Origin of the sequence: Streptomyces sp. NPDC007189, assembly GCF_040703635.1 — a bacterium.
GTDB lineage: Bacteria > Actinomycetota > Actinomycetes > Streptomycetales > Streptomycetaceae > Streptomyces.
Window position 1 is genome coordinate 1 of sequence record NZ_JBEYEY010000030.1, and the last position, 45836, is coordinate 45836.

44 protein-coding genes and 3 pseudogenes are annotated in these 45836 nt (G+C 72.6%); 23 read left to right on the forward strand and 24 right to left on the reverse strand.

Annotation, left to right across the window (positions count from 1 at the left end; all coding sequences use genetic code 11):
* A pseudogene (locus AB0950_RS37515) lies at nt 1-776 on the reverse strand (M4 family peptidase); the annotation flags it as partial.
* 189 nt (nt 777-965) lie between these two features.
* Nucleotides 966-3074, reverse strand: a complete 2109-nt coding sequence (locus AB0950_RS37520) for a prolyl oligopeptidase family serine peptidase (protein WP_366780471.1) — start codon at nt 3072-3074, stop codon at nt 966-968.
* 128 nt (nt 3075-3202) lie between these two features.
* Here AB0950_RS37520 and AB0950_RS37525 point away from each other — a divergent pair, with 128 nt between their 5' ends.
* Nucleotides 3203-3928: a class I SAM-dependent methyltransferase gene (locus AB0950_RS37525; RefSeq protein WP_366780472.1), complete on the forward strand. Its 726-nt coding sequence runs from the start codon at nt 3203-3205 to the stop codon at nt 3926-3928.
* A gap of 111 nt (nt 3929-4039) precedes the next feature.
* Nucleotides 4040-4396, forward strand: coding sequence for a hypothetical protein (locus AB0950_RS37530; RefSeq protein WP_366780473.1), 357 nt, complete (start codon nt 4040-4042; stop codon nt 4394-4396).
* A 54-nt stretch (nt 4397-4450) separates the two neighbouring features.
* On the opposite strand, the gene AB0950_RS37535 is transcribed toward AB0950_RS37530, so the two are convergent.
* On the reverse strand, nt 4451-4738 hold the full coding sequence (locus AB0950_RS37535; protein WP_366780474.1) for a DUF1905 domain-containing protein: 288 nt from the start codon (nt 4736-4738) through the stop codon (nt 4451-4453).
* 102 nt (nt 4739-4840) lie between these two features.
* Here AB0950_RS37535 and AB0950_RS37540 point away from each other — a divergent pair, with 102 nt between their 5' ends.
* Complete coding sequence (locus AB0950_RS37540) at nt 4841-6343, forward strand: metallophosphoesterase (RefSeq protein ID WP_366780475.1); 1503 nt, start codon at nt 4841-4843, stop codon at nt 6341-6343.
* A gap of 89 nt (nt 6344-6432) precedes the next feature.
* Nucleotides 6433-7461 carry an LLM class flavin-dependent oxidoreductase gene (locus AB0950_RS37545; RefSeq protein WP_366780476.1) on the forward strand — a complete coding sequence of 343 codons (1029 nt, stop codon included), beginning with the start codon at nt 6433-6435 and terminating at the stop codon, nt 7459-7461.
* Between the two features lie 188 nt (nt 7462-7649).
* On the opposite strand, the gene AB0950_RS37550 is transcribed toward AB0950_RS37545, so the two are convergent.
* Together AB0950_RS37550 and AB0950_RS37555 are read right to left on the reverse strand one after the other, a co-directional pair.
* Nucleotides 7650-8624 (reverse strand): TauD/TfdA family dioxygenase, encoded by a 975-nt coding sequence (locus AB0950_RS37550; protein ID WP_366780477.1) that lies wholly within the window; start codon nt 8622-8624, stop codon nt 7650-7652.
* Between the two features lie 58 nt (nt 8625-8682).
* Nucleotides 8683-10293 (reverse strand): GH32 C-terminal domain-containing protein, encoded by a 1611-nt coding sequence (locus tag AB0950_RS37555; RefSeq protein WP_366780478.1) that lies wholly within the window; start codon nt 10291-10293, stop codon nt 8683-8685.
* A gap of 148 nt (nt 10294-10441) precedes the next feature.
* On the opposite strand from AB0950_RS37555, the gene AB0950_RS37560 reads away from it, so the two are divergent.
* Genes AB0950_RS37560 through AB0950_RS37575 form a run of 4 tightly spaced genes read left to right on the forward strand, consistent with a single transcriptional unit; the run spans nt 10442 to nt 15088 of the window.
* On the forward strand, nt 10442-11851 hold the full coding sequence (locus AB0950_RS37560; RefSeq protein ID WP_360161916.1) for an extracellular solute-binding protein: 1410 nt from the start codon (nt 10442-10444) through the stop codon (nt 11849-11851).
* The gene (locus tag AB0950_RS37565) at nt 11848-12801 is read left to right on the forward strand and encodes a sugar ABC transporter permease (RefSeq protein ID WP_366780479.1); all 954 of its coding nucleotides are present in this window, start codon (nt 11848-11850) and stop codon (nt 12799-12801) included. The genes AB0950_RS37560 and AB0950_RS37565 overlap by 4 nt, the downstream gene beginning before the upstream one ends.
* Before the next feature lie 47 nt (nt 12802-12848).
* A complete protein-coding gene (locus AB0950_RS37570; RefSeq protein ID WP_360161938.1) occupies nt 12849-13688 on the forward strand; it encodes a carbohydrate ABC transporter permease in 840 nt (279 codons plus the stop codon).
* Nucleotides 13685-15088 (forward strand): glycoside hydrolase family 32 protein, encoded by a 1404-nt coding sequence (locus tag AB0950_RS37575; RefSeq protein ID WP_366780480.1) that lies wholly within the window; start codon nt 13685-13687, stop codon nt 15086-15088. The genes AB0950_RS37570 and AB0950_RS37575 overlap by 4 nt, the downstream gene beginning before the upstream one ends.
* Here the strand turns inward: AB0950_RS37575 and AB0950_RS37580 are convergent.
* Entirely contained in the window at nt 15051-16118 is a 1068-nt protein-coding gene (locus AB0950_RS37580) for a LacI family DNA-binding transcriptional regulator (protein ID WP_366780493.1), read from the reverse strand. The genes AB0950_RS37575 and AB0950_RS37580 overlap by 38 nt on opposite strands.
* A gap of 95 nt (nt 16119-16213) precedes the next feature.
* Between AB0950_RS37580 and AB0950_RS37585 the strand changes: the two genes are divergently transcribed.
* Nucleotides 16214-17044, forward strand: coding sequence for an aldo/keto reductase (locus AB0950_RS37585; protein ID WP_366780481.1), 831 nt, complete (start codon nt 16214-16216; stop codon nt 17042-17044).
* An 8-nt stretch (nt 17045-17052) separates the two neighbouring features.
* Here the strand turns inward: AB0950_RS37585 and AB0950_RS37590 are convergent, their stop codons facing one another.
* A complete protein-coding gene (locus tag AB0950_RS37590; protein WP_360161908.1) occupies nt 17053-17928 on the reverse strand; it encodes a helix-turn-helix transcriptional regulator in 876 nt (291 codons plus the stop codon).
* Nucleotides 17929-18091: 163 nt separating this feature from the next.
* Here AB0950_RS37590 and AB0950_RS37595 point away from each other — a divergent pair, with 163 nt between their 5' ends.
* From AB0950_RS37595 to ligD, 3 genes are read left to right on the forward strand one after another with little or no spacing between them, the layout of a single operon-like run.
* Entirely contained in the window at nt 18092-18955 is an 864-nt protein-coding gene (locus tag AB0950_RS37595) for an oxidoreductase (RefSeq protein WP_360161906.1), read from the forward strand.
* A gap of 57 nt (nt 18956-19012) precedes the next feature.
* Nucleotides 19013-19621: a DNA polymerase ligase N-terminal domain-containing protein gene (locus AB0950_RS37600; protein WP_360576045.1), complete on the forward strand. Its 609-nt coding sequence runs from the start codon at nt 19013-19015 to the stop codon at nt 19619-19621.
* Between the two features lie 6 nt (nt 19622-19627).
* Nucleotides 19628-20638, forward strand: a complete 1011-nt coding sequence (ligD, locus tag AB0950_RS37605; RefSeq protein ID WP_366780482.1) for a non-homologous end-joining DNA ligase — start codon at nt 19628-19630, stop codon at nt 20636-20638.
* 29 nt (nt 20639-20667) lie between these two features.
* On the opposite strand, the pseudogene AB0950_RS37610 reads toward ligD, so the two are convergent.
* From AB0950_RS37610 to AB0950_RS37620, 3 genes and pseudogenes are all read right to left on the reverse strand, one after another.
* Nucleotides 20668-21084 (reverse strand): annotated as a pseudogene (locus AB0950_RS37610) (ATP-binding protein); the annotation flags it as partial.
* A gap of 64 nt (nt 21085-21148) precedes the next feature.
* Entirely contained in the window at nt 21149-21616 is a 468-nt protein-coding gene (locus AB0950_RS37615; RefSeq protein ID WP_360161900.1) for a peroxiredoxin, read from the reverse strand.
* The gene (locus tag AB0950_RS37620) at nt 21613-21993 is read right to left on the reverse strand and encodes a hypothetical protein (protein WP_360576042.1); all 381 of its coding nucleotides are present in this window, start codon (nt 21991-21993) and stop codon (nt 21613-21615) included. Before AB0950_RS37620 ends, AB0950_RS37615 begins: the two co-directional genes overlap by 4 nt.
* 443 nt (nt 21994-22436) lie before the next feature.
* Between AB0950_RS37620 and AB0950_RS37625 the strand changes: the two genes are divergently transcribed.
* Complete coding sequence (locus AB0950_RS37625) at nt 22437-22724, forward strand: putative quinol monooxygenase (RefSeq protein ID WP_366780483.1); 288 nt, start codon at nt 22437-22439, stop codon at nt 22722-22724.
* A 294-nt stretch (nt 22725-23018) separates the two neighbouring features.
* Here AB0950_RS37625 and AB0950_RS37630 read toward each other — a convergent pair whose 3' ends face one another.
* From AB0950_RS37630 to AB0950_RS37655, 6 genes are all read right to left on the reverse strand, one after another.
* Nucleotides 23019-24350 (reverse strand): aromatic acid/H+ symport family MFS transporter, encoded by a 1332-nt coding sequence (locus AB0950_RS37630; protein ID WP_366780484.1) that lies wholly within the window; start codon nt 24348-24350, stop codon nt 23019-23021.
* Nucleotides 24351-24467: 117 nt separating this feature from the next.
* The gene (locus tag AB0950_RS37635; RefSeq protein WP_366780485.1) at nt 24468-25418 is read right to left on the reverse strand and encodes a catechol 2,3-dioxygenase; all 951 of its coding nucleotides are present in this window, start codon (nt 25416-25418) and stop codon (nt 24468-24470) included.
* The gene (locus AB0950_RS37640; protein WP_366780486.1) at nt 25399-26502 is read right to left on the reverse strand and encodes a 4-oxalomesaconate tautomerase; all 1104 of its coding nucleotides are present in this window, start codon (nt 26500-26502) and stop codon (nt 25399-25401) included. Before AB0950_RS37640 ends, AB0950_RS37635 begins: the two co-directional genes overlap by 20 nt.
* Entirely contained in the window at nt 26499-27209 is a 711-nt protein-coding gene (locus AB0950_RS37645; RefSeq protein ID WP_360576034.1) for a 4-carboxy-4-hydroxy-2-oxoadipate aldolase/oxaloacetate decarboxylase, read from the reverse strand. The genes AB0950_RS37640 and AB0950_RS37645 overlap by 4 nt, the downstream gene beginning before the upstream one ends.
* The gene (locus AB0950_RS37650) at nt 27206-27958 is read right to left on the reverse strand and encodes a PIG-L deacetylase family protein (protein WP_366780487.1); all 753 of its coding nucleotides are present in this window, start codon (nt 27956-27958) and stop codon (nt 27206-27208) included. The genes AB0950_RS37645 and AB0950_RS37650 overlap by 4 nt, the downstream gene beginning before the upstream one ends.
* 102 nt (nt 27959-28060) lie before the next feature.
* Nucleotides 28061-28711 (reverse strand): GntR family transcriptional regulator, encoded by a 651-nt coding sequence (locus AB0950_RS37655; RefSeq protein WP_360576031.1) that lies wholly within the window; start codon nt 28709-28711, stop codon nt 28061-28063.
* A gap of 174 nt (nt 28712-28885) precedes the next feature.
* On the opposite strand from AB0950_RS37655, the gene AB0950_RS37660 reads away from it, so the two are divergent.
* Entirely contained in the window at nt 28886-29644 is a 759-nt protein-coding gene (locus AB0950_RS37660; protein WP_360161882.1) for an IclR family transcriptional regulator C-terminal domain-containing protein, read from the forward strand.
* Between the two features lie 233 nt (nt 29645-29877).
* Entirely contained in the window at nt 29878-30942 is a 1065-nt protein-coding gene (locus AB0950_RS37665) for a PP2C family protein-serine/threonine phosphatase (RefSeq protein WP_366780494.1), read from the forward strand.
* Nucleotides 30943-31008: 66 nt separating this feature from the next.
* Here AB0950_RS37665 and AB0950_RS37670 read toward each other — a convergent pair whose 3' ends face one another.
* The gene (locus AB0950_RS37670) at nt 31009-31437 is read right to left on the reverse strand and encodes an ATP-binding protein (protein WP_360161880.1); all 429 of its coding nucleotides are present in this window, start codon (nt 31435-31437) and stop codon (nt 31009-31011) included.
* A 176-nt stretch (nt 31438-31613) separates the two neighbouring features.
* On the opposite strand from AB0950_RS37670, the gene AB0950_RS37675 reads away from it, so the two are divergent.
* The 4 genes from AB0950_RS37675 (at nt 31614) to hemC (ending at nt 36057) form a co-directional block, all read left to right on the forward strand.
* Nucleotides 31614-32381 (forward strand): IclR family transcriptional regulator, encoded by a 768-nt coding sequence (locus tag AB0950_RS37675; protein WP_366780488.1) that lies wholly within the window; start codon nt 31614-31616, stop codon nt 32379-32381.
* A gap of 45 nt (nt 32382-32426) precedes the next feature.
* Nucleotides 32427-33941: a glycerol kinase GlpK gene (gene glpK, locus AB0950_RS37680; protein WP_360161876.1), complete on the forward strand. Its 1515-nt coding sequence runs from the start codon at nt 32427-32429 to the stop codon at nt 33939-33941.
* A gap of 175 nt (nt 33942-34116) precedes the next feature.
* Entirely contained in the window at nt 34117-35097 is a 981-nt protein-coding gene (locus tag AB0950_RS37685) for an ATP-dependent DNA ligase (protein ID WP_360576060.1), read from the forward strand.
* Between the two features lie 18 nt (nt 35098-35115).
* Nucleotides 35116-36057: a hydroxymethylbilane synthase gene (hemC, locus tag AB0950_RS37690; RefSeq protein ID WP_360161872.1), complete on the forward strand. Its 942-nt coding sequence runs from the start codon at nt 35116-35118 to the stop codon at nt 36055-36057.
* A gap of 92 nt (nt 36058-36149) precedes the next feature.
* Here the strand turns inward: hemC and AB0950_RS37695 are convergent, their stop codons facing one another.
* The 4 genes and pseudogenes from AB0950_RS37695 to AB0950_RS37710 all read right to left on the reverse strand — a co-directional run bounded on the left by AB0950_RS37695 (nt 36150) and on the right by AB0950_RS37710 (nt 39373).
* Nucleotides 36150-36680 (reverse strand): hypothetical protein, encoded by a 531-nt coding sequence (locus AB0950_RS37695; RefSeq protein WP_360161870.1) that lies wholly within the window; start codon nt 36678-36680, stop codon nt 36150-36152.
* Between the two features lie 190 nt (nt 36681-36870).
* Entirely contained in the window at nt 36871-37731 is an 861-nt protein-coding gene (locus AB0950_RS37700; protein ID WP_366780490.1) for an ABC transporter permease, read from the reverse strand.
* Nucleotides 37691-38506, reverse strand: a pseudogene (locus tag AB0950_RS37705) (ATP-binding cassette domain-containing protein); the annotation flags it as partial. The pseudogene AB0950_RS37705 and the gene AB0950_RS37700, both read right to left, overlap by 41 nt.
* A 402-nt stretch (nt 38507-38908) precedes the next feature.
* Entirely contained in the window at nt 38909-39373 is a 465-nt protein-coding gene (locus AB0950_RS37710) for a MarR family transcriptional regulator (protein WP_366780491.1), read from the reverse strand.
* A 248-nt stretch (nt 39374-39621) separates the two neighbouring features.
* Between AB0950_RS37710 and AB0950_RS37715 the strand changes: the two genes are divergently transcribed.
* Nucleotides 39622-40413, forward strand: coding sequence for an RNA polymerase sigma factor SigF (locus AB0950_RS37715; protein ID WP_360161864.1), 792 nt, complete (start codon nt 39622-39624; stop codon nt 40411-40413).
* Nucleotides 40414-40434: 21 nt separating this feature from the next.
* Here AB0950_RS37715 and AB0950_RS37720 read toward each other — a convergent pair whose 3' ends face one another.
* Nucleotides 40435-40749: an ANTAR domain-containing protein gene (locus tag AB0950_RS37720; protein ID WP_360161861.1), complete on the reverse strand. Its 315-nt coding sequence runs from the start codon at nt 40747-40749 to the stop codon at nt 40435-40437.
* A 129-nt stretch (nt 40750-40878) separates the two neighbouring features.
* Between AB0950_RS37720 and AB0950_RS37725 the strand changes: the two genes are divergently transcribed.
* Nucleotides 40879-41688 carry a VOC family protein gene (locus AB0950_RS37725; RefSeq protein WP_360161859.1) on the forward strand — a complete coding sequence of 270 codons (810 nt, stop codon included), beginning with the start codon at nt 40879-40881 and terminating at the stop codon, nt 41686-41688.
* Nucleotides 41689-41724: 36 nt separating this feature from the next.
* On the opposite strand, the gene glgX is transcribed toward AB0950_RS37725, so the two are convergent.
* Both glgX and AB0950_RS37735 read right to left on the reverse strand, forming a co-directional pair.
* Entirely contained in the window at nt 41725-43842 is a 2118-nt protein-coding gene (gene glgX / locus AB0950_RS37730; protein ID WP_360161932.1) for a glycogen debranching protein GlgX, read from the reverse strand.
* Nucleotides 43843-43865: 23 nt separating this feature from the next.
* Nucleotides 43866-44411, reverse strand: a complete 546-nt coding sequence (locus AB0950_RS37735) for a pep a2 (RefSeq protein ID WP_360161857.1) — start codon at nt 44409-44411, stop codon at nt 43866-43868.
* A gap of 328 nt (nt 44412-44739) precedes the next feature.
* Between AB0950_RS37735 and AB0950_RS37740 the strand changes: the two genes are divergently transcribed.
* Nucleotides 44740-45039 (forward strand): DUF5133 domain-containing protein, encoded by a 300-nt coding sequence (locus AB0950_RS37740; RefSeq protein WP_330341786.1) that lies wholly within the window; start codon nt 44740-44742, stop codon nt 45037-45039.
* A gap of 108 nt (nt 45040-45147) precedes the next feature.
* A partial coding sequence (locus tag AB0950_RS37745) for a maltotransferase domain-containing protein (protein ID WP_360576025.1) occupies nt 45148-45836 on the forward strand: 689 nt, incomplete at its 3' end.

Consider the following 45836-nt stretch of genomic DNA (forward strand, 5'->3'; position numbering starts at 1 on the left):
TTGTGGCCGCCGCGGGTGCCGTCGGTCAGCGTGTACGTCGAGCCCGACTGGGTCGTCGTCAGCGACACCTGCCCGCTGTAGCGGGTGTTGCCCACACCGGTGTCGATCGCCTGGTACCGGTGCAGCTCCTTGCCGGTGGCGGCGTCGGTGATGATGTGCAGCTTGCTGGGCGTGCCGTCGTCCTGGAACCCGCCGATCACGGTCTCCCAGGCGAGCTTGGGGGTGCCGGTGCCGGCCCAGATGACCTTGCGGGCGCTGTCGGCGGCGGGCTTCTTGGCGAGGGCCTTGGCGGCCTTCAGGGCCGTGGACTCGGCGGCCGACCTGCTGACGGTCGGGGTGGTCGACGCGACCTGGATCTTGTGCTTGTTGTTGTAGGTGGCGCTCACGGTCCCGGCGGCCAGGGAGGCGGGCGGGGTGTGCACGACGAGGTCGCCGCCGAGCACGGGCAGGCCGGCGTAGGTGCGCTCGTAACGGGTGTGCAGGGTGCCGTCGTTGTCCTTGACGACGTCCTTGACGACCAGCTTCTCCTTGGCGCCGAGCCCGAGGGTGCGGGCGGTCGCGGCGGTGTTCTGCTGGGCGCTGTCGATCAGAGCCTGGTGCTGGGCCGGGCTGAGCCTCGCCTCCAGGCCGCCGGTGCGCAGCGGGCTGGGGTGGGGAGCGGCGGGCTTGGCGACGGCCGGGGCGGCCTGCATGCCGATGGCGAGAAACGCCGCGGTGGAGACCAGGGCGGCTCCGACCGTGGCCCGCTTGCGGGGAAGGCGTCTGTGGGGTCTCACTCGTACTCCTCCTGCTGCGGCCGCCGGGTCGCGGCCGGTGACAGACGGGCAGACGGGTCTGCTGCCCGGGTGAGCTGAGCTGTGCGGGGACCGCGATCCGTGAACGCACCGGAGATGTGCGGTGCGTGGGGAAGGATCGCAGGCTTGTCCCGCGCATGTCAGTCATGCGGAGGTATTCGAGGGTTTTCCCTATGCCGGTGGGCGCGGCTGCGGCAGTGGGGGTGACCCTGCCGCCAAGTGCCGGCGCAGGAAACGCGCTTGGTGCCGCAGGAGCCCGTCGGTGACGTCGGTGCCGATGGGCTGGTGTCCGGTACCGGGCAGGAGCAGCACCTCGTGGGGCCGGCCCGCGGCGAGCAGCGCGTCGGACAGCCGGAGGGTGTGCACGGGCAGGACCTTCTTGTCGGCGAGGCCGTGGACGAGCAGCAGGGGACGGCTGAGCCGGGAGGCCTCGCGGAGTGGGGAGCAGGCGTCGTACCGCTCCGGGTGCGTCTGCGGGTGGCCGAGGAACCGCTCGCGCCAGTGGGCGTCGTAGAGGCGCTGGTCGGTGACGCCCGCGCCGGCCACGGCGGCATGGAAGACGTCCGGGCGGCGCAACACGGCCAGTACGGCGAGCGAGCCGCTGAACGACCAGCCGCGGATGCCGACCCTGCCGAGGTCGAGCACGGGGTGCGCGCGGGCCGCCTCGCGCAGCGCGGCCAGCTGGTCGTCGAGCACGGGCCCGAACAGGTCGCCGTGCACCGCGCGTTCCCAGTCCGGGCCGCGCCCCGGGGTGCCCCGGCCGTCGGTCACCAGCACCGCGAAGCCCTGCTCGGCGAACCACTGCGACACCAGCGTCTTCCAGTCGTGAGCGGCGGTGACCCGCTGGCCGCCCGCGCCGCCGTAGGGGTCGAGCAGCACCGGGAGCGGGCCGTGCTCCGCCGGCCGGTGCCAGCAGGGCAGGTGGAGCGCGGCCCGCAACGCGCGCGGCCCGAGCCGCAGCAGGCTGCGGCGCACCTCCAGCACCGGCGACTCGGCGCACGACGGCACGGCCACGGGAGCCCGCCCGGCGCGCAGCACCTCGGCGCGCGGGGCCGGCCCGCCGGTGTCCGCGACGGTGCGGACGAGGGTGCCGGCGCGCAGCACTCCCCCGTGCAGTCCGGGGCCCGCGCTCCGCCGGCGCGGTGCGGTTCCCGGCCGCCAGGACCACAGGTCGGTCCCGGTGGGTTCATCGGCCGCGGTGAACAGCACCTCGTCCCCGTCGACGCCGAGGACGGCGCGCAGGTGGCGGCCCGGGGGCGTGATGAGTGCACCGTCGGCCGTGAGGTGCCTGGTGCCGTGCAGATCCACGTGGGCGAGGACGGCGCCGGAGGCGGTGCGGGCCGGCAGTCCCGGCACCAACTCCACCCAGCGCTCATCCCGTTGCTCGTGCAGGACCGTCGTACGGCCGTCCGCCGCATCGATGCCGAGGAACCGGACGGTGCGCTGGTCACGGGACTGCACGACGGCGAAGGGACCGTGCGCGTCCCAGCCGGCGCCGACGACGTACTCGAAGGCGTCACGGTCCCACCGCACGGACGTGAGCGGCCCGTCCGTGTCGACCGGCGCCAGCCAGAGGGTGACGTCGGGGTTCGGGCTGCCGGCGAAGGCATGGTGACGGACCTCGGGCGGCCTCTGCGGCCCGGCCGGATCGGTGCTGTACCAGCGCCGCATACTCCGGCGATCGGTGCGGGCGCACAGCAGGGCGGTGCCGTCGGGCGCCCACCAGTGCCCGCGCGGCCCCTCGGGAAGCGTGGCGGCCGTGTGCACGGCCACCCCGAACTCCACGTCCCCGTGGTCCACGTGCCCGGCACGGCCGCCGCGATCGGCTCGGGCGATCACCCGGTCTCCGCCGCCGTCCCTTCCGATCACGCGGAGCGCGCCACGGCAGACGTAAGCGACCCTCCCACCGGCGGGACCGGGCCGCGGGTCGAGGGCGGGCCGCGCCGCGGGCAGACGCCGGGGCTCGCCGCCCCGCAGCCCCACGGTCCACAGCACACCGCCCAGCACGAAGACGACGACCCCGGCCGCCGCGTCGGCGCCGTACCCCTCGATCCCCCGCGGCCTGCGCCCGGCACCGAGCAGCCTCACCGGATCGGCCAGCAACCGCTCCTCCCCCGACCCGAGTTCGACCGCCCAGAGACAGTCGGCCGGGTCGTCCCCCGTACGCCCCCGCAGATACAGCACGGTCCTGCCGTCCCCGGTCACGGTGAACCGACGGGGCACCCCGCGGGTGAACCGGGCGGTGCGGACGAGTTGAGCGGGGAGAAGATCGGGGCGCACATAAGGGTCTCTTCCCTCACCTCGACACTCGTACACACATTCGATTCCATGCTTGCCGCTCCCCCGTCTGCTGCCTTCTCCTGAAACCCGGTAGCTGGTTGCGCCCCGCTCTGCGTACCTTCGGCGGCATGGCTGACGAATGCTTCGGGCATCCCCGGCTCGCCGCGATCCACGATCCGCTCGATCCCGACCGCAGCGATCTCGATGCCTACCTCCGGATGACGGCGGAGTTCGCAGCGCACAGCGTGCTGGACATCGGCTGTGGAACAGGCGTGTTCGCGCTTCTGCTGGCCGAACGGGGCATCGAGGTCGTCGGCCTGGAACCCGCCTCTGCCTCCATCGACGTCGCGCGGGCCAGACCGGGCGGTGAGCGGGTCCGTTGGATCCACGGCGACGCTGCGGCCCTCCCGCCGATGCGGGTCGACCTCGCGACGATGACGGCGAACGTCGCGCAGGCCATCGCTGATCCCGGGACGTGGCAGAAGACACTGCGGGGAGCCTACGAAGCACTGCGGCCCGGCGGGCGTCTCGTCTTCGAGACCCGCGTTCCGGCCCGACGCGCCTGGCAGGAGTGGACCCGCGAGAACACCTGTCGCGTGACACGGATCCCGGGCACCGGCACGGTCGCGTACTGGGTCCAGTTGATCGAGGTGAGCGGACCTCTGGTGACGTTCCGTCAGACCTACGTCTTCGCCGCCGACGGACAGGTGCTGACCTCGGATTCCACACTGCGTTTCCGCGAGCGCGAAGAGGTCGAGCAGGACCTGGTCGGGCACGGTTACGTGGTGGAGGACGTCCGTGATGCGCCTGACCGGCCGGGAAGGGAGTTCGTCTTCGTGGCACGCCGGCCGTGACGTACAAAATCGTTCGTACGGCGTTTGTGGACCGTGGCAGCATGGCCCGCATGACGACGAACCGAAAGGCCTGTGCCGCGTAGCCGGCCGGGGCGTCTCCGGGGTCCTGTTGTGAGCGCCCGGACACGTAGGACCACGCACATCGACGGGCTGCCCTCCCGGGTGCTGTCCGAGATCGCGCGCCTCGAGCGCAGCCGTAACTATCTGTGTCCAGGGGATGTGAGCGCCGCGCTGCGCCATTGGCGCGAGTACGTCCATCTGCCCCAGCGCCGGCTGTGGCAGGACTACGAGTGCGGCAGCCCGTACTCGTACTGCTGCGAGGAAGACCCCTTCGCAGCGCGCGCTCTGCTCGACACCGTCATGCGGGCCCTGTCGGCCCGCAACTCCCGTGAACTCCGGCGGATCGTCGGCCGCTTCGACGCCGTCCGGGACCGGCCGTCACCGCCGTACGCCCCCGGCGGAGGCTGAGGCAGCCCACGTCGGGTTCCCGCGCGGCTGTGGACGGGGCGGCCGGCGCAGGTCTCACAGGCGTACCGTCATCGCGACGGTCACCTCGTCGCCCGGTGCGAGGCCCTCCGGGCGGCGCACGGCGTTCTTGAGCGGCAGCAGGTAGGCGCCGTCCTTGGGGAAGAGGGACGTGCTGAAGGCGGTGCCGCCGATCCTGGCCTCGACCGGGATCGCGCCCCAGCCGTAGCTGGCCAGGGCGGCCACGTCACGGACGTCGGCGGACTCCGCGTCCGGCACGGCGACGAAGTAGTACGGCGCCGGCCCCCGCCACTCCACGAGCCGTCCGGCGAAGGCGAGTTCCATGGGCATCCCCTTCCGAAGGCCCCCCAGCGTACCGGCGCCCGCTTCCGGACGCCGGGGCCCCCGCCAACCTCCGCTGACCGGCGCGTTGTTACCGTGCACCGCGTGTCTGACTCCTCGCGCGATACCGCCCAGGGCGCCGGCTGGGGCTCGGCCGAGCCCGGCGCCTACCGGCAGCTGATGCCGGCCCACGTCGAGAAGCTGTCGTGGCTGAGCCCACGGACCCTGTGGGCCGCCCGCAACGGCGTGCTGGCCTCCTGGTTCGGCGATCCCACCGGCCGTACGCGCAGCCGCTGGGTGGCGCGCCGGGAAGCGGCCGGGGCGCCCGCCGACAAGGTGATCCGGCGGGAGGACGACGACCGGTTCTCCTTCATGGTCCTCGGCGACACCGGGGAGGGCGACGACTCCCAGTACGCTGTCGTCCCCGGCTTCCTGAAGGTCGGTCAGGGGACCGACTTCGCGGTCATCGCCAGCGACGTGATCTATCCGGTGGGCAGCACCGACGACTACGGCGACAAGTTCTTCCGCCCCTACCAGGCCTACCCGGCCCCGATCTACGCGATACCGGGCAACCACGACTGGTACGAGGACCTCGGCGCCTTCATGCGGGTCTTCTGCGCCGACACCGGGCCGCTCGCGCCCGAGCCCCGGCCCCGCCCGCTCACCCGCGCCTGGTGGCGGGCCCTGCTGTGGCACAGGCCCCGGCCGGCCGACGAGCAACGGTTCGCCGCCGCACGGCAGTTGCGGTCGGCGCCCGGCCAGCAGGCCGTGCAGCCGGGGCCGTACTGGGCGATCGACGCGGGCCCGGTGCGGATCGTCGGCATCGACACCGGGCTGCTCGGCACCATCGACGCCGAACAGGGCGCCTGGCTGCGCGAGGTCTCCCGGGACCCCAGGCCGAAGATCCTGATCACCGGGTCCCCGCTGTACGTCGACGGCGAGCGCCATCCGTGCGCGATCGAGGGCGGCGGGACCGTGGACGACATCGTCCGCGACCCGGCGCACCACTACGTGGCCGCGATCGGCGGCGACATCCACAACTACCAGCGCTACCCGGTCGACGTGGACGGCCGCACCATCCAGTACGTGGTCGCGGGCGGCGGCGGGGCGTTCATGCACGCCACCCACACCATCCCGCGGGTGTCGGTCGGGGGCGTCACCGAACGGGACTTCCGCTGCCACCCGCTGCGCGGCGACTCGCTGGCCTTCTACAGCCGCCTGTACGGCCGCCGGCTGCGGCTGCGCCGCTTCTTCACCCTCACCGAGGCCGAGGCGACCGCGGTCGTCGCCGAGCGCCTCGGCATCGAGCCGGCCCGCAAGCCCGGACCCGACGTCCGGATCACCCGGCGCACCCGGCTGGTCGCGAGCCTGCTCGGCACCGGCGGCCGCCCGGACCGCACGTCCCGGGTCCGGCTGCCCGTGCGCAAGCTCTACACCCAGCTGTTCTCACCCGGCTCGGCCACCTACAGCCCGCCGTTCTTCAAGTCCTTCCTGCGGCTGGACGTCACCGCTGAGGCGGTCCGGCTGCGCTGCTTCGCCGCGACCGGCAACCGGGCGCAGGAGGTCGATCCGCCGGTCGAGGACGAGATCGTCATCCCGCTGAAGTGATCACACGGTTGTCACACTCGCCTGCCAGAATCGAAGGCGGAAACAGGCCGCCGCCCGGGTGCGCCGCCGTACGACCGCTGGAGGAGCCGATGCCGTCCACGCCCCGACCGCTGCGCAAGCTCGGCTTCCTCACCATCGGCCTGTTCGACCCGGCCGACCCGGCCCGGGGCCACGAGTCCACGCTGGAGATCGTCGAGCTGGGCGAGCGGCTCGGCTTCGACAGCGCCTGGATCCGCCACCGCCATCTGCAGTACGGGATCTCCTCCCCGGTCGCCGTCCTCGCCGCCGCCTCCCAGCGCACCCGCCGTATCGAGCTGGGCACCGCGGTGATCCCGCTCGGCTGGGAGAACCCGCTGCGTCTCGCCGAGGACCTGGCGACGGTGGACGTGCTGTCCGGGGGCCGGCTGAACCCGGGCGTCAGCGTGGGGCCGCCGATGCACTTCGAGCAGGTCAAGGACGCCCTTTATCCGGACACCGCCGACGTGGAGGACTTCTCCTACGAGCGGGTGCGGCGGCTGCTGGACCTGGTGCGGGGCAGGCCCGCCAGCGATTTCCGTGGGGTCGAGGGCTTCGAGGTGTTCTCGGATGTGGTCCAGCCGCACTCCCCCGGGCTCGGCCGGCGGCTGTGGTACGGCGGCGGCAGCCTCGGCTCGGCGCGCTGGGCGGGCGAACACGGCATGAACTTCCTGACCAGCAGCGTGGTCAAGGCGGAAGAAGCGGACGGGCCCTGGGACTTCGCCGAGATCCAGCTGTCCCTCATCAGGGAGTTCCGGGACCGCCATCCCGACGGCGAGGCGGCCCGGGTCTCGCAGGGTCTGGTGGTGATACCCACCGACTCCGCGAGCCCCGAGCAGCGCGCCAAGTACGAGGCGTACGCGGCGAAGCGCCTGCCCCGCACGACCGCCCCGCAGGGGCCGGGCCGGCTGCTGTTCGCGCCCGACCTGGTCGGCGACTCCGAGCAGATCGCCGAACGGCTGTACGCGCACGCCGCGTTCCGTGAGGTGGACGAGGTGGCGTTCGCCCTGCCGTTCACCTTCGAGCACGAGGACTACGTACAGATCCTCACGGACATGGCGACGAAGCTGGGTCCGGCACTGGGCTGGCAGCCGCAGGGCTGAGCACCGCCTCGGCAGACGCCACCGGCGCATACCTCGACTGCGCCCCTGGGAGAAGCCATCGGCGCCCATCTCGGCCGCGCGCCGGGCGGATGCCACCCCGCCGCGCACACCTCGCCCGCCGCCCCGCCCACCTCGGCCGCGCTCCCGGCGGATGCCACGCACACACCTCGCCCGCCGCCCCGCCCCTCTCACCAACGCCCTGGCTCCGTCCCCACCAACCCCTCCGACAACCTGCCGTCCACCCCCACCGGCACGTCGCCGGCGAGCATCACCCGGTGCATGATCCGGGGTGAGCCCAGGTGGGCGGTGTCGGTGGGGGCGAGGTGGATGGTGGCGCGGTTGTCCCAGAAGGCGACGCTGCCCGGTTCCCAGCGGAAGCGGACCGTGTACTCGGGGCGCACCGCCTGCTCCAGCAGCATCTCCAGCAGGGCGGCGCTCTCCGGGCGGGAGACGCCGGTGATCTGCTCCAGGTAGTAGCCGTTGACGAGCAGCACCCGCTCCCCCGTCTCCGGATGCACCCGGACCAGCGGGTGCACCGAGGCCACCTGGTGGTCGAGGAGATGGCGGACGTAGGCGTCGTCGCCGGGCCGGGGCTGGTAGCCCACGCCGAGCCGGTGCTCGGCGCGCAGCCCGTCCACGAAGGCCCGCACCGGGGCCGAGAGCCCGGCGTAGGCGGCGGCCAGGTTGGCCCAGGTGGTGTCGCCGCCGTAGGGCGGTACGGTCTCGGCGCGCAGGATGGTGGCGGCCGGCGGGTCGACCCGGGCGCCGTGGTCGCAGTGCCAGCCGCGCAGCAGGGTGTGCCGGCGGCGCCGCAGCCACTCCTCGTGCTCCATGCCGAACCGGCCGCCCAGCTCCAGCCGGTCCGCGGTGGTCTCCACCTCGGGGAAGTCCGCCGGTGAGGCGCTGCCCCGGCGGCCGAGGACGACGGGCTCGCCGAAGCGGCGGGCGAAGGCGACGTGCGCGGCGTGGTCCAGCTCCTGCCCCCGGAAGAACACCACCTTCCAGCGCAGCACGGCCCAGCGGATCAGGGCCACCACGGCGTCGTCCAGCGGCCCGGCGAGGTCGACGCCGGTGATCTCGGCCCCGATGTGTCCGGCGACCGGCCTCACCTCCACGCCCTCGACCCGCTCGCCCTGATCCGCGGTGGCCCTGTGCGTCGTCATGCGCGCTCCGATGCTCGTCCGAACCGGTTCCACCCCTTGATCGTGGCACTCCGGTCCCTCAGACGGCGAACTCCCGGACGACCGTGTTCCGGAACACCGCCGTGCCGCCGGCCGTGAAGAGCGCCAGCCGGTCGTCCACCAGATAGGGGAAGACCTCGCTGGAGTGCACGTACCGGCCGTCGTCCACGAACATCTCGACGCAGGTGCGGTCCACCAGGATGCGCAGTCTGACCCGGCCGGCGCCCGGGTCGAAGGGGCTGTGGCTCTCCTGCCGGTTGCCGCCGGCGTCGGGGCCCACGGTGCCGCGCCGGTTGAGGAAGGCGTAGTCGCCCCAGATCCCGGCGTCGATGTGCCGTCCGCCGTCCGGTGAGCGGCGCAACTGGACTCCCGCACCGGTGAGTTGACTCCAGGTGATCTCGGTGGTGAGTTCGTAGGAGACGCCGGTGTAGTCCAGCAGGCGGGTGCCGTCGACGGTCGGGTCGCCGAGGTCGACCGTGCGGGAGACGTAGGAGTCGAGCGCGGGGACCGGCCGGGAGGCCAGGTAGTAGCCGTCGGCGGACTTCTTGAGGGTGATCTCGCGGACGACGGAGTCCGTGCCGTTGAAGCCGTCCGCGTCGATGGTGGGCGTGGTCTGGGCGTACGCCCAGTTGTTGAGCCAGCCGAGGGCGTAGCGCGCGGCCGGGTCCGGTGAGCCGTCCGGACGCCGTTTGTCGAAGGTCACCGCCGCGTACCAGTCCCAGCCGTGGTCGAGCCACTGCGGGTCCGGTGCGTCGGGGGTGAAGGAACCGCCGTCGAAGGAGCCGGTCCAGTAGGCGTAGGTGGGGGGCTGTCCGGTGCCCGTGCCGTCCGCGCTCGCGCCCAGCACCCACTTCGCCGTGCCGTCGTCGGCGGTCATCCGGAACAGGTCGGGGCACTCGAGCACACCGAGGCCGTCCCTGACGAAACCGCCGGCGTACGTCCAGGACTTGAGGTCGGTGGAGTGGTAGAAGCCGATCTTGTTCCGTTCCGCGAGAGCCATCACCCAGCGGTCGTGGTCCTCGTCCCGGATCACCTTCGGGTCGCGGAAGTCGGCTCCGGCGCCCGGACTGGGGAGTACCGGGGCGGTGCCGTCGTTGGTGAAGGTACGGCCGCCGTCCGTGGAGTAGTACAGGAACTGCTCCTGATGGTCGGTGCCGCCTCCCGGTGACATCGTGACGACGGCGATCACCGCGCCCGCGCCGAAACCGGCCGTGTTGCCGCTGTCGACCACCGCGGAGCCGGACCAGACATCGCCGTTGACGGTGGTGTCCTTCGGTATGGCGATCCCCCGGTCGGTGAAGGTGACCAGGTCGGTGCTGGTGGCCAGGCGCCAGGCGGTGCCCACCTCGCCGGCGAGGTAGTCGGCGTTGTAGAGGTAGTAGTAGTGGTACTCGCCGTCGACCCAGACCGGGCGCTGGGGGTCGTTCTTCCACTGGCCGGGGACGGTGAAGTGGTAGTCGGCCCGGTAACTCAGGCAGCCGCGCGGCGACTTGGGCACCGCCTTCGGCTGCGCGTCGGTGGTCCGGGGCTTCGGCTGCGCGACGGTGGGCCTCGCCTGCGGTTGCGCGTCGGCGGGCGACGCCGGCAGCAGGGCCGCGCCGGTTCCGGCCGCGGCCGCGGCGAAGAGGGCTCTTCTGGTCGGGCCGCGCATCACACGTGTCCTCTCACGACGGTTCATGGCACCAGGACTGTGGGACCTAACTCGTTAAAGGTCAAGTGTTTCCACACCTTGACAGGGGCGTGACGCGCTTTTCATCATCTGGGGCATCTCTCCTTTGCTAACACGAGTTAGGCACCTCATGACCGACTCGCATCTCTCGCGTCGCGCACTGCTGCGGTACGGCGCCTACGGCGCGGGGGCCGCCGCCCTCGCCGGCACCGCCGCGAGCTGGGACCGTCTCACCGGAGCGGACATACCGGGCCGCGACGACGGCTCGCTGGTCGTGGCGACCCTCGGCTCCGCGTTCTCCCCGGCCGGGGTCCGCGCCCTCGTCCAGGGCTTCCGCAGGCTGCACCCGGACATCAAGGTCCGCATCAACGCCGTACAGGCCGTGGACTGGTCGGACTTCTTCGCCAAGATCCTCACGCAGATCGCCGCGGGCACCGCGCCGGACCTGGTCTATGTGGCCACCGAGGGGGTGCAGTTGTTCGCCCGGCACCTGGGCGTGCCACTGGACCGCTGGGTGAAGCGGGACGCGGCGGAGCTGCGGGAGTACTTCGCCGACGTCCACCCCTCCCTGGTGGAGTCGATGATGTACGAGGGCAGCCTGTACCAGCTGCCGGTCGAGTTCAACGCGGCCGACATGTACCTCAACACCCGGGTGCTGGAGCGGGCGGGTGCGGGACTGCCCGCGGACGACTGGACCCGGGACGACTTCACCGCCCTGCTGCGCCGGATGAAGAAGGCCAACGACTCCCATTTCACGCCGTACTTCTGGACGAACCGGCTGTGGGGCGGGGTGGTGCCCTGGCTGTTCGCGAACGGCACCAACCTGCTCGCCGAGTCCAAGGCGCCCGGCGGCGGCTGGCTGTGGGACGCCTTCTACCCGGCGGCGCAGCACAAGGGGCGCGGGGGCGGCTTCCGCTGGACGACCCCGCAGGCCACGGACGCCCAGGTCGAGGAGGCGTACGACTACCTCGCCGGCCTGATCCAGGAAGGGCTGTGCACCCGGCCCGAGGGCGGCAACGGCCAGAACCTCATCGGCGTGTTCTCCACCGGCCGGGTCGGCGTGACGCCCGCGGGCGGCTTCTGGGCGGGCGGCCTGCATCTGGCCGGCATGCGCGACGACGCCTTCGACGTCACGTACTTCCCGCGTCGGCGCACCCAGCGGCACCAGTTCGGCGCGGCCGGCTACGCGCTGCTGCGCACGTCGAAGAAGCAGGACGCGGCGTGGGAGTTCATCAAGTACTCGGCGCGCCTGGACACCCTGACCGAGCTGTTCTCGACCAACCAGACGACCCCGGCCCGCCGCTCGATGCTGACGGCGGCCCGGTACCGGGAGACCGGCCCGGCGCACTGGCGGGTCTTCTACGACACCCTCGACAAGTTCCCCGACACCGGCCCCATCCCGGCTCCGCCGCAGGTCGCGGAGGTCACCCAGGTGCTGCTCAAGCACACCGGGACGGCCCTGGCGAGCCCGCGCTCGGTCCGGCCCGCGCTGCGGCGGATGCAGGGCGATCTGGAGAAGGCCATGGAGCGTGACGTATGACGGACATCCGGATTCCCGCCGTGCGCACCCGGGCGGCCGCGACCCCTCCGGCGGCGGCCGTGCGGCGGCCCGCGCGGGAGCGGGGCGCGCGGCTGCTGGCGGCGCTGTTCCTGGCCCCGACCGTGGTCGGGATCGTGGTCTTCACGGTCGTACCGATCATCGGCTCGGTCGTGCTGAGCCTGTTCCACTGGAACGTGATCGACTCGCCCGGTTTCGCCGGGACGGCCAACTACCGCGAGGTGTTCACCGATTCGACGGTGTTGGTGTCCTTCCGCAACACGCTGGTCTTCATGGTGTTCGCGGTCGCCGCACAGCTGCTGATCGCGCTGTCGCTGGCGCTGACGCTGAACGGCCGGATACCCGCGTGGCTGCGCTCGGTGTTCCGCTCGGCGTTCTTCTTCCCGCTCGTGCTGTCGGCCGCGTCCATCTCGGTCGTGATGAAGTACCTGTTCAACCAGGACTTCGGAGTGATCAACTGGCTGCTCGGACTGGTCGGCGTCGCCCCCGTGCCCTGGCTGACCTCCGAGCACGGAGCGATGGCCACGGTGATCATCGTCTATGTCTGGCAGCAGTTCGGCTTCTCGTTCCTGCTGTTCGTGGGCGGCCTGAACAACATTCCGAAGGAGATCCACGAGGCCGCCGCCCTGGACGGCGCGACCGGGCTGCGCAAGCACCTCGCCATCACCCTGCCGCTGCTCTCCCCCACCCTGCTGGTGGCGTCGGTGGTCGGCATCATCAACGCCCTGCAGGTCTTCGAGCAGCCGTACGTGCTCACCGACGGCGGGCCCGGCGACTCCACCCGCACGGTCGTGATGGTCATCTACGAGAAGGCCTTCGAGCAGCTCCGGTTCGGCGAGGCGTCCGCGGTGGGCGTGCTGCTGTTCGTGCTGATCATGGCGGTGACCGCCCTCCAGTTCCGGCTCAGCCGGCGTTTCGTCCACTACCAGTGAGCCGGGTGATCCCCTTGAGCCAAGCAACCCTGACCCGCGAAGCACCCCTGTCCCTCGGCCGTGCCCGGTACGCGCTCGGGCCGTGGGGGCGGATCGCCGGGCTGACCGTGTGCGCCCTGCTGACACTCGGCCCGGTCGTCTGGACCGTCTCCACCTCGCTGCGCACGCCGGCCGACTCGTTCAACCTGCCGCCGCAGATCGTTCCGACGCATCCGAGCACGGCCGCCTATCGCGGGGTCTTCGACCAGATCGACGTGTGGCTCCTGGCGCTCAACTCGACCCTGGTGACCGCTTTGATCGCGATCGGCCAGATGATCACCGCGGGGCTCGCCGGTTACGCGTTCGCCCGGCTCGACTTCCGTTTCAAGAAGCCGCTGTTCGGTCTGGTGCTGGCGACCATGATGGTCCCGCTCCAGGTGACGATCGTCCCGGTGTTCCTGGTGCTGAAGTCGATGGGTCTGACCGACACGCTCCTCGGGCTGATCATTCCGGCGTTCCCGACCGCGTTCGGCACCTTTCTCATGCGCCAGTACTTCCTCGGCATGCCCAAGGACCTCGGCGAGGCCGCGATGCTGGACGGCGCCGGGCCCTGGCGGATCTTCCGGTCGGTGTACGCGCCGCTGGCCGCACCGGGCCTGGCGATCGTCGGCGTCCTCGCCTTCAACTACCACTGGAACGAGTTCTTCCGCCCGCTGATCCTGGAGACCTCCGGACAGAACTACACGCTCCCGCTGGGCCTGGTCTCCCTGCAGGGCAACCTCGGCACCGGCTCCATCTCGGTCGTCCTCGCCGGTGTCGTGCTTTCCATGATCCCCGCCGTCGCCGTGTTCGTCGTCGGCCAGCGCCCTCTGCGCGAGGGCATCACCTCCGCAGGAGTCAACCGTTGAGCCTCGCACGCCCCACCCCGGACCCGGCCGCCCCCCGCTTCCGGGTCCGCCCGCCCGCGGGCTGGATCAACGACCCCAACGGCCCCTTCCTCCGGCACGGCCGGCATCACCTCTTCTACCAGTACAACCCGGCCGCGCCGGTGCACGCGAACATCCACTGGGGGCACGCCTCCAGCCTCGACCTGGTGCACTGGGAGCACCACCCCGTCGCCCTGACCCCGACCCCGGGCGGCCCGGACGAGGCGGGCTGCTGGTCGGGCTGCGTGGTGGACGACGACGGCGTCCCCACGGCCGTGTACACGGGCGTCGACCGCACCCACACGGGTCTCGGCGCCATCTGCCTGGCCCGCGCGGCGGATCCGGCCGACGACCTGCTCCTCGAGTGGCGTCCCGTGCCCGACCCCGTGGTCCCGGGGCCGCCCGCCGGGCTGGACGTCGTGATGTTCCGCGACCCGTTCGTCTTCCGGCACGCCGGCCGGCGCTGGGCGCTCGTCGGCGCGGGCCACGCCGACGGCACCCCGTCGGTGCTGCTGTACGACTGCGAGGACCTGACCGAATGGCGGTTCGCCGGCGTCCTGCTGAACGGCCACGACCCGGTCGCCGCCGGCGCGTTCGGCGGCAAGGCGGTCGGCTGGGAGTGCCCGCACCTGTATGCGACGAGCGGCGGCGAGCACGTGCTGGTGGTGTCGCTGTGGGACGGCGCGCCCTGCTCGACGGGCTATCTGACGGGGCGCCTTGAGACGGACGGTGAAGGCGGTCCGGTCTTCACGACCCGCTTCGGCGGCCGGCTGGACCACGGCCGGGACTTCTACGCCCCCGCGGTCCGCCAGGACGACGACCGGGCCCTGATGTGGGGCTGGTCCTGGGAGGCACGGCAGACGCCCGAGGTGCTGGCGGCGGGCTGGGCGGGCACGCTCACCGCGCCGAGGCTGGTCGACGTCCATCCGGACGGCTCGCTGCGCGTGACCCCGGCCCCGGAGCTGGAACTCCTGCGCGCACCCGAGCCGTTCACGACCGTGCCGGGCCGCCGGGTGCCGCTGCCGCCGGCGTACGACCTCACGGTCACCGCGCGCGGTCGTACGGCCGTCACCCTGCTGCGGGCGGCGGACCGGGCGCTGACGGTCGTGCTGGACCCGGTCGCGGGCACGCTCGTCCTGGACCGCAGCGGCTGGCCCCGCCCGGGCGCCGAGGGCTCGGCCCCGGTCACGGTGCGGGTGCCGCCCGGCCCGAGCCTCACGGTCCGGGCCCTGATGGACGGCTCGCTGCTCGAACTGTTCGTCGCGGACCGGGCGACGGTGACCGAGCGGGTCTACCGCCGCCCGGACGACGTCTCCGAGCTGGAGGTCGACGGGGACGCCGAGGTCAGGGGGTGGGAGCAGGTCCCACCGAGGCGCGGCTGACCACGGGGCAGGCCAGCCGCCGTACCGTGGCGGGCGGGGTGCGGCCGGTGTCGATGGCGTCCAGCAGCAGCCGGGCCGCCGCCTCGCCCATCGCCCGGTGCGGCAGCGCGACCGTGGTCAGGGCCGGGGTGAGGAACGCGGCCATGTGTTCCTGGTCGTCGTAGCCGACCACCGACAGCTCGCCGGGTACGGCGATGCCGAGCCGGGTCACAGCATGCAGCGTGCCTGCCGCGACCCGGTCGTTGTAGCAGAAGACGCCGGTGGGCCTGCGGTGCGGGTCGGCGCCGTCGAGGAGCCGGATGGCGCCCTCGTACCCGCTGGTGATCTCGCCGCCGGTGCGTACGACCCACTCCTTGGGCACGGTGACGCCCTCGGCGCGCAGGGCGTCGCGGAAGCCGCGCAGCCGCTCGACGGAGGCGATGTCGCCCTGCCCGCCGACCACGGCGAGCCGGCGGTGCCCGGCCTGAAGCAGCAGTCGCGCCGCCGTGCGCCCGCCGGCCCGCTCGGCGGGGATGACGGCGGGCAGCGAGTCGTCCTCGGGCAGGCAGTTGGCGAGCACGGAGTGGGTGCGGTGCAGCCCCTCGGGGACCCGGACCCGGCGCAGGGACATGGCCGCATAGATGATGCCGTCGACGCGCCGGTCGAGGAGTTCGGCGACGGCCGCGTCCTCCTTGGCCGGGTCACCGCCGGAGTCCACGGTGATCACGAGGTGGTCGCTCGCCCAGGCGGTCTCCATGGCGCCGCGCAGCAGCCGGCCGGCGAACGGGGAGGAGGCGATCTCGTCGGTGACCAGCCCGATCACCGCCGTACGGCGGCGGCGCAGGCCGCGGGCGACCGGGTCGGGCCGGTAGCCGAGCCGGGCCGCGGCCTGCCGGATGCGCTCCTGGGTGGCCGGCGAGAGGTTGCCCTCGGCGCGGCCGTTGAAGACGAAGGACACGGCGGTGTGCGAGACGCCCGCGAGCCGTGCGACATCCCGTGAGGTGGGCCGCCCGCCGGCCGTAATGCCGTTGCTGTCCGCGCCGCCGCCCATGCCGTCCGCTGCCCTCTCCCCCACCCGTCCGGTTGATCACCGCTCACCCTATCCGTGAGGCTGGGAGGACGACACTGTCGAGGGAAGGTCCCATCGTGAACGGCATTCCGGCGCACACGCTCAACGACGGCACGACGATCCCCGCCATCGGCCTCGGCACCTGGCCGCTGGACGACACGGCCGCCGAGCAGGCCGTACGCTCCGCGCTCGGCCTGGGCTACCGGCTGGTGGACACGGCCGTGAACTACCGCAACGAGACCGGTGTCGGGCGGGGCGTGGCGGGCAGCGGCGTGCCCCGCGAGGAGGTGGTGGTGACCACCAAGCTGCCCGGCCGGCACCACGGCTACGAGGAGACCCTCGCCTCCTTCGAGGAGTCCCGGCGGCGGCTCGGCCTGGACTACGTGGACCTGTATCTGATCCACTGGCCCAATCCCCGGGCCGGCAAGTACGTCGACTCCTGGAAGGCGATGATCAAGCTCCGCGATGACGGGCTGGTCCGCTCCATCGGCGTCTCGAACTTCACCCCGGAGCACATCACCCGGCTGGAGAAGGAGACGGGGGTGCTGCCGTCGGTGAACCAGATCGAGATGCATCCGCTGTTCCCGCAGGAGGAGCTGCGCGCCTTCCACGCGGACAAGGGCATCGTCACCGAGAGCTGGAGCCCGCTGGGCCGGGGGAGCGACCTGCTGGACGACCCGGCGGTCGCCGAGGTCGCCACCGCGCACGGCGTGACCGTGGGGCAGGTGCTGCTGCGCTGGCACGTGCAGCTGGGCGCGCTGCCCGTTCCGAAGTCGGCCGACCCGGGCCGGCAGCGCGCCAACCTGGACGTCTTCGGCTTCGAGCTGGTCTCCGCCCAGCTGGCGGCGGTCTCCCGCCGTGCTCCGCGCCGGCTGGGCGGCGACCCGGAGACGCACGAGGAGTTCTGAACCGGGCCCTACTGCTCCTCGATCCGCTGCTGCGGGCCGCCGGTCCGGTCGCCGTCACCGGCGGGCGCGGCGAGGCTGCCGAGGATGTCCAGCAGCTCGGCGCTGCGGCTGCCAGGCTCGGCGTGGAAGACGACCAGGATGAGGCCGTCGGTGCCGTCCACGGACAGCTTGTGCGACCGCAGGTCGAGGTCGCCGACCTGCGGATGGGTGAGCCGGCTGGTCCGGCCGCGGCGGGGCCGTACCTCGTGCCGGGCCCACAGGGTACGGAAGCGTTCGCTGCGCAGCGACAGCTCGCCGACCAGGTCGCGCAGCCGCGGGTCGTCCGCGTCCGCGCCGGCCTCGGAGCGCAGCACGGCCACGCCCTCCTCGGTGAGGTCCTCCCAGTCCCGGCGCAGCTCGCGCTCGGCCGGGTCGAGGAAGACGGCCCGCAGGAGGTTGACGCCGGGCCGGTAGTTCGGGGTGAGCGCCGTGGCGAGGGCGTTGGCGGCCAGGCATTCGGAGTAGCGGTTCTGGACGTAGGCCGGGTTGCGCGGCCAGCCGTCGATGAGCTGGAGCAGGCTCGCCGGGACCTCACGGGGGCGGCGCCCGGGCCGTACACCGGGAGCGGGCCGGTCCTGGGCGAGGCCGGTGAGGTGGGCCGTGGCGGCCGCGTCGAGCCGCAGGACGCGGGCGATGGCCTGAAGGACCTGCACGGACGGGTTGCGGTCCCGGCCCTGCTCCAGCCGCAGGTAGTAGTCGGAGCTGATGCCGGCGAGCATCGCGACCTCCTCGCGGCGCAGCCCCGGCACCCGGCGCAGGCCGCCGCCGGGCAGTCCGACGTCCTCGGGCCGTACCAGCGCCCGGCGGGCGCGCAGGAACTCGCCGAGCGCGTTCGTTCCGTCCATGGGGCCACCGTACGACCGCCCGGCCGGCGGTGACTGTCCCTGTCAGTCCCAGGATCGACGGGGTACTGCCAAGGCGGGCACGCCGGGCGCAGGGTGGAGTGCGGGGCCGCCGAAGAAGCGGTGGCCCGGACGTTCTCGAGTGGGAATTCTGCGAGGTACGACAATGACCGCACAGCTCGGCGGCACCGTCACCCCGGCCGACGGCCTGACCCTGACCCGCGTCGGGTACGGCGCGATGCAGCTGGCCGGACCGCATGTCTTCGGTCCGCCGAAGGACCGCGACCGGGCCGTGGCGGTGCTCCGCGCGGTGGTGGAGGCGGGCATCACGCACATCGACACCGCCGACTTCTACGGGCCCGTGGTCGTGAACGAATTGATCAAGGAGGCCCTGCACCCCTACCCCGAGCAGCTGCGCATCGTCACCAAGGTCGGGGCCCGCCGGGGAGTGGACGGCAGCTGGATCCTGTCCCGGCACCCGGAGGACCTCAAGGCCCAGGTGTACGACAACCTGCGCAACCTCGGCGTGGAGGCGCTGGACGTCGTCAATCTGCGGGTGGGCGATGTGGACGCCCCGAACGACGAGCCGCTGGCCGAGCAGTTCGGCGCGCTGGCCGAGCTGCGGGAGCGGGGACTGATCCGGCACCTGGGGCTGAGCACGGTGACCGCCGCGCAGCTGGACGAGGCTCTGGCGATCGCGCCGGTGGTGTGCGTGCAGAACCTGTACAACCTGGCCAACCGGCGGGACGACGCCCTCGTGGAGCGCACGGCGGCCGGGAACATCGTCTTCGTGCCGTACTTCCCGCTCGGCGGGTTCAGCCCGCTGCAGTCCGAGACGCTGGCGAAGGTGGCCGCCCGGCTGGAGACCTCGCCGCAGCAGGTGGCGCTGGCCTGGCTGCTGCGCCGGTCGCCGAACATCGTGCTGATCCCCGGCACGTCCTCGCCGGAGCACCTGCGGGAGAACATCGCCGCCGCGTCCCTGGTGCTGCCGGACGAGGTGGTCGCCGAGCTGGACGGCATCGCGGGCTGAGCGGCCCGGCGCGGGGTACCCGGGGGCCGTGGGACGGACGTACGGAAGGAGCCGCAGGTGGCAGCGGAGGACCGGCTGCGGACGTACCGCGGCAAGCGCGACTTCGAACGGACCCGGGAGCCGTCGGGGCAGGGGCCCCGCGCCGGGGGCGAGGAGCCCCGTTTCGTGGTGCAGATCCACGACGCGAGCCGGATGCACTTCGACTTCCGGCTCCAGGTCGACGACGTGCTGAAGTCGTGGTCGGTCCCGAAGGGCCCGTCCACGGATCCCGGTGACAAGCGGATGGCGGTGCCCACCGAGGACCATCCGCTGGAGTACGAGGAGTTCGAGGGTGTGATCCCGAAGGGCGAGTACGGCGGCGGCACCGTGATCGTCTGGGACCACGGCACCTACGAGCCGCTCAGCCACGACCGCAAGGGGCGCCCGGTGGACTTCGCCGAGTCGCTGGAGCGCGGGCACGCCACCTTCCGGCTGCACGGCAGCAAGCTGCACGGGGAGTACGCCCTGACCCGGTTCCGCGGGGGCGAGGGCGAGCAGGAGGCCTGGCTGCTGGTGCGCAAGGGTCCTGCGCGGTCGTCCGGGCACGGCACTCCGGATCCCCGGCGGGCCCGCTCGGTGCGCACCGGCCGCACTCTCGCGCAGGTCGCGGCCGGCGGTGAGGAGTGAGCGCGGGTGCCCGGACTGCTGGACGCGCTGCCGCCCGGCGAGCGCGAGCTGCTGCGCCCGGCTCGACCGGGCGCGGATCTCGCGGCGGCCCCGATGCTGGCGACGCTCAGTGACCGGCGGGACTTCGGCGAGGGCTGGCTGTTCGAGCGGAAGCTGGACGGCGTCCGGCTGCTGGCGGTGCGCGAGGGCGGCCGGGTGCGGCTGTTCTCGCGCACGGGACAGCGGCTGAACGCCACCTATCCGGAGATCGTCGAGGCGCTCGAGGCGCAGCAGTGCGCGGACTTCACGGTGGACGGGGAGGTCGTCGCGTTCACCGGCGGCCGTACCGACTTCGCGCGGCTGCAGCGCAGGATGGGGCTGACCCGGCGCCGGGACATCGAGGCGTCCGGGGTGGCGGTGACGTACTGCCTCTTCGACCTGCTGCGGCTGGAGGGCTGTGACACCCGCCAACTCCCGCTGCGGGTCCGCAAGTCGCTGCTGCGGCGGGCGCTGACCTTCCGCGCCCCGCTGCGGCTGACCCCGCACCGCAACGCGGGCGGGGCCGAGTTGCTGGCCGAGGCCTGCGAGCGGGACTGGGAAGGGCTGATCGCCAAGCGGGCCGACGGGCCGTACCGGACGCGCCGGTCCCCGGACTGGCTCAAGCTGAAGTGCGCGCAGGGGCAGGAGTTCGTGATCGGCGGCTTCACCGAACCGGCGGGCAGCCGGGTCGGGCTGGGCGCGCTGCTGCTCGGCTATCACGACGGTGACCGGCTGCGTTACGCCGGCAAGGTCGGCACCGGTTTCGACCGGCGGACCCTGCTGGATCTGCGCGAACGGCTGGACGGGCTGCGCCGGGACTCCTCGCCCTTCGCCGGCGAGGTCCGCGAGGCCCGGGCCCGCTGGGTGCGGCCTGAACTGGTGGCGCAGATCGGATTCACCGAGTGGACCAGGGACGGGATGCTGCGCCACCCCCGCTTCCTGGGCCTGCGCGAGGACAAGCGGCCGGGCGACGTGGTCCGGGAGCACGCGGCGGCCTGACACCGGCGCACTGCACCCGTGCGGTCCTGCCCCCGGCCGGTCTGGCGGCTGCCCCGGCACTGGGTTGAGCTGGGCGACGAACAGCAGTCCGCGGCCAACGTCGTCGTAGGCGTGTGCCCGGCGCAGATGCGGTGAGGTGGACTGGCGTCGGAGACTTCGCAGATGAGCGCGCGGTCGCCGATCAGCCGGAGCCGGATGGGCGGTTCGCCGTAGCGGATGGCGTGGGTGACGAGTTCGCTGACGACGAGTCCGGTGACGAAGGCGGCCTCCTCCAGGACCGAGGCGGCCGGTTGCTCGCCGGCCGCCTCGCGGAAGGCGGTGACCTCGGCGGGGTAGGGCGGCACCTCCCAGGTGGCGACCGGGTCGCCGCCGAGGGCGCGGATGCGCACGAATAGCAGGGCGACGTCGTCGCCGGGCTGGTCGCGCAGGGCGGCCTTCAACGCCGAAGGATGTTGCGATTGCCCCGGCCCCTCCAACGCAGGACCCGGGGCCCGTCCGTGCGGGGGCCGGTCAGCGCTGGTGGGCGCGTAGTGCGGCGAGGGCGCGGTCGGCGTGGGTGTTCATGCGCAGTTCGCTGCGGACGATCTCCAGCACCGTGCGGTCCTGGGCGATCACGAAGGTGACGCGCTTGGTCGGGGCGAGGGAGAAACCGCGCTTCACGCCGAAACGCTCGCGGACCGTGCCGTCGGCGTCGGAGAGGAGCGGCATGCCGAGGGTGTGCCGGCCGGCGAACTCCTGCTGCTTGTCGACGGTGTCGCCGCTGATGCCGACCGGCCGGGCGCCCACGGCGGCGAACTCGGCCGCGAGGTCGCGGAAGTGGCAGGCCTCGGCGGTGCATCCCGGGGTGAGGGCGGCAGGGTAGAAGAAGAGGACCACGGGCCCGTCGGCCAGCAGTTCGGTGAGCCGGCGGGTGGCGCCGGTCTCGTCGGGCAGCGCGAAGTCCTCGACCTTGTCCCCGACCTCGATGCGTCCCGTCACGGCCGGCCCTCTTCCTTGCGGGCCACTCCTCGGGCCCACAGCACCAGCGGCAACTGCAGGGGCAGCCGCGCGAGGGCGGCCGTGCGCAGGGGCGCGGGCCGGTGCCGCCAGTCCGCGGCCATCTGCACGTTCGCCGGGAAGACCCCGACGAAGAAGGCCGCGGCGGCCTTGGCGGCGACCGCGCGGGTCCTGGGCGCCGCGATCCCGGCCGCCAGGGCAAGCTCCACGGCGCCGCTGCCGTACGTCCATGCCCTGCGCGAGCCCGGCAGCGCGCTCGGAACGATGGCGTCGAAGGGGCGCGGGGCGGCGAAGTGGGCGACCCCTGCGGCGGCCAGCAGACCGGCGAGCAGCAGGGGCGAGCGTTCGGACCGGGACACGGTTCCTCCTCTGATGGCCTGCCGCGGATATTACTGGACGGTAGCCGAGAGGGTGACCGGTTGGGCGTAGACGCCGGGCGTCGCGCGGGGCGGGGGTGCCGCCCGGGCAGGCGAGGACGAACGGCTGCCGGCTGTGGGTGGGCGAGGAACCAGCGGGCCGCCGGCCATCAGGCCGTGCTGCGCAGTGCCGACCCGGATGGCGAGGACCAGCGGGCCGCCGGCCGTCAGGCCGTGCTGCGCGGTGCCGACCCGGATGGCGAGGACGAGCGGGCCGCCGGCCGTCGAGTGAACTCCGCCGGGGCTGTCGCGTGACGCCTAGACGCCTAGACGCCTAGTCGATGGGCCGTCCGCGGGCACCGGTCGCGTGTCGCGCGGGCCGCGCCCCGCCGGAAGCTGCTGGAATCGGCGGGTCGACCGCCGTTCGTGAACCCCGGAGGAACTCCATGGCCTTCGCCGTCGTCGCCCAGTACCAGTGCGCCCCCGCCGATGCCGACACCGTGCGGGACGCGCTGCGCAAGATGCGTGAACTGGTCCCCTCGGAGCCGGCGAACCTCGCCTATGAGGCGCACGAGGTCGTCGACCGGCCCGGAGCGTTCGTGCTGTACGAGCGCTACACGGACCGCGCCGGCTTCGAGGCGCACAAGGAGACGGAGCACTTCGCCGAGCTGATCCGGGGAACGGTGTTCCCGCTGCTGAAGGAGCGGAGCGTCACCTTCGCCGAGACCATCTGACGGCCCCGGCCGCTCCGAGGAACATAGGGAGGGCGTTCTGACGGGCCGTTCACGCCACGGACGGCCTCCCACCGACTCGCCGCACACCGGATGCAATGGACGGGCGGGACACCGCAGCACCCCTCAGCCGCCGAAGGCCCGTTCGACGACCCCCGAACGGGCCTTCGGTATGCGCGGCACGGACAAGGGTGAGGGATCCCGAACGCGGCCGGCGCCGCACCCGGGGGCAGGTGCGGCTCCGTGCGCGGAGCCTGTGCGGATGCGGCCCCATGTTCAAGGGCTCGCCAGGGCGGGTCAGCCCGCGGTGACCAGTGGCCGGCCGGTGCCGGTGGGTTCGGGGCGTCGGGAGGAGCGGAGGGCGGCGATGCCGATGAACACCATGGACGACACACCGGCGAGGGCGAAGGCGGTGAAGCCCCAGTCGCCGTTGCCCGCCGCGAGCAGCCGGCCGCCGAGCCAGGGGCCGAAGACGGCGCCGAAGCGGCCCATGCCGGAGGTCCAGCCGACGGCGGTGGCGCGGTTGTCCGGGGTGGAGCGGATGGAGACGGTCGCGTAGATCATCACCTGGGCGCTGTTGAGGAACACGCCGGTGACGAAGACGACCAGGAAGGTCAGGCCGAGCGGCATGTGCACGCTGAGCAGGAAGACACCGGCCGCGGTGAGCGCGAACCAGATCGCCGAGATGCGCGGGGCGCCGAAACCGTCGGAGGCGCGGCCGGCGACGAGCATGCCGACGATGCCGCCGAGGTTGAACAGCACCACGAAGCTCAGCGCGGAGCCGAGGTTGTAGCCCTCACCCCGCATGAGGGTGGGCAGCCAGGTGGCGACGCCGTAGACGAGGAGCAGGCCTCCGAAGGAGGCCAGCCAGTACAGCAGGGTCTGCAGCCACTCGCCGCCCCGGAACAGGGCCAGGAGTGCGCCGAAGCGGTCGGCCGGGGCCTTCGGGTCGGGGGCGGCGGGCAGTTCGACCTCGTAGCGGACGGCGAGGGACCGCGCCTCGTCGCTGCGGCCCTTGGCGAGCAGGAAGCTCAGTGACTCGGGCATGGCCTTGGCGAGCACCGGGACGAAGAGCAGCGGCACGACGCAGACCCAGAAGGCGGACCGCCAGCCGTACGGCTCCACCAGCCACTTGGCGACGTAGGCGGAGAGGATGCCGCCCGCGTGGTGGGCCGTCATCAGCAGGCCGACGGTCAGCGCCGCCCGGCCGCTCCGGGCGAAGTCGGAGACCATGCTGATCGCGGTGGGCAGCAGACCGCCGAGGCCGACGCCGGCCAGGGTCCGGCCGAGGCCGAAGACCGCGACCGAGCCGGACAGGGCGCACATCCCGGACGCCAGCGAGAAGAGGGTGACGCAGCCGACCATCAGCTTCTTGCGGCCGACGCGGTCGGCGACCGTGCCGGCGGCCAGCGCGCCGACCAGCATGCCGAAGGTGGCGTAGCTGCCGAGGTCGCCGGCCTGGCCCGGGGTGATCCCGAGGGCCTTGGTCTGCAGCATGTGCGGCAGGACGGAGCCGTAGACGAACATGTCGAGGCCGTCGAAGAGGACGGCGAGCCAGCACAGGGCGACGACCAGCAGGGCCAGTCTGCTGCCGCGGGCGGACGGGGACGGGGACGGGGAGGAGGACATCGTTGGTTACCTCTCGTGCGGGATGTGCCCGACGGTAAGAAGCCACCCCCGTAGAGTCAACGATTTTGTCAACAATCACAGCGACAATCTGCCTTACGGGGGCGGCTTCGCCGGCCGTCACGCCACGGGCGGTGTGCCGTGGGTGTGGAAGGAGTCGATGGTCTTCAGGCCCCAGGCCTGGCCCTTCTTCCGCTCTGCCTGGGTCCAGGTGATCAGCGGCCAGTCCGGGGCGAGGACCAGCCGGGTGAGCGGGTTGCACAGCTCGACGCGGTTGCCGCCGGGCTCGTAGACGTACAGGAAGAACGTCTGCTGGATGGCGTGCTTGTGCGGCCCGGTCTCGATGAACACGCCGGTGTCGACGGCGAGATCGGCCGCCCGCAGGATGTCCTCGCGGGTGTCGGTCGCGAAGGCGATGTGGTGCAGCCGGCCGGCCGAGCCGGTCCAGTCCTCCGTGTACACCACGTCGTACGACTTGTTGGTGAAGGTCAGCCAGCGGGCCGCGATCCGGCCGGAGTCGAGCCGGATCTGTTCCGTGGGCCGAGCGCCGAGCACGTTCTGCTGGAACTCGGCGTTGGCGAGCACGTCGGCCGCGAGGAAGTTGACGTGGTCCAGGCGGCGTACTCCCACCCCCCGGTTGGGCTTGGCCTGCGGCTGGTTCTTCAGCGCCGGTTTCAGCTCCTCGGGGGCCTGGTAGTGCTCGCTCTCCCAGTACAGGGCGTGCTCGTGGCCGTCGGGGTCGGTGGTGACGTACAGCTTGCCGAGTCCGGGCTCGTCCTCCACCCAGTGGCCGGTGCCGCCGGCCTCCTCGACCGCCTTCACCCGGCGCTGGAGCGCCTCCCGGCTGGAGGTGCGCAGCGCGAGCCGGCCGAGGCCGGGGGTGTCGCGGGCGGTGAGGACCAGGCTGTGGTGCTCGTAGTCGTCGAAGGTGCGCAGGTAGACCGTGCCGCCGTCCTCCCCGTTCACCGTGAGACCCAGGTAGTCGGTGAAGAAGGCGACACTGGCGTCCAGGTCGGGGGTGAACAGCTGGGTGTGGCCGATATGGGCGATGTCACCGAGGGGCGGAGCCATCGTTGCCTCCTTCGGGGCGGGCTGAGGCGGCAGCGCGGGGGAAGACGGTGCCGTCGAAGATCTTGCGGGCGGTGCGGACGACGGCGGTACGGCGCACCTTCGGGCCCCGCGGATCGACGTCCGTGTCGATGTCCAGGAAGCCCGTGGGGTGCTCGATGCGGACGCGGTCGCCGTGCTCGGGCAGGACGGCGATCCCCTCCCCCACTCCTCCGGGCAGCCTGAGCCCGGCGGCCACGCTGGCGGCGCCGAGGACGCCGATGGAGGTGTGGCAGCGGACGGGGATGAAGGTGCGGGTGGTGACCGCGCCGCCGGAGCGGGGCGGAGCGAGCAGGGTGAGCTTGGGGACGGTGGCGTGCTCGACGTCGCCGAGCCCCATCAGTTTCCCGGCGGCGAGCCGGATGTCCCGGAGGCGGTCGGCGAGCGCCAGGTCCTCCTCCAGGTCGCCGGGCGGCTCGTACCCGCTGACGCCCAGGGCGGCGGCGGGGATCAGCACGGTCGGCATCCCGTTGTCCACGCAGGTCACCTCGGTGCCGGCGACGGTGTCGCGGACGTTGCCGGTGGGCAGCAGGGGCACGTCGGCGGCCGGGAACTCGATCACGACGGGCGCCGCGGTCCCGGGGACCCCGGAGATCTCGGCGTCCCCGGTGTAGTCGACGCGTCCGCCGGGGGTGGGGAAGGTGGCGACGGCCCTCTCCCCGGTGTTCAGCATGCGGATCCGTACGGAGGTCTCGCCGTCGGCGGGGGCCACGAGCCCCCGCTCTACGGCGAACGGACCGACTCCGGCGAGGATGTTGCCGCAGTTCTGACGGTCGTTCACTTCGGGCCGCTCGACGGCGACTTGGAGGAACAGGTAGTCGACGTCGGCGTCCGGGTCGGCGGAGGCGGAGACCACGGCCACCTTGCTCGTGAGCGGGTGGGCGCCGCCGAGGCCGTCGATCTGGCGCGGGTCGGGGCTGCCCATGATCCGCAGCAGCAGGTCGTCCCGGGCCGCGGGGTCGTCGGGGAGGTCGCCGGCCAGGAAGTACGCGCCCTTGGAGGTGCCGCCGCGCATCAGCGCGCAGCGCACCTCCGCAGGCCCGGTCATGCCCCGGCTCCGTCCCGGGCGCAGTCGTCGTACGACCGGTAGGTGACGCCCAGTTCGGCGAGCTTCTCGCGCAGTCCGTAGCGGTCGAGGCCGAGTTGGCCCTCCTGGAAGGCGGCGCGGGAGGCGGCCTCCTTCGCCTCGCGGGCCTCGGCGGCCTCGGCGGCCCGGCGGGCCTTCTGGCGGGGGACGACCACCACGCCGTCGTCGTCGGCGAGGATCACGTCGCCGGGGTTGACGACCTGGCCGCCGATGGCGACCGGGACGTTGACCGAGCCGCCGGTCGCCTTCACGGTGCCCTGTGCGCAGACGGCCGCCGCCCAGCCGGGAAAGCCGAGTTCGCGCAGCTCCTGGGTGTCGCGGATGCCCGCGTCGATGACGACGCCGCGCACCCCGCGCCGCTTGAGCGCGGTGGCGAACAGCTCGCCGAACATGCCGTCGGTGGAGGGCGAGGTGGTGGTGACGACCAGGATGTCGCCCTCGCCGCACTGCTCCACGGCCGCGTGGATCATGAGGTTGTCGCCGGGCCAGGACAGCACGGTGACCGCGGTGCCGGCGACCCGGACGCCCTGCTGGACGGGGCGCAGCCGCGCGGGGAGCAGCCCGGTGCGGCCCATCGCCTCGTGCACGGTGGCCACGCCGTACCCGGCGAGGGCGTCGACGTCCTTCGCCTCGGCCCTGGGCACGTCGGTGACGATCACGCCGCTCATGCCAGCTCCTTCGCGACCTGCGGGTAGGGACGCATGTAGGCCTCGGCCATGGTCTTGTGCGGCAGGCCCAGGTTGGGGCCCGCGTTGCGCTTGAGCTGCACACCGCGGCGGACGGCGAGGTCGGTGTAGTAGTCCCACAGGTGCTGCTGGGCGCCGAGGCACTCCATCGCCTTGCGCTTGGTCTCCCACACCTCGGTGATGTCGAGCAGGACCTCGGGCCTGAAGCCGCTCATCTCGGGCTGGTGGGGCTCGAAGTAGAAGACGGGCGGGGCGCCGATGATCCCGCCGGGGCCGGGGTAGCCGATGGCCTGGGCGAGCACGCGGGCTTCCAGGGCCATGCGGTTGGCGGCCGGGTGGTCGCCGTTGTACGGGTCGTCCACCGGGTGGGTGAGGACGACGTCGGGCTGGGTCTCGCGGTAGAGGGCGACGAGCCGGTCGGTCAGCTCGGCGGTGGCGACGAGCGGGTAGTCGCCGGCGTCGAAGAAGCGGACCTCGGCGCCGAGGGTGGCGGCGGCCTGCTCGGCCTCGTCCCGCCGGAGGGCCTTGATCTCCTCCAAGGTCCGGCCCTCGCGCCACGCCTTGGCGGACTCACCGCGTTCGCCGAAGGTCAGACAGGCGATGGTGACCTTCTCGCCGCGGGCCGCGGCCAGGGCGATGGCTCCGCCCGCGCGCCACACGAAGTCCCCGGCGTGCGCGGTGACGACCAGGGTCGAACGAGGTGGGTTTTCGGGCGCGTCGGCGTGCGTCATGGCAGAGTTCTCCCTTTTCGGGCTCGGTGCGCCGCGGAGACGGATTCCTGCGGCGCCCTCGCCTCGGTGGACAGGTGCGCGCCCGTGCCCCGTCCGGCGTGCTCAGTCCTGGAGCGCCTCGATCACGCCGGCGAGGTGGGCGCGGACGGCCGCTTCGGCCGCCTGCGGGTCCCTGGCCCTGATCGCGTCGATCATCGCCAGGTGCTCACTCAGGGATTGCTGCGGACGCCCCGGCCTGAGCGCCAACTGGAAGCGGTGACGGACCAGTTGGGCGTTCAGCCGCTCCAGCAGCTCGACCGCGGTCCGCTGTCCGGAGATCAGCCTGATCCGCTCGTGGAGCCGGTGGTTGAGGTCGGAGTACGTGACCGGCTCGCCGTCGGCGACGGCCTTCTCCATCGCCACGCCGAGGTCGGCCAGCTCCTGCAGCTGCTCGTCACTGGCGGCGACGGCGGCCTTGGACGCGCACAGGCCCTCCAGGACCATGCGGCACTCCGTGATCGCGACCGCTTCCTCCACGGTCACCACCCGCACCCGCGAACCGCGGTTGCGGATCCTCTCGACCAGTCCCTGCGCCTCCAGATCGATCAGCGCCGCACGGATGCTGGCCCGCGTCACACCGAACTGCTCGGCGAGTTCGTTCTCCACCAGCCGCTGGGCCGGCGCCATCTCGCCGTGCAGGATCGCCTGCCGCAGCTTCGTCAGCGCGTGCTGCTTGGCCTGCTCTCCGGTGGTCGGACGGGCTTCCTTCGGCATGTGCCCTCCCTGAATGAGTGCCTGTCGAAACTAAATCTAGCCCGACGAAATTGTCAACAATTTTGTCTGAGGCTTTTCAGGGAACCGGTTGAGGGCGACCGGCCCGGTCCCGTCGGCCGCCGCGGGGTCCTCCCGGCCTTGCCCGGGAGCGGACGAGCGGCGCAGTCTGGAGGTATGGCTGCTCAGGACGGTCCCACGCTGATCGCTTCCGTGCAGCGGGCCTTCCGTCTGATGGAGGCGGTGAGCGCGCACGACAACGGCGCGCCGGCGAAACAGCTGGCCCGCGAGACGGGGCTGCCGCTGGCCACCGCCTATCACCTGCTGCGCACGCTGGTGCACGACGGCTATGTGCGCAAGCTGGACGACGGCGGCTTCGTCCTGGGCGACAGGCTGGGCTCCCTGCGTACGGCCGGGCACGCGCAGACCCTGCTCAGCCGGGTGCGACCGGCGCTGGCCGCCCTCCGGGACGACCTGGCCACGGCCGCGTACCTCACCTTGTACGAGGAGGGCGAGATCAGGGTCGCCGAGATCGTGGACAGCCCGCGCACGCCCCGGGTGGACCTGTGGGTGGGCTTCGAGGACGCCGGCCACGCCACCGCCCTGGGCAAGTCCGTGCTGCGCGAGCTGGACGAGGAGGGGCGCCGGGAGTATCTGTCCCGCCACCACCTGGCCGACCTCACCCCGCGGACGATCACCAGCCTTCCGGTGCTGCTCCGCCGGCTCGAAGCGCCCCCGCTGGCACCGGCCGTCACAGACCTGGAGGAGTACGCGCTCGGCACCGTGTGCGTCGCCGTGCCCGTCTACCGCGGGAGCACTCCGGGATCGCTCGGCGTCGCCCTGCCGGTGGAGCGGCAGGACCGGCTCCAGGAGGTCAGGGAACGTCTGCTTCCGGTCGCGAGCCGCATCACCAGGAGCCTCTCGCTCACTATCTGAAAACCCGCTCCTTGTGACCGTCCTCACCCAGCGTCTTTCCTGGACGCAACCGACATTCCGGGTGAGAACCCCCAACCGGCAAGGACTGCGGACGAGACATGCTCCAGGCCCCGCCCCATGGCGACCACCGTGGCGACCACGACGCGGCGACGCGGCAGCCCGGGAAGGGTGCGGCCGCCGCCTGGAGAGCACTGCGCCGGCGTGCCGCCGGGCACGCGGCCTCGGGCCTGCACATGCTGCCGGTTCTGGTCGTCGCCGTGATCGCGCTCGTGGACGTCACCGCCGGGGCGGGGATGCCCTGGCTGCCGCTGCTGGCGGCCGGTCCCGCGCTGGCGGCCTCCACCAACGGGCCGCGCGGTGTCCTCTGCGTCGGTCTGCTCGCCGGTGTGGTGGGCATGGCGCTGGCCCTGCTGCACACGGCTCCCACGCGCGAGCCGGCGGCCATGGTGCCCGCCCTGCTGGCCGTCACCGCGGCGAGCGGCCTGGCCAGCGCGCTGCGCGCCCGCCGGGAACGGGTCCTCGCCGCCGTCCGCTCGGTCGCCGAGGCCGCCCAGCACGCCCTGCTCCAGCCCGTCCCGGAGACCGTGGGCCCGTTCCAGGTGGCCGTCCGCTACAGCGCCGCGGCGGCGGAGGCACGGATCGGCGGGGACCTGTACGCCCTGGTGCCCACGCCCTACGGCATCCGGCTGATCGTGGGCGACGTGCGCGGCAAGGGACTGCCCGCCGTGAGCACCGCCGCGCTCGTGCTCGGGGTGTTCCGCGAGGCCGCCCATGACGAGCCCGACCTGCTCGACGTCGTCGCGCGGATCGAGCGGAGCCTGGCGCGCAACCTCGGCCCCGACGACTTCGTCACCGCCGTGGTCGCCGGACACACCCGGTCCGGCCACCTGGAGATCGTCAACTGCGGGCACGCCCCGCCGCTGGTGATATCCGCCTCCGGCCGGGTCAGTGCGGTGGAGTCCGACCGCCCCGCCGCGCCCCTCGGCCTGCGAGCCCTCTCGGGCGAGGCCCCCCGCCTGCAGCGCCTGCCCTTCGCGGTGGGAGACCAGCTGCTGTGCTACACCGACGGGGTCACGGAGGCCCGCGATCACACGCGTGCCTTCTATCCGCTGGCGGACGGCGTGGCCCGCCATGTGTGCGAGGAGCCGGCGCGCACGCTCACCGCGGTCCACGACGAGCTGCTGGGCCATGTGGGCGGCCGGCTGCACGACGACGCCGCCCTGCTGCTGCTCCGGAAGGCAGCCACGGAGGAGCAGGGACACGCGCCGTCATGGCGCGAGAGCGAGACGGCGCTCTAGATTCAGCGCGTCTGGTCAGGACGTCCGGTCAGTACGCCCGGTCGTCGATACCTATGGACGTATGGGTCAATACGTCCGGCGTACGTCCAGTTCGGCCCACCGGGTGACTCCGTCGAGGTGGGTGCGTATGCCGTGGCGCGTCGCCAGGGCGTGGACGATCGTCTCGCCCCTGCCGTGCTCGTCGGGGTCGGCGCCGACGAGGGGCGCGGAAAGGGCGGGGCCCGCGTCGACGACCTCGACCCGCAGCGTCCCGCCGTGCTCGCCGCGCACCCACGACAGCCGCAGCACGGCCGGGGGCCGGGCGTGCAGGATCGCGTTGGTGACGAGCTCCGACACCACCAGCAGCGCGTCGTCGGCGAGGAGCGGGCACACCTTCCAGCCGTCGAGGACCACCTCGGTACGACGGCGTACGGCCGACACCGCGCCGGTGACGGGCGGCACCGGGCACACGTGTTCGTACGCCGCCTGAACCAGCGTCTTGAGCTGTGCCGCCATGTTCTCTCCCGGTGATCTCTACGGCCGGCCCGGCACCGGCAATCCGGTCCGTTCCGGTCTCGCAAGCACGTTATGGAGACAAATCGGACCGGTCAATGAACGGCGGTCGGCATTACCGAACGCCCGCTGCTCCTCCCCCACGGGCAAGGCGTCCGTGCGGGTAATAGGCTCGCTTCATGGCCGGACCGGTCCAGTCGATCGAACGGGCGGCGGCGATTCTGCGCCTGCTCGCCGGCGGGCCCCGCCGGCTCGGTCTCGGCGAGGTGGCGGCCTCGCTCGGGCTGGCGAAGGGCACCGCCCACGGCATCCTGCGCACGCTCCAGCACGTGGACTTCGTGGAGCAGGACGCGGCGACCGGGAAGTACCAGCTCGGCGCGGCCCTGCTGCACCTCGGGACCAGTTACCTCGACGTCAACGAGCTGCGTTCGCGCTCCCTCAACTGGGCCGACGCCCTGGCCGCCCGCAGCGGGGAGGCGGTACGGCTGGGCACCCCGCTGGAGGGCAGTGTTCTCGTCGTCCACCACGTGTTCCGGCCCGACGACACCTTCCAGACCATGGACGTGGGCGCGCTGCTGCCGCTGCACGCCTCCTCGCTCGGCAAGGTGCTGCTGGCCTTCGGCACCGCGAGCGTCGAGGAGGCACCGGGGCGGGGGCTGGAGGCGTACACCCGGCACACCCTGGTCGATCCCGAGCGGCTCGCCCGGGCGCTGGCGGAGGTCAGGGAACTCGGGTGGGCCGCCGAGATCCAGGAGATGAGCATGGGCGAGGCGGGGATCGCCGCACCGATCCGCGGGCACGGCGGCCTCGTCGTCGGCGCCATCGGGCTGTCCGGGCCCGTCGAGCGGATCTGCGACGGCCAGGGCCGACCCCGCCCGAGTCTGATCACGCTGCTCCGGGAAGCCGCGCGGGCGATCTCCCGGGACCTGGGAGCCGCCCGCTGGTAGGTCAGGACAGCCGCCCTTTTGATCCGTCGGAAGGCAGACCCGATCATGGCTGAACGGTATGTAATGTCCATCGATCAGGGCACCAACTCCACCCGATGCATCCTGTTCGACCACCGCGGGCGGCTGGTCTCGGTCGCGCAGAAGGAACACCGGCAGCACTTCCCCCGGCCCGGCTGGGTGGAGCACGACGCCGTGGAGATCTGGCAGAACCTGCGCCACATCGTGCCCGAGGCCCTGGCCTGCGCCAGTGTCGACGCCGGGCAGGTCAGCGCCATCGGGCTGGCCAACCAGCGGGAGACGACGGTGCTCTGGGACCGGCGGACCGGCGCCCCGCTGGGCCGGGCGATCGTCTGGCAGGACACCCGCACGGCACCGCTGGTGGACGACCTCATACAGCGCCCCGGGGAGGAGTTCTTCCAGGACCGGTGCGCGCTGCCGCCCTCGACGTACTTCTCCGCGCTGCGGCTTCGCTGGCTGTTCGACCACGTCAAGGGTGTCGAGCAGCGCGCCAAGGACGGCGATGTGCTGTTCGGGACGATGGAGAGCTGGCTGATCTGGAATCTCACCGGGGGCGCCGCGGGCGGCCTGCACATCACCGACGCCACCAACGCCAGCCGCACGATGCTGATGAACATCCGCACGCTGACCTGGGACGACGAGCTGCTGGCCTTCTTCGGGGTGCCCCGCGCCATGCTGCCCGAGATCCGGCCCTCCGCCCAGCCGTACGGCGAGGCCCGCGCCCTGCTGCCCGGGGTCGCGATCACGGCCGCCCTCGGCGACCAGCAGGCCGCCCTGTTCGGCCAGACCTGCTTCTCCCCGGGCGAGGCCAAGTGCACCTACGGGACGGGCAGCTTCCTGCTGCTCAACACCGGCAGCGAACTCGTGCGGTCCCGGCACGGGCTGCTCACGACCGTGGCGTACAAGATCGGGGACCAGCGGCCGGCCTACGCGCTGGAGGGGTCGATCGCCGTCACCGGCGCGCTCGTGCAGTGGTTCCGGGACCGGCTCGGGCTGATCAGCAGCGCCCCGGAGATCGAGACCCTGGCGCGGACGGTCGAGGACAACGGCGGCTGCTACATCGTCCCCGCGTTCTCGGGTCTGTTCGCGCCCCGCTGGCGCAGCGACGCGCGTGGGGTCATCGTCGGCCTCACCTCCTACATCACCAAGGGGCACCTGGCGCGCGCCGTTCTGGAGGCCACCGGCTGGCAGACCCGGGAAGTCGTCGACGCCATGAACGCCGACTCCTCGGTCCCCCTCAAGCAGCTCAAGGTGGACGGGGGCATGACCGCGGACAACCTGCTCATGCAGTTCGTCGCCGATGTGCTGGACGTGCCGGTGGTACGGCCCATGGTGGCCGAGACGGTGTCCCTGGGCGCCGCCTACGCGGCGGGGCTCGCCGCCGGCTACTGGCCCGACCTGGAGGTGCTGCGCCGCAACTGGCACCGGGCCGCCCAGTGGCTGCCGGACATGGACCCCGGGCTGCGGGAGTCGGAGTACGACAACTGGCAGCGGGCCGTCGAACGCTCCCTGGACTGGGTCCGGCCCCCGCGACCGGCCTGACGCCGCCCTGCCGGGAACCGGACGGCGGGGGCCCTCGCGATGCGAGCGCCTGACTCGATCGAGCCGGCACACCGGACGCGGACCGGCTCGCTGATACGGGACCCGTTCAGGCGAACCCGGGGCCGATGGCGCGTGAGGGCGCCGGGAGTGGTCGAGATCTTCAGCCGTGACCGCCGTGACCCTGCCGCTGATCGCGCCGATGCTCGCCACCCCCGGCACGCTGCCGCCCGCCGCCCAGGACGCGCGGTGGGCGTACGAGACCAAGCAGGACGGCCAGCGGGTGATGGTCTATCTGCCCGGTGACGGCACCGTGCTGCTGCGCGCCCGCTCGGGTGAGGACATCACCGCGGCCTATCCCGAACTGCGGCCCATCGGCACGGCGCTGGGCACCACGCCCGCCGTGCTGGACGGCGAGGTGCTGGCCCTGGACGAGCACGGCCGGGCGAACTTCCAGCTGCTGCAGAGCCGGATGGGCCTCGCCCACGCCCCCGCGCGGGCGGCGCGCCGGGCCGCCCAGGTGCCGGTGCACCTGGTGCTGTTCGACGTGCCGTACCTGGAGGAGCCCCTGCTGCGGCTGCCGTACGTACGACGGCGCGCCCGGCTGACCGAGCTGGGCCTGTCGGGGCCGTACTGGTCGACGCCCGGCGCGGTGACCGGGCACGGCGCCGAGGCGCTCGCGGCGACCCGGGAGCACGGCGTGGAGGGCCTGGTGTGCAAGCGGCTGGACTCGGTGTACGAGCCCGGGGTCCGCTCCCGCGCCTGGATCAAGATCCGGAACATGCGGGCCGAGGACGTGATCGTCGGCGGCTGGCTGCCCGGCAAGGGCCGGTTGAGCGGGCTGCCCGGGGCCGTGCTGGTGGGTCAGCGTGACGCGGCCGGCCGGCTGCGGTACGTCGGCGGGGTGGGCACCGGCTGGAGCGAGGCGGAGCGTACGGAACTGGCCCGGCTGCTGGCCGATGCGGCGAGCAGCCGGTGCCCGTTCGAGCCGGCGCCCCGCGTCCCGGACGCGCGCTGGGTGCTGCCCGTACTGGTGGGCGAGGTCAGCTACAGCACCCGTACCCGGTCGGGGATGCTGCGCCAGCCGTCGTGGCTGCGGCTGCGCCCCGATCTGCCGCCGGAGGAGTCGGCGGCGGACCTGCCCCGGGACGCCGGCTGAGCCCGCGGGGTCTATCGTGTGCCCATGCCGGTTCCCGAACTGATCCGTATCGTCTCCCGCGACTCCCCCATGGCCCTGGCCCAAGTCGAGCGGGTGCGCGGCGAGTTGGCCGCGCTGCACCCGGGGGTGCGCACCGAGGTGGTGCCGGTGAAGACCACCGGCGACAAGTGGCTCGGCGATCTGTCCCAGGTCGAGGGCAAGGGGGCGTTCACCAAGGAGGTCGACGCGGCCCTGCTGGCCGGTGAGGCCGATCTCGCCGTGCACTGTGTCAAGGACGTGCCCGCGGACCGGCCGCTGCCCGCCGGGACGGTGTTCGCCGCGTTCCTCAAGCGCGACGACATCCGGGACGCGCTGGTCCACCCGGACGGGCTCACCCTGGACGAGTTGCCGGCCGGCACCCGGATCGGGACCTCCGCGGTGCGCCGGATCGCCCAACTGGCGGCCACGCACCCGCACCTGGAGTGCGTGCCGTTCCGCGGCAACGCCAACCGCCGGCTGGAGAAGCTGGCCGCCGGGGACGCCGACGCCCTGCTGCTGGCGGTGTCCGGTCTGGAGCGGATCGGCCGCACGGACGTGATCAGCCAGGTGCTGTCGCCGGAGGAGATGATGCCGCCGATCGGCGCGGGCATCCTCGCTCTGCAGTGCCGGCAGGACGACACCGCGGTGATCGACGCGGTCAGCGGGCTCGGTGACCCGGACACCCACCGGGAGGCGACGGCCGAGCGGATGTTCCTGCATGTGCTGCAGGGCCACTGCAACAGCCCGATCGCCGGGTACGCGCGCGTGGACCGCAGCGGGGAGCTGTCCCTGCGGGCCTGTGTCTTCACCCCGGACGGCAAGACCCGGCTGAACGCCCATGAGTGGGCGGGCCGGCTCGACCCGGCCACGCTGGGCACCTCGGTCGCGGTCGCGCTGCTGCGGCAGGGCGCGCGGGAGATCATCGACGGCATCCCGCACTGACCGCACACCCGGACGGGCTCGGCAGGATCCGGTCGTTTCAGGACAGGCCTTACGACGGCCCCGTCCCGGGCTCGAAGCGTGACCGGCGCCGCTCAGGCGGTGCCGGGCTCCGTCTGGTCCCTCAGGTCCTGCAGGAAGGCGCTGACCTGGTGGGCGAGCCCGCCCTGGCCGGCGGCGGAGGCGGTCGCCGCGCTGGTCTCCAGCACGCCGATGCCCCCCGTCCACAGCCTGCGGTCGGCCCACTCCTCCTCGACCCGCAGCTGCACCTGCACGTCCACGTGGCTCAGGGCGGCCTCGGGGGCGGCGGCATACACCACGGCGGTGGCCCGGCGCAGCGGGTAGACGTCGAAGCCCTCGACGAACTGGGAGTTGCGCCAGTCGATGAAGGCGCCCTCGCCGTCGGGGCCGACCCGGACGTCGATCTGACCGTCCTCCAGGTGGATCCCCAGGGGCCGTGCGCCGCGGTTCTCGACCGTGACCCGGACACTGAAGTACGTCAGCCCGGCAGCGGCGTCGTCGCGTCCGCGCGGCGGCTCCGCGGCCTCCAGACGGTGGACGCGGACGCGCAGACCGGCATGCTCGTCGTACTCGTGCCAGTCCCCGACCACGTTCGGCTCGTACACAGTGCCCCTCTCGACCTTCGAGAGCTGCTGTCTATCTGTGTGCTCAGCGCACTGTCAAATGAGCGGAATGCGCTGTGGCCAGCGGGTTCGCCCGCTTTGATCGCTGATCAAGCGCTGCGCAGGAAGGATGCGTGCGCGGCGCCTTCGGGCGGTCTCCGGTCGCGTGCCGCACATCACGTCCGCGGCAAGATCACCGGGCGAGCCGGCCGAGCAGCGAGGAGGCCGCGGTGATGCCGAGCGCGGCGGCCACCGCGAGCACCGCGAAGTCGGCGCCGAGATGCGCGGGCGTGCCGAGCAGCAGACCGCGCAGGGCGTCGACCTGATAGCTCAGCGGGTTGACCTTGCTGACGGCCTGGAGCCAGCCCGGCATCACCGAGACGGGGTAGAGGGCGTTGGAGCCGAAGAACAGCGGCATGGTGATCGCCTGTCCGAAGCCCATCAGCCGGTCGCGGCTGAGGACGATGCCCGCGATGGTCATCGACAGGCAGGAGAAGAAGACGGAGGCGAGGACCACCGCGACGGCCACGCCGAGCAGCTTCAGCGGGTTCCAGGTCAGGGCGACGCCGAGCACGGCGGCGATGACGATCACGACGATCGCCTGGACCAGCGACTTCACGCCGGCCGCGAACGCCTTGCCGGTGATCAGCGCCGAGCGCGGGGTCGGGGTGACGAGCAGCTTGTTCAGGATGCCCGCGTCGCGCTCCCAGATGATCTGGATGCCGTAGAAGATCGCGATGAACATCGCCGACTGGGCGATGATGCCCGGCGCCATGAAGTCGATGTACGGCACGCCGCCGGTGGGGATCGCCCGGATCCGGGTGAAGGTCTGGCCGAAGATCAGCAGCCAGAGGGCGGGCTGGACCGCGCGGGTGTACAGCTCGGTGCGGTCGTGGCGCAGCTTCTGCAGCTCGACGGCGCACATGGCGACGACGCGGGCGGGCAGCAGCCGCCAGCCGGCGCGCGGCACGGGCGGGGTGAGCAGCAGGGCGGTGTCGCCGCCGGGGGCGGGGTCAGCCGACGCGGCGCGCGGTGCGGCGGGTACTGCGGACATCGCGGAAACCTCCTCCGGAGTGGTCGTCGAGGCCGCTGCCGGCGACGTCCCGGAAGACGTCCTCCAGCGTGGGCAGGGTGTCGGCGCCCTGGCGCTCGGCGAGGCCGCGGCGCAGTTCGGCCGGGGTGCCGAGGGCGCGGATGCGGCCGCGGTGCATCAGGCCGACGCGGTCGCAGTACTGGTCGGCCTCGTCCATGTAGTGGGTGGTGACGAGCACGGTCATGCCGGTGGCCGCGCGGACGGCGTTGATGTGCTCCCAGACGCCGGTGCGGGCGATCGGGTCCAGGCCGATGGTGGGCTCGTCCAGGATCAGCAGCCGGGGCGCGCTGACCAGGGCCTGGGCGAGTTCGAGGCGGCGGACCATGCCGCCGGAGTAGGTGCCGGCGAGCCGGTCGGCGGCGTCGGCGAGACCGACGGCGGCCAGCGCCTGGCCGACCCGTACGGCGCGCTCGCGGCGGGGCACGTCGAAGACGCGGGCGAACAGGGCGACGTTCTCCCGTCCGGTGAGCCCGCTGTCGGCCGACAGCTGCTGCGGGACGTAGCCGAGCAGGCGGCGCACCGCCATCCGCTCCTTGGCGGCGTCGTGCCCGAACACGCCGACCGTGCCGGCCGGCACGGGCAGCAGGGTGGTGATGCACCGGATCGCGGTCGTCTTGCCCGCGCCGTTCGGCCCCAGCAGCCCGAACACCTCACCCTCCCGCACGACCAGATCCAGCCCGTCGACGGCACGGGTGTCACCGAAGGCGTAGACGAGCCGCGTACAGCTGACGGCGTCGACAGCGGCGGCGGGCGCACCGGCGGTCCTGGCGGCGGGTGCACCGACGCTCCCGGCTGCGGGTGCACCGGCGGGATCCGCGGAGGCATCGACGGCGGCTGCGGGCGTGCCGGCGGTTTCGGCGGAGCCGGCAGGCACGGCGGACGTGCCATGGGCCCCGGAGGCGTCGACACCGGCGGCGAGCGTGGCGGCCGTTCGGGTGACGCCGGTGTCCTCGGCGGGTGCACTGGCCGTTTCCCGGGTGCCGGCCGTTTCGGGGGTTCCGGCCGGGTCGGCTGGCGCCTCGGACCCGCCCTCAGAACCCACGGTGTCGCCGGATGTGCCCCTGATGTCCCTCGTCATGGTTGCTCCTGGACCGTCATGGCTGTTGCTGGGCCCCTGTGCGGTGGTCGTCGGCCTCCGTCATGGCTCCTCGGTCTCCTCGTGCAGCCTGGCGGCCAGCTTGCGCAGTGCCGGGAGGGCCGCGCGCAGGGCCTCCCGGTCGGTGTCGTCGAGGCGGGACACGTGCCGGCCGACCAGTTCCGCCCGGCGCCGCTGCCAGTCGCCGAGCCGTTTCTCGGCGGCCCCGGTCAGCCGCAGCCGTGCCGCGCGCCGGTCGGCGGGGTCGGTCTCGCGGAGCAGGTAGCCGTCCCGGACGAGCTGGTTGACCAGGGTGGACACGGAGTTGCTCGCCAGGTGCAGGGCCCGGGCCGCGTCCGAGACGCCGATGCCGGGCCGGGACTCGACCAGGCGCAGCAGCTCCACCTCGGCGCCGCGCAGCCGGGGCCCGCTCGTCCCGCCGCGCAGCCGCCGCCGGATCAGCCGCTGGATGCGCACCAACGCGTCCGCAAGCTCCTCGGAGAAGGTCTCGGACTCTGCGCGTTCCATATCCGGAAGATTACCTCTGCTACAGAGATGACTCCGCCAAGGGGAGACCAAGAACCACCCGGTCAGCACCCCATTTACTCCGATTTGTTTGGTGATGTCCCGGAGCGGGAAAGCGACCAACAGTGCTTCGGACCGGAGGCACCTCCGTGGGAGCCGGCGTCGCCGGCCGCCCCGTTCCCCTGTCCACGGTCCGAGCGCGCCTCCCACGGTGTCTGTACATCCAGCACCTGCTGAGAGAGGTGCGCACCATGAGTGTCACCGGTAGCACGACCTCCCACCCCCACGACGACGCCCCCGACACGGCCGAGTCCTTCGAGCGGCTCGCGACGCTGCCCGACGGAGCCGAGCGGCGGGCGCTGCGCGATGAACTGGTCCGGGTGTGGCTCCCCATGGCCGAGCGGATCGCCGTGCGGTTCCGCGGCCGCGGGGAAGCCCTGGAGGACCTGTACCAGGTGGCCGCGCTGGGGCTGGTGAAGGCCGTCGACCACTACGACCCGTCCCGCGGCCGCGCCTTCGAGGCGTACGCCGTGCCGACGATCACCGGTGAGATCAAGCGCCACTTCCGCGACCACATGTGGACACTGCATGTCCCGCGCCGGGTGCAGGACCTGCGCAACCGGGTCCGCTCCGCCGTGAAGGAACTGGCCCAGAGCACCTCCGGACGCCCGCCGTCCGTGGCGGAGATCGCCGCGTACACACGGCTCACCGAGGACGAGGTGCGCACGGGCATGGAGGCGCTGGAGTGCTTCTCCGCGCTGTCCCTGGACGCCGAGGTGGCCGGCACCGACGGCTACGCCCTCGGGGACTCCCTCGGCGGCCCCGACCCCGGTTACGACCTCGTCATCGACCGCAACGCCGTCAAGCCGTGCCTGGAGGCCCTGCCCGAACGCGAGCGGATCATTCTCTACCTGCGGTTCTTCCGCGGTATGACGCAGAGCCGGATCGCCCAGCAGCTCGGCATCTCGCAGATGCACGTCTCCCGCCTGCTCAGCGGCTGCTTCGACCGGCTGCGCGAGGAGCTGCTGGCGGAGGCCCGCTGAGCCGCGCCGCGCCCCACGCGCTCACTCCTCGACGGCCTCGGGCACCTCGGTGGGGCCGTAGCGGTCCAGCGCGTCCTCCAGCTCGGCGCGGATCTCGGGCGGGAGGTCGCCGCGGCGCGCCCAGACCAGAATCAGCTCCGCGACGTTGCGGAGCTTGATGTTGGTGTGCTGGGAGACCTCCTTGAGCACCTCCCAGCCCTGGTCCGGGGTCAGTCTGCCCCAGGCCACCATCATCCCGATGGCCTGGTCGATGACCGCGTGGGAGGTCACGGCCTCCTTCAACTGGTCGACTTCCGCCTGCAGCTCGGACAGCCGGTCGGACTCGCTCGCTCCCATGCCCCCATGGTCCTCGGTGGCCTGCACCGATGCCACCCGGGGTACTCGACAGGCGCCCGACCCACCTCCGGCCGGACACCGGGTGCAGAACCGGTGGCCGCCCGGCTCCGAGATCAGGACGCGACGCACATGAACCACAACGCCCCCGTCAGCGGTGGACCGCGGAAACGAGACGTCGTCTCCACCCACTCCGTGTTCGGCGCCCCGTGCTGGGTGAGCCTGACCAGCCGTGACCTGGAGGCCACCCAGGAGTTCTACTCGGCCGTCCTCGGCTGGCGCTGGCGCGGTGCCAAGCTCGGCGAGCACTTCCGCATCGCGCTGGCGGACGGGGTGCCGGTGGCCGGGATCGCCGCGGTCGCCGCCATGTGGCAGATGGCGGTGGCGTGGACGCCGTACTTCGCCGTGCCGGACGCCGACGTGGCGGTGTCCCGGGCCCGCGAGCGGGGCGGCACGGCGGCCGTCGGGCCGCTGTCCTTCCCCCCGGGCCGGGCCGCGCTGCTCGCCGACCGGGACGGGGCGACGTTCGGCATCTGGCAGGGGGAACTGGTCGCCAACTGGGAGGCATGGCGGCGGGCGGCGCCGACGTTCATCCGGCTGCACACCCGCAACGCCTTCGACTCCGCGATCTTCTACGGCGAGATCCTCGACTGGGCGAGCGGACTGCCGGGCTGCTGCGAGGTGGAGTACGAGGGCGGCGAGGTGGTGCTGCGCAGTCGGGGCGACGTCGTGGCACGCATCGACTCGGGCGCGGTGGAGGCGGCCCCGGACCCCTCGGTACGGCCGCACTGGCAGATCCACTTCGCCGTCGCGGACGTCACGGGCTGCGCCCGCGCGGCGGAGAAGCACGGCGGCAGCGTGCTCAGCGAGAGCGAGGACGAGGCGATCCTGCGGGACGCGGACGGCGCCCAGTTCACGGTGACGTCGCGCCGGGCCCGCTGAGCGCCCGCCCGCGCCTTCGCGGGCGGGCGCCGGCGCTCAGCCGCCCGCCCGCGACGGTCTCGACAGCAGGACCAGACTGCGGGCCTCCACGCGGAGCCGGGTGCCGGCCTTGCGTTCGCGTTCGTCGGGGACGCCCTCGGGGTCGGCGGTGTCGACGAGGGTCGTCCAGCGCTCGCCGAACGTGTCGTCGGGCAGGCGGAAGTCGACCGGCTCCCAGTAGCCGTTGATCAGCAGCAGGAAGGAGTCGTCGACCATCCGGCGGCCGTAGGCGTCGCGTTCGGCGATGGCGTCGCCGTTGAGGAACACCCCCACCGAGTGCGCGTCACCGCGCTGCCAGTCCCGGCCGGTCATCTCGCGGGCGTCGGGCCTGAGCCACATCAGGTCGGGCAGCGGCTGGCGGGCGTTGGTCGCGGTCTCGCCGTGGAAGAAGCGGCGGCGCCGCAGCACGGGGTGCGCGGCGCGCAGGGCGATCAGATGCCGGGTGAACTCCGCGAGGCGGCGCTGCTCGTCGGTCAGCTTCCAGTCGACCCAGGAGATCTCGTTGTCCTGGCAGTAGGCGTTGTTGTTGCCCTTCTGGGTGCGGCCGAGTTCGTCGCCGTGGCAGAGCATCGGGATGCCCTGCGACAGCAGCAGCGTGGCCAGCAGGTTGCGCTGCTGGCGGGCGCGCAGTTCGAGGACGGCCGGGTCCTTGGTGGGGCCTTCCGCACCGCAGTTCCAGGACCGGTTGTGGCTCTCCCCGTCCCGGTTGTCCTCGCCGTTGGCCTCGTTGTGCTTGTCGTTGTACGACACGAGGTCGCGCAGCGTGAAACCGTCGTGCGCGGTGACGAAGTTGACGCTCGCGCGCGGCCGGCGCCGGCTGTGCTGGTACAGGTCGGAGGAGCCGGTCAGCCGGGAGGCGAACTCGCCGAGCGAGTCGGGCTCGGCCCGCCAGAAGTCCCGTACGGCGTCGCGGTACTTGCCGTTCCACTCCGACCACAGCGGCGGGAAGTTGCCGACCTGGTAGCCGCCCTCGCCGACGTCCCAGGGCTCGGCGATGAGTTTGACCCGGCTGATGACCGGGTCCTGCTGGATGAGGTCGAAGAACGCCGACAGCCGGTCGACCTCGTGGAACTGCCTCGCCAGTGTGGCCGCGAGGTCGAAGCGGAAGCCGTCGACGTGCATCTCGGTGACCCAGTACCGCAGCGAGTCCATGATCAGCTGCAGCACGTAGGGGTGCCGCATCAGCAGGCTGTTGCCGGTGCCGGTGGTGTCGTAGTAGTGCGCCCAGTCGCCGTCGACCAGGCGGTAGTAGGAGGCGTTGTCGATGCCCCGGAAGGACAGGGTGGGGCCCATCTCGTTGCCCTCGGCGGTGTGGTTGTAGACCACGTCGAGGATCACTTCGAGGCCGGCCGCGTGCAGCGCCTTCACCATGGCCTTGAACTCGTTGACCTGCTGGCCCCGGCTGCCGAAGGCGGCGTAGGCGTTGTGCGGGGCGAAGAAGCCGATGGTGTTGTAGCCCCAGTAGTTGGCGAGGCCCCGGTCCTGGAGCACGCCGTCGTGCACGAACTGGTGCACCGGCATCAGCTCCACCGCGGTCACCCCGAGCGAGGTCAGATGCTCGATGGCGGCGGGGTGGGCGAGGCCGGCGTAGGTGCCGCGCAGCCGCTCGGGGACCTCGGGATGGGTGCGGGTCAGGCCGCGCACGTGGGCCTCGTAGATCACCGAGTCCGCGTACGGCGTCCGGGGCGGGCGGTCGTCGCCCCAGTCGAAGTACGGGTCGGTGACCACGCCGAGCATCGAGTGCCCGGCGCTGTCGGCGGGGGCGGGGCCGTCCGGGTCCCGCTCGTACAGCGAGGGGTGGTTGTCGATCTGGCCGTCCACCGCGCGGGCGTACGGGTCGAGCAGCAGCTTCTTCGGATTGCAGCGGTGGCCGAGCGAGGGCTGCCAGGGGCCGTGCACCCGGTAGCCGTAGCGCTGGCCCGGCGCGATGCCGGGCAGATAGGCGTGCCAGACGAATCCGTCGACCTCGTGCAGCCGGATCGGGGTCTCGGCGCCGGCGTCGTCGACGAGGATCAGATCGACCCGCTCGGCCACCTCGCTGAACAGGGCGAAGTTGGTGCCCTGGCCGTCGAACGCGGCGCCCAACGGGTAGGGCTGCCCACTCCACACGGGCAGCCCTTTCCGTCGTCTGCGGGCGGTCACCGGCTGCCCTCCAGGGCGTCGTCCGGTACGGCGGCCGGCGCGGCGAGCGCGTCGTCCATGGCTGCGGCCGGCGCGGCCAGTACGGCCACCCGCTCCTCGCGGGGCACCTGAAGGCCCGTCCGCAGCGTCGGCGCGGGCGCGGTAGGCACCAGCGGGACGCGCTGGCCGGCCCGGGCGCGCTGGGAGAACCAGATGATCTTGCTGCCGGTGTCCGAGGCGCAGCAGCCCCAGCCGTCGCTCATGGCGGCGATGTCCGCCAGGCAGGAGCGCAGGTCCTGGTCGGGGCGCAGATCCGGGTCGTCGCCACCGAAGGCGGTGATGAGGTGCTGGCCGTTCCACCACATCTCGATGGATGTGTGCTTGTCCTTCGCGTGCTCGTCGATCGCCCGCAGCAGCAGTTCGGCGCCGCGGCAGACGGGATCCGTGAGGTTCTCGAGATCCCAGTAGCGGAGGTGGGCGGCCAGGATGCGGCTGACCTGTCCCACCCGTTCCGGGCTGACTTCCACGTCGAGGTGGTAGTAGCAGGGCACTGCGGTCTTCATTGTCGCTTGCTCCTCACCGGCGAAGCTCTCGCTCCCCTCGCCCGTCCGGGAGAGTTCCCGGATGCCCGTCCGGGACGAATGCCCGGACACACAGCGTGAGCGCTGATCGCTTCTGAGTCACCTCCACGGTGAGGGCGCTACGCCATTCGTGCAACACGAGAGCCCGACACACACCCCTCGTTGAAGATCCAACAAGACGCTGCGTTGTCGTCCGTGCACCATAAGTGAAAGCCTCGATCGCCGTAACGGTGCCGCGCGCTTCCGTGCGCGGACGCCACCCGACAGTCGGGAACGCGCCCAGTCGAGAGCGTGGAAGGTGAAGAGGGCAATGCTGCTACCCGCCAAGGCCGAAGTGGCCCGGGCGTTGCGGCGTTACCGGGCGTGGGAGCGCGTGATGCTCGCCTCGCCCCACGACCGCACGGTCCGGGCCACCTTCGAGGACTCGGGCTACACGCTGTGCGTACTGATGGGCAAACGCTGTGCCCGCGAGGCCGCGGACGCAGCCGAACGCTATCTGCGCACCAGTCTGGTCACCTACCTGCGCGAGCAGGACGGACGGCCGCGGCCGCGCCGATCGGCCAGAAGAGCGCCGCCACCGGAGCGGCGTTCCACGGCGCCAAGCCCCTGACCTGGCACCGTAACAAGGCGTTCCCCCGGGGACCGGCGCACGTCGGTCCCTCTCGGATCGCGGAGCCGGGCCGGGCGCCCGGCTTCGCGCACGGCGGAGGTGAGAAACATGCGCAGGACCCCGGCCATCGGCCGTGTACCGGTACGCGACGTCCGGCCGGCCGTGGAGTGCGGCAGGCGCCCGGCGAAGGCGGTGGCCGGCGAGACCTTCCAGGTCACGGCCACCGTGTTCCGTGAAGGGCACGATGCCGTGGGCGCCAATGTGGTCCTGCGCGATCCCAGGGGCCGCCGTGGCCCGTGGACGCCGATGCGCGAACTGTCGCCCGGCAGCGACCTGTGGGGCGCCGAGGTCACCCCGGATGCCACGGGCCGTTGGACCTTCCGGGTGGAGGCGTGGAGTCATCCGCTGGCGACCTGGCGGCACACCGCCTCGGTCAAGGTGCCGGCCGGAATCGACGTCGGGCTGGTGCTGGAGGAGGGCGCCGAGCTGTACGAGCGCGCCGCCGCCGGAGTGCCGAAGGGCCCGGAGAGAAACGTTGTCCTCGCCGCCGCGCGGGCCCTCGGGGACGACTCCCTGCCGGTGCACGAGCGGCTGCGGGCGGCCCAGTCGCCCGAGGTGGACGCGGTCCTGACGCGCCATCCGCTGCGGGAGTTGGTCACCGCCTCCGATCCCCTGCCGCTGCTGGTGGAGCGGGAGCGGGCCCTGTACGGCTCCTGGTACGAGTTCTTCCCCCGCTCCGAGGGCACCGCCGAGCGGCCGCACGGCACCTTCCGCACGGCCGCGCGCCGGCTGAAGCC

Excerpts from the sequence above, each read along its gene's own strand:
- AB0950_RS37525 (WP_366780472.1), top strand. The coding sequence starts at position 3,203 with ATGGCTGACGAATGCTTCGGGCATCCCCGGCTCGCCGCGATCCACGAT.
- AB0950_RS37535 (WP_366780474.1), bottom strand. The coding sequence starts at position 4,738 with ATGGAACTCGCCTTCGCCGGACGGCTCGTGGAGTGGCGGGGGCCGGCG.
- AB0950_RS37545 (WP_366780476.1), top strand. The coding sequence starts at position 6,433 with ATGCCGTCCACGCCCCGACCGCTGCGCAAGCTCGGCTTCCTCACCATC.
- AB0950_RS37550 (WP_366780477.1), bottom strand. The coding sequence starts at position 8,624 with ATGACGACGCACAGGGCCACCGCGGATCAGGGCGAGCGGGTCGAGGGC.
- AB0950_RS37555 (WP_366780478.1), bottom strand. The coding sequence starts at position 10,293 with ATGCGCGGCCCGACCAGAAGAGCCCTCTTCGCCGCGGCCGCGGCCGGA.
- AB0950_RS37560 (WP_360161916.1), top strand. The coding sequence starts at position 10,442 with ATGACCGACTCGCATCTCTCGCGTCGCGCACTGCTGCGGTACGGCGCC.
- AB0950_RS37565 (WP_366780479.1), top strand. The coding sequence starts at position 11,848 with ATGACGGACATCCGGATTCCCGCCGTGCGCACCCGGGCGGCCGCGACC.
- AB0950_RS37580 (WP_366780493.1), bottom strand. The coding sequence starts at position 16,118 with ATGGGCGGCGGCGCGGACAGCAACGGCATTACGGCCGGCGGGCGGCCC.
- AB0950_RS37590 (WP_360161908.1), bottom strand. The coding sequence starts at position 17,928 with ATGGACGGAACGAACGCGCTCGGCGAGTTCCTGCGCGCCCGCCGGGCG.
- AB0950_RS37595 (WP_360161906.1), top strand. The coding sequence starts at position 18,092 with ATGACCGCACAGCTCGGCGGCACCGTCACCCCGGCCGACGGCCTGACC.
- AB0950_RS37625 (WP_366780483.1), top strand. The coding sequence starts at position 22,437 with ATGGCCTTCGCCGTCGTCGCCCAGTACCAGTGCGCCCCCGCCGATGCC.
- AB0950_RS37630 (WP_366780484.1), bottom strand. The coding sequence starts at position 24,350 with ATGTCCTCCTCCCCGTCCCCGTCCCCGTCCGCCCGCGGCAGCAGACTG.
- AB0950_RS37635 (WP_366780485.1), bottom strand. The coding sequence starts at position 25,418 with ATGGCTCCGCCCCTCGGTGACATCGCCCATATCGGCCACACCCAGCTG.
- AB0950_RS37640 (WP_366780486.1), bottom strand. The coding sequence starts at position 26,502 with ATGACCGGGCCTGCGGAGGTGCGCTGCGCGCTGATGCGCGGCGGCACC.
- AB0950_RS37645 (WP_360576034.1), bottom strand. The coding sequence starts at position 27,209 with ATGAGCGGCGTGATCGTCACCGACGTGCCCAGGGCCGAGGCGAAGGAC.
- AB0950_RS37650 (WP_366780487.1), bottom strand. The coding sequence starts at position 27,958 with ATGACGCACGCCGACGCGCCCGAAAACCCACCTCGTTCGACCCTGGTC.
- AB0950_RS37655 (WP_360576031.1), bottom strand. The coding sequence starts at position 28,711 with ATGCCGAAGGAAGCCCGTCCGACCACCGGAGAGCAGGCCAAGCAGCAC.
- AB0950_RS37660 (WP_360161882.1), top strand. The coding sequence starts at position 28,886 with ATGGCTGCTCAGGACGGTCCCACGCTGATCGCTTCCGTGCAGCGGGCC.
- AB0950_RS37665 (WP_366780494.1), top strand. The coding sequence starts at position 29,878 with ATGCTGCCGGTTCTGGTCGTCGCCGTGATCGCGCTCGTGGACGTCACC.
- AB0950_RS37670 (WP_360161880.1), bottom strand. The coding sequence starts at position 31,437 with ATGGCGGCACAGCTCAAGACGCTGGTTCAGGCGGCGTACGAACACGTG.
- AB0950_RS37675 (WP_366780488.1), top strand. The coding sequence starts at position 31,614 with ATGGCCGGACCGGTCCAGTCGATCGAACGGGCGGCGGCGATTCTGCGC.
- glpK (WP_360161876.1), top strand. The coding sequence starts at position 32,427 with ATGGCTGAACGGTATGTAATGTCCATCGATCAGGGCACCAACTCCACC.
- AB0950_RS37700 (WP_366780490.1), bottom strand. The coding sequence starts at position 37,731 with ATGTCCGCAGTACCCGCCGCACCGCGCGCCGCGTCGGCTGACCCCGCC.
- AB0950_RS37710 (WP_366780491.1), bottom strand. The coding sequence starts at position 39,373 with ATGGAACGCGCAGAGTCCGAGACCTTCTCCGAGGAGCTTGCGGACGCG.
- AB0950_RS37715 (WP_360161864.1), top strand. The coding sequence starts at position 39,622 with ATGAGTGTCACCGGTAGCACGACCTCCCACCCCCACGACGACGCCCCC.
- AB0950_RS37720 (WP_360161861.1), bottom strand. The coding sequence starts at position 40,749 with ATGGGAGCGAGCGAGTCCGACCGGCTGTCCGAGCTGCAGGCGGAAGTC.
- AB0950_RS37725 (WP_360161859.1), top strand. The coding sequence starts at position 40,879 with ATGAACCACAACGCCCCCGTCAGCGGTGGACCGCGGAAACGAGACGTC.
- AB0950_RS37735 (WP_360161857.1), bottom strand. The coding sequence starts at position 44,411 with ATGAAGACCGCAGTGCCCTGCTACTACCACCTCGACGTGGAAGTCAGC.
- AB0950_RS37740 (WP_330341786.1), top strand. The coding sequence starts at position 44,740 with ATGCTGCTACCCGCCAAGGCCGAAGTGGCCCGGGCGTTGCGGCGTTAC.